Source organism: Nitrospina sp. P1_D6 (assembly GCF_052156615.1).
Lineage (GTDB): Bacteria > Nitrospinota > Nitrospinia > Nitrospinales > Nitrospinaceae > Nitrospina.
The window spans coordinates 114,807-170,809 of record NZ_JBQKUN010000004.1 but is presented as its reverse complement, the minus strand read 5'-3'; the positions used below and the strand labels follow the sequence as shown (position 1 = coordinate 170,809).

51 protein-coding genes, 1 tRNA gene, 1 pseudogene and 1 riboswitch (1 of these 54 only partly in view) are annotated in these 56,003 nt (G+C 58.2%); of the genes and pseudogenes, 30 read left to right on the top strand and 23 right to left on the bottom strand.

Annotated features, from left to right (window positions below):
* Positions 1 to 315 precede the first annotated feature (315 nt).
* From ispF to ACTRXA_RS08775, 11 genes are all read right to left on the bottom strand, one after another.
* The gene (ispF, locus tag ACTRXA_RS08825) at positions 316 to 792 is read right to left on the bottom strand and encodes a 2-C-methyl-D-erythritol 2,4-cyclodiphosphate synthase (RefSeq protein WP_442426839.1); all 477 of its coding nucleotides are present in this window, start codon (positions 790 to 792) and stop codon (positions 316 to 318) included.
* An 87-nt stretch (positions 793 to 879) separates the two neighbouring features.
* Entirely contained in the window at positions 880 to 2,034 is a 1,155-nt protein-coding gene (locus ACTRXA_RS08820) for a 1-deoxy-D-xylulose-5-phosphate reductoisomerase (protein ID WP_442426838.1), read from the bottom strand.
* A 77-nt stretch (positions 2,035 to 2,111) separates the two neighbouring features.
* Positions 2,112 to 2,912 carry a phosphatidate cytidylyltransferase gene (locus ACTRXA_RS08815; protein WP_442426837.1) on the bottom strand — a complete coding sequence of 267 codons (801 nt, stop codon included), beginning with the start codon at positions 2,910 to 2,912 and terminating at the stop codon, positions 2,112 to 2,114.
* Positions 2,913 to 3,072: 160 nt separating this feature from the next.
* The gene (locus ACTRXA_RS08810) at positions 3,073 to 3,828 is read right to left on the bottom strand and encodes an isoprenyl transferase (protein ID WP_442426836.1); all 756 of its coding nucleotides are present in this window, start codon (positions 3,826 to 3,828) and stop codon (positions 3,073 to 3,075) included.
* A gap of 85 nt (positions 3,829 to 3,913) precedes the next feature.
* A complete protein-coding gene (frr, locus tag ACTRXA_RS08805) occupies positions 3,914 to 4,468 on the bottom strand; it encodes a ribosome recycling factor (RefSeq protein ID WP_442426835.1) in 555 nt (184 codons plus the stop codon).
* A 3-nt stretch (positions 4,469 to 4,471) separates the two neighbouring features.
* Positions 4,472 to 5,209, bottom strand: coding sequence for a UMP kinase (gene pyrH / locus ACTRXA_RS08800; protein WP_442426834.1), 738 nt, complete (start codon positions 5,207 to 5,209; stop codon positions 4,472 to 4,474).
* Positions 5,206 to 5,799 (bottom strand): translation elongation factor Ts, encoded by a 594-nt coding sequence (tsf, locus tag ACTRXA_RS08795; protein WP_442426833.1) that lies wholly within the window; start codon positions 5,797 to 5,799, stop codon positions 5,206 to 5,208. Before tsf ends, pyrH begins: the two co-directional genes overlap by 4 nt.
* Positions 5,800 to 5,995: 196 nt before the next feature.
* Complete coding sequence (gene rpsB, locus ACTRXA_RS08790) at positions 5,996 to 6,838, bottom strand: 30S ribosomal protein S2 (protein WP_442426832.1); 843 nt, start codon at positions 6,836 to 6,838, stop codon at positions 5,996 to 5,998.
* Positions 6,839 to 7,866: 1,028 nt separating this feature from the next.
* Complete coding sequence (locus ACTRXA_RS08785; RefSeq protein WP_442426831.1) at positions 7,867 to 8,961, bottom strand: 6-phosphofructokinase; 1,095 nt, start codon at positions 8,959 to 8,961, stop codon at positions 7,867 to 7,869.
* A 76-nt stretch (positions 8,962 to 9,037) separates the two neighbouring features.
* Complete coding sequence (gene rimO, locus ACTRXA_RS08780; protein ID WP_442426830.1) at positions 9,038 to 10,369, bottom strand: 30S ribosomal protein S12 methylthiotransferase RimO; 1,332 nt, start codon at positions 10,367 to 10,369, stop codon at positions 9,038 to 9,040.
* A gap of 91 nt (positions 10,370 to 10,460) precedes the next feature.
* Positions 10,461 to 11,123 (bottom strand): MlaC/ttg2D family ABC transporter substrate-binding protein, encoded by a 663-nt coding sequence (locus ACTRXA_RS08775; protein ID WP_442426829.1) that lies wholly within the window; start codon positions 11,121 to 11,123, stop codon positions 10,461 to 10,463.
* 176 nt (positions 11,124 to 11,299) lie between these two features.
* On the opposite strand from ACTRXA_RS08775, the gene ACTRXA_RS08770 reads away from it, so the two are divergent.
* Positions 11,300 to 12,031, top strand: coding sequence for a tetratricopeptide repeat protein (locus ACTRXA_RS08770; protein WP_442426828.1), 732 nt, complete (start codon positions 11,300 to 11,302; stop codon positions 12,029 to 12,031).
* Positions 12,032 to 12,039: 8 nt separating this feature from the next.
* Complete coding sequence (gene recN / locus ACTRXA_RS08765) at positions 12,040 to 13,752, top strand: DNA repair protein RecN (protein ID WP_442426827.1); 1,713 nt, start codon at positions 12,040 to 12,042, stop codon at positions 13,750 to 13,752.
* Between the two features lie 75 nt (positions 13,753 to 13,827).
* Here the strand turns inward: recN and ACTRXA_RS08760 are convergent, their stop codons facing one another.
* Positions 13,828 to 14,547 carry a tetratricopeptide repeat protein gene (locus ACTRXA_RS08760; protein WP_442426826.1) on the bottom strand — a complete coding sequence of 240 codons (720 nt, stop codon included), beginning with the start codon at positions 14,545 to 14,547 and terminating at the stop codon, positions 13,828 to 13,830.
* A 462-nt stretch (positions 14,548 to 15,009) separates the two neighbouring features.
* On the opposite strand from ACTRXA_RS08760, the gene ACTRXA_RS08755 reads away from it, so the two are divergent.
* Positions 15,010 to 17,712 (top strand): ATP-binding protein, encoded by a 2,703-nt coding sequence (locus ACTRXA_RS08755; RefSeq protein WP_442426825.1) that lies wholly within the window; start codon positions 15,010 to 15,012, stop codon positions 17,710 to 17,712.
* 138 nt (positions 17,713 to 17,850) lie between these two features.
* Here the strand turns inward: ACTRXA_RS08755 and ACTRXA_RS08750 are convergent, their stop codons facing one another.
* Positions 17,851 to 18,798, bottom strand: a complete 948-nt coding sequence (locus ACTRXA_RS08750) for a MerR family transcriptional regulator (RefSeq protein ID WP_442426824.1) — start codon at positions 18,796 to 18,798, stop codon at positions 17,851 to 17,853.
* Positions 18,799 to 19,115: 317 nt separating this feature from the next.
* On the opposite strand from ACTRXA_RS08750, the gene ACTRXA_RS08745 reads away from it, so the two are divergent.
* From ACTRXA_RS08745 to ACTRXA_RS08715, 7 genes are all read left to right on the top strand, one after another.
* Positions 19,116 to 20,192, top strand: a complete 1,077-nt coding sequence (locus tag ACTRXA_RS08745) for an SUMF1/EgtB/PvdO family nonheme iron enzyme (RefSeq protein ID WP_442426823.1) — start codon at positions 19,116 to 19,118, stop codon at positions 20,190 to 20,192.
* A 127-nt stretch (positions 20,193 to 20,319) separates the two neighbouring features.
* Positions 20,320 to 20,736, top strand: a complete 417-nt coding sequence (locus ACTRXA_RS08740; protein WP_442426822.1) for a hypothetical protein — start codon at positions 20,320 to 20,322, stop codon at positions 20,734 to 20,736.
* A complete protein-coding gene (locus ACTRXA_RS08735; RefSeq protein ID WP_442426821.1) occupies positions 20,733 to 21,596 on the top strand; it encodes a formylglycine-generating enzyme family protein in 864 nt (287 codons plus the stop codon). The genes ACTRXA_RS08740 and ACTRXA_RS08735 overlap by 4 nt, the downstream gene beginning before the upstream one ends.
* Positions 21,593 to 21,976, top strand: coding sequence for a hypothetical protein (locus tag ACTRXA_RS08730; RefSeq protein WP_442426820.1), 384 nt, complete (start codon positions 21,593 to 21,595; stop codon positions 21,974 to 21,976). The genes ACTRXA_RS08735 and ACTRXA_RS08730 overlap by 4 nt, the downstream gene beginning before the upstream one ends.
* A 67-nt stretch (positions 21,977 to 22,043) precedes the next feature.
* Positions 22,044 to 22,481 carry a hypothetical protein gene (locus tag ACTRXA_RS08725; protein ID WP_442426819.1) on the top strand — a complete coding sequence of 146 codons (438 nt, stop codon included), beginning with the start codon at positions 22,044 to 22,046 and terminating at the stop codon, positions 22,479 to 22,481.
* Positions 22,474 to 22,755, top strand: coding sequence for a sensor histidine kinase (locus ACTRXA_RS08720; protein ID WP_442426818.1), 282 nt, complete (start codon positions 22,474 to 22,476; stop codon positions 22,753 to 22,755). The genes ACTRXA_RS08725 and ACTRXA_RS08720 overlap by 8 nt, the downstream gene beginning before the upstream one ends.
* Before the next feature lie 527 nt (positions 22,756 to 23,282).
* A complete protein-coding gene (locus tag ACTRXA_RS08715; RefSeq protein WP_442426817.1) occupies positions 23,283 to 25,955 on the top strand; it encodes an ATP-binding protein in 2,673 nt (890 codons plus the stop codon).
* A gap of 97 nt (positions 25,956 to 26,052) precedes the next feature.
* Here ACTRXA_RS08715 and thiC read toward each other — a convergent pair whose 3' ends face one another.
* The 4 genes and pseudogenes from thiC to thiS all read right to left on the bottom strand — a co-directional run.
* Positions 26,053 to 27,966 (bottom strand): phosphomethylpyrimidine synthase ThiC, encoded by a 1,914-nt coding sequence (gene thiC, locus ACTRXA_RS08710; RefSeq protein WP_442426816.1) that lies wholly within the window; start codon positions 27,964 to 27,966, stop codon positions 26,053 to 26,055.
* Positions 27,966 to 28,649, bottom strand: a complete 684-nt coding sequence (gene thiE / locus ACTRXA_RS08705) for a thiamine phosphate synthase (RefSeq protein ID WP_442426815.1) — start codon at positions 28,647 to 28,649, stop codon at positions 27,966 to 27,968. The genes thiC and thiE overlap by 1 nt, the downstream gene beginning before the upstream one ends.
* Positions 28,650 to 28,671: 22 nt before the next feature.
* Positions 28,672 to 29,469 carry a thiazole synthase gene (locus tag ACTRXA_RS08700; RefSeq protein ID WP_442426814.1) on the bottom strand — a complete coding sequence of 266 codons (798 nt, stop codon included), beginning with the start codon at positions 29,467 to 29,469 and terminating at the stop codon, positions 28,672 to 28,674.
* A 30-nt stretch (positions 29,470 to 29,499) separates the two neighbouring features.
* A pseudogene (thiS, locus tag ACTRXA_RS08695) lies at positions 29,500 to 29,721 on the bottom strand (sulfur carrier protein ThiS); the annotation flags it as partial.
* 94 nt (positions 29,722 to 29,815) lie between these two features.
* A riboswitch (TPP riboswitch) is annotated at positions 29,816 to 29,920 on the bottom strand.
* A gap of 121 nt (positions 29,921 to 30,041) precedes the next feature.
* On the opposite strand from thiS, the gene ACTRXA_RS08690 reads away from it, so the two are divergent.
* From ACTRXA_RS08690 to ACTRXA_RS08670, 5 genes are all read left to right on the top strand, one after another.
* Positions 30,042 to 31,889 carry a tetratricopeptide repeat protein gene (locus tag ACTRXA_RS08690; protein ID WP_442426813.1) on the top strand — a complete coding sequence of 616 codons (1,848 nt, stop codon included), beginning with the start codon at positions 30,042 to 30,044 and terminating at the stop codon, positions 31,887 to 31,889.
* Between the two features lie 29 nt (positions 31,890 to 31,918).
* Positions 31,919 to 32,665, top strand: coding sequence for an NTP transferase domain-containing protein (locus ACTRXA_RS08685; protein ID WP_442426812.1), 747 nt, complete (start codon positions 31,919 to 31,921; stop codon positions 32,663 to 32,665).
* Between the two features lie 346 nt (positions 32,666 to 33,011).
* Positions 33,012 to 33,305: a hypothetical protein gene (locus tag ACTRXA_RS08680; protein WP_442426811.1), complete on the top strand. Its 294-nt coding sequence runs from the start codon at positions 33,012 to 33,014 to the stop codon at positions 33,303 to 33,305.
* A gap of 26 nt (positions 33,306 to 33,331) precedes the next feature.
* On the top strand, positions 33,332 to 33,592 hold the full coding sequence (locus tag ACTRXA_RS08675; RefSeq protein ID WP_005007343.1) for a hypothetical protein: 261 nt from the start codon (positions 33,332 to 33,334) through the stop codon (positions 33,590 to 33,592).
* Positions 33,593 to 33,701: 109 nt separating this feature from the next.
* Positions 33,702 to 34,400, top strand: a complete 699-nt coding sequence (locus tag ACTRXA_RS08670) for an HAD-IA family hydrolase (protein WP_442426810.1) — start codon at positions 33,702 to 33,704, stop codon at positions 34,398 to 34,400.
* 43 nt (positions 34,401 to 34,443) lie between these two features.
* On the opposite strand, the gene ACTRXA_RS08665 is transcribed toward ACTRXA_RS08670, so the two are convergent.
* The 3 genes from ACTRXA_RS08665 to ACTRXA_RS08655 all read right to left on the bottom strand — a co-directional run bounded on the left by ACTRXA_RS08665 (position 34,444) and on the right by ACTRXA_RS08655 (position 39,452).
* A complete protein-coding gene (locus ACTRXA_RS08665) occupies positions 34,444 to 36,078 on the bottom strand; it encodes a tyrosinase family protein (protein WP_442426809.1) in 1,635 nt (544 codons plus the stop codon).
* A gap of 96 nt (positions 36,079 to 36,174) precedes the next feature.
* Positions 36,175 to 37,683 (bottom strand): hypothetical protein, encoded by a 1,509-nt coding sequence (locus ACTRXA_RS08660; protein ID WP_442426808.1) that lies wholly within the window; start codon positions 37,681 to 37,683, stop codon positions 36,175 to 36,177.
* A gap of 458 nt (positions 37,684 to 38,141) precedes the next feature.
* Positions 38,142 to 39,452: a class I SAM-dependent methyltransferase gene (locus ACTRXA_RS08655; protein ID WP_442426807.1), complete on the bottom strand. Its 1,311-nt coding sequence runs from the start codon at positions 39,450 to 39,452 to the stop codon at positions 38,142 to 38,144.
* Positions 39,453 to 39,627: 175 nt separating this feature from the next.
* Here ACTRXA_RS08655 and ACTRXA_RS08650 point away from each other — a divergent pair, with 175 nt between their 5' ends.
* The 10 genes from ACTRXA_RS08650 (at position 39,628) to ACTRXA_RS08605 (ending at position 49,818) form a co-directional block, all read left to right on the top strand.
* Positions 39,628 to 39,966 carry a TraR/DksA family transcriptional regulator gene (locus ACTRXA_RS08650; RefSeq protein WP_442426806.1) on the top strand — a complete coding sequence of 113 codons (339 nt, stop codon included), beginning with the start codon at positions 39,628 to 39,630 and terminating at the stop codon, positions 39,964 to 39,966.
* A 165-nt stretch (positions 39,967 to 40,131) separates the two neighbouring features.
* On the top strand, positions 40,132 to 42,408 hold the full coding sequence (locus ACTRXA_RS08645) for a DciA family protein (RefSeq protein ID WP_442426805.1): 2,277 nt from the start codon (positions 40,132 to 40,134) through the stop codon (positions 42,406 to 42,408).
* Positions 42,409 to 42,443: 35 nt separating this feature from the next.
* Positions 42,444 to 43,229: a DUF4292 domain-containing protein gene (locus ACTRXA_RS08640; RefSeq protein WP_442426804.1), complete on the top strand. Its 786-nt coding sequence runs from the start codon at positions 42,444 to 42,446 to the stop codon at positions 43,227 to 43,229.
* A gap of 14 nt (positions 43,230 to 43,243) precedes the next feature.
* Positions 43,244 to 44,143 (top strand): 4-(cytidine 5'-diphospho)-2-C-methyl-D-erythritol kinase, encoded by a 900-nt coding sequence (gene ispE, locus ACTRXA_RS08635; protein WP_442426803.1) that lies wholly within the window; start codon positions 43,244 to 43,246, stop codon positions 44,141 to 44,143.
* 201 nt (positions 44,144 to 44,344) lie between these two features.
* Positions 44,345 to 44,421, top strand: a tRNA-Gln gene (locus tag ACTRXA_RS08630).
* Between the two features lie 33 nt (positions 44,422 to 44,454).
* Entirely contained in the window at positions 44,455 to 45,417 is a 963-nt protein-coding gene (locus ACTRXA_RS08625) for a ribose-phosphate diphosphokinase (protein WP_442426802.1), read from the top strand.
* A 2-nt stretch (positions 45,418 to 45,419) separates the two neighbouring features.
* The gene (locus tag ACTRXA_RS08620; protein WP_442426801.1) at positions 45,420 to 46,076 is read left to right on the top strand and encodes a 50S ribosomal protein L25; all 657 of its coding nucleotides are present in this window, start codon (positions 45,420 to 45,422) and stop codon (positions 46,074 to 46,076) included.
* A 23-nt stretch (positions 46,077 to 46,099) separates the two neighbouring features.
* Positions 46,100 to 46,669 (top strand): aminoacyl-tRNA hydrolase, encoded by a 570-nt coding sequence (gene pth, locus ACTRXA_RS08615; protein WP_442426800.1) that lies wholly within the window; start codon positions 46,100 to 46,102, stop codon positions 46,667 to 46,669.
* Positions 46,666 to 48,741, top strand: a complete 2,076-nt coding sequence (locus tag ACTRXA_RS08610) for a sodium-translocating pyrophosphatase (protein ID WP_442426799.1) — start codon at positions 46,666 to 46,668, stop codon at positions 48,739 to 48,741. Before pth ends, ACTRXA_RS08610 begins: the two co-directional genes overlap by 4 nt.
* Before the next feature lie 264 nt (positions 48,742 to 49,005).
* A complete protein-coding gene (locus ACTRXA_RS08605; RefSeq protein ID WP_442426798.1) occupies positions 49,006 to 49,818 on the top strand; it encodes a menaquinone biosynthesis protein in 813 nt (270 codons plus the stop codon).
* A gap of 37 nt (positions 49,819 to 49,855) precedes the next feature.
* Here ACTRXA_RS08605 and ACTRXA_RS08600 read toward each other — a convergent pair whose 3' ends face one another.
* From ACTRXA_RS08600 to hisI, 3 genes are read right to left on the bottom strand one after another with little or no spacing between them, the layout of a single operon-like run.
* Positions 49,856 to 51,160 carry a hypothetical protein gene (locus ACTRXA_RS08600; RefSeq protein ID WP_442426797.1) on the bottom strand — a complete coding sequence of 435 codons (1,305 nt, stop codon included), beginning with the start codon at positions 51,158 to 51,160 and terminating at the stop codon, positions 49,856 to 49,858.
* Between the two features lie 12 nt (positions 51,161 to 51,172).
* Entirely contained in the window at positions 51,173 to 52,051 is an 879-nt protein-coding gene (gene hisG, locus ACTRXA_RS08595) for an ATP phosphoribosyltransferase (RefSeq protein WP_442426796.1), read from the bottom strand.
* A 32-nt stretch (positions 52,052 to 52,083) separates the two neighbouring features.
* The gene (gene hisI / locus ACTRXA_RS08590) at positions 52,084 to 52,455 is read right to left on the bottom strand and encodes a phosphoribosyl-AMP cyclohydrolase (RefSeq protein ID WP_005007397.1); all 372 of its coding nucleotides are present in this window, start codon (positions 52,453 to 52,455) and stop codon (positions 52,084 to 52,086) included.
* A 195-nt stretch (positions 52,456 to 52,650) separates the two neighbouring features.
* On the opposite strand from hisI, the gene ACTRXA_RS08585 reads away from it, so the two are divergent.
* The 5 genes in view from ACTRXA_RS08585 to ACTRXA_RS08565 are tightly spaced (at most 59 nt apart) and all read left to right on the top strand, a layout consistent with a single transcriptional unit that may run on beyond the window.
* The gene (locus ACTRXA_RS08585; protein WP_442426795.1) at positions 52,651 to 53,271 is read left to right on the top strand and encodes a hypothetical protein; all 621 of its coding nucleotides are present in this window, start codon (positions 52,651 to 52,653) and stop codon (positions 53,269 to 53,271) included.
* Between the two features lie 30 nt (positions 53,272 to 53,301).
* Positions 53,302 to 53,868 carry a YqgE/AlgH family protein gene (locus tag ACTRXA_RS08580; protein WP_005007401.1) on the top strand — a complete coding sequence of 189 codons (567 nt, stop codon included), beginning with the start codon at positions 53,302 to 53,304 and terminating at the stop codon, positions 53,866 to 53,868.
* A 10-nt stretch (positions 53,869 to 53,878) separates the two neighbouring features.
* Positions 53,879 to 54,832 carry an RluA family pseudouridine synthase gene (locus tag ACTRXA_RS08575; protein WP_442426794.1) on the top strand — a complete coding sequence of 318 codons (954 nt, stop codon included), beginning with the start codon at positions 53,879 to 53,881 and terminating at the stop codon, positions 54,830 to 54,832.
* Between the two features lie 9 nt (positions 54,833 to 54,841).
* Positions 54,842 to 55,897, top strand: a complete 1,056-nt coding sequence (locus ACTRXA_RS08570) for a tRNA dihydrouridine synthase (protein ID WP_442426793.1) — start codon at positions 54,842 to 54,844, stop codon at positions 55,895 to 55,897.
* Between the two features lie 59 nt (positions 55,898 to 55,956).
* On the top strand, positions 55,957 to 56,003 hold the start of the coding sequence (locus ACTRXA_RS08565; protein WP_442426792.1) for a cyclic nucleotide-binding domain-containing protein. It continues 400 nt past the right edge of the window; the window shows 47 of its 447 coding nt (coding positions 1–47); the start codon lies at positions 55,957 to 55,959; its stop codon lies beyond the right edge, outside the window.

The window sequence follows — 56,003 nt, the reverse complement described above, 5'->3', positions numbered from 1 at the left end:
TCCCCTGAAAAATCGTTTGCGGAACGAAGCCACGGTCCGTTCCCATCCCGGTTCCCCTCCGGTTTTCTACCCTGCGCCGGCACACTGCCGGGCCCGTGGGCCATCCACCCTTCTCTTTAATGTAAAGGCAATTTCCCCGAAAAGGAATAACTCGTTATACCAAATTTCCAATCTTCTGTCTTTGTGTTTTGGCGTATCCGCGATGCTAAAAAACTGGAAAGGAAAAAGGAGAGTGAAAATTGAAAGGCCCGATCGGGCGGTATTCTGAAAACAGCTGAATTCAGGATGTTTAAAAGGGGAGGCAGGCCGGAAGGGTCAGCGCGACTCGATGAGTGCGACGGCGTAAGCGGCGAGGCCTTCCTCGCGGCCGGCGAAGCCGAGTTTTTCCGTGGTGGTGGCTTTCACGTTCACCTGCGAGAGGTTGATGCCCAGCGTGTCCGCGATGTTCTTTCGCATCTGGTCGATGTGGGGTGCGAGTTTGGGTTTCTGCGCGACGATGGTGGCGTCGGTGTTGACCACGATGAACCCTTTTTCGCGAAGCGAAGCGTTCACCTTTTCCAGCAGGACCAGGCTGGAGATCCCCTTGTACTGGTCGTCGGTGTCGGGGAAGTGATGGCCCAGGTCGCCGAGCCCGCACGCGCCCAGAAGCGCATCGCACAACGCGTGCAGAAGCGCGTCGGCATCCGAATGGCCGTCGAGGCCGAGCGTGTGTGGAATCTCGACGCCGCCCAGGATCAGCTTGCGGCCTTCCACCAGGCGGTGCACGTCGTAACCGTTACCGATGCGAAACACAAAAACCTCCGCAAGTAGCGAGTGGGTTGGGGGAAATCGGTTTTACGTTGGTTTGGATCGGTGAGGCGGGTGCGGCGTTCACGTAGTTCAGTGGGTTACGGTGACCAGCTTGCGGGTTTCTTCGCGCGCCCAGCGGTCCGCTTCCAGGACATCTTCGATGTCGTTCACCGCTGTCGGCTTGTGGTTGTTGAGCGCCATCCGGATGATTTCCGGGATGTCCTTGAACGGAATGAGTTCGTCGAGGAACGCCTGCACGGCGATTTCGTTGGCCGCGTTCAGCACGGCGGGCATGGTCTGTCCGATGTCGAGCGCGTCGTGCGCCAGTTGCAGGCAGGGAAAGCGCTGGAAGTCCGGAGGCTCGAACGTCAGCGTGCCCAACTGCGCGAGGTCCAGCGACGGGAGGTCGCATTCGATGCGGTCCGGGTACGACAACGCATACGAGATGGGAACGCGCATGTCCGGCATGCCGAGTTGCGCCATCACCGACGTGTCCACGAATTCGATGAGTGAATGGATGATGCTCTGCGCGTGGACGAGAATGTCCACCTGCGTCTCCAGCCCGAACAGCCACTTGGCTTCGATGTATTCGAGCCCCTTGTTCATCATGGTCGACGAATCGATGGTGATCTTCGCGCCCATGTCCCAGTTCGGGTGTTTCAACGCCTGTTCGCGCGTGACGTGCTCGAGCTGTTCGCAGGTGAAGGTACGGAACGGCCCGCCGGACGCGGTGAGGATGATGCGTTTGATGCGATCGGATTGTTCGCCGTTCAGCGCCTGGAAGATGGCGCTGTGTTCGCTGTCCACGGGAACGATGGGGCAGCCGTGTTCTTCCGCCGCTTCAATCATCAGCTTGCCCGCCACCACCAGCGTTTCCTTGTTGGCGAGAGCCAGTGCCTTGCCCGCCTTGAGCGCGCTGTAGGTGGGCACGAGTCCCGCACAACCCACCATGCCGGAGACCACCATGTCCACTTCAGGCAGGGTGGCGGCCTGGATGGAGCCCGCCTGTCCTTCAACCACTTCGATGTTGAGTCCCTTGAGTTTTTTCCTGAGGGCTTCCACTTTGCCGGTGTCGAACAGCGAAACCAGCTTCGGCCGGAACTTGCGTGCCTGCTCGGCGATCACATCCACGTTGCTGCAGGCCGCAAGCGCGATGACCTGGAACCGGTCCGGGTTGCGTTCAATGACATCCAGTGTGTTGACGCCGATGGAACCCGTCGATCCCAGTATAGAAATTTTTTTCATTCAACAACCCCTGATAAACAACGTGGAGCCGAACGGCAGGACGAAACGTGAGCCACTCGCTTTGAAAAAATAAACGGTCAAACGGGGAGAGGATTGCGTATCAGGATTTCGTAGCAATAGAATGCCGGTCCGGCGAACATCAGACTGTCCAGCCGGTCCAATACCCCTCCGTGTCCGGGAATCAGCGCGCCCGAATCCTTCACGCCCGCGGCGCGTTTGAACATCGATTCCACGAGATCTCCGAATTGCCCGATGATACCGCAAAATAACGCCATAATCAAACAATGGTTTAAAGCCAACTCGTGCCAGAACCCGTACTTCGCGATGAGGCCGCCGAGCAATCCTCCAAGCAGCCCTCCCAGGCTCCCTTCGATGGTTTTTCCGGGACTGATTTCCGGCGCAAGCCGGGTTTTTCCAATGCTTCGGCCGACGTAGTAGGCGGCGGTGTCGCTTCCCCAGATCACCAGGAACAGGAAGTAGATCATGAAATGTCCCGGCTCCAGCTCCCGGATCAGAATGAAAAAGCTCATCAAACCCGCGACATAGCCGATGCCGAGAAAGGTGTAGCCCGTTTGGTCCAGATTGTTTTTCAGGATGGGACCCTGCGTGAGCGCCTGTAGAAGCAGGACCATCGGCGCCGCCGCCAGCCAGATCAGGTAAAACCCATTGATGTAAAAACACAGGGTGAGAAGCACGCACAGCGCCAGGCCCAGTTTGGGGAAGCCGGGTGTTCCCATGGCGTTCAGCATGCGCGAGTATTCGAACCACCCGGCCACCACCGCACCCAGCACCAGGATGGAAAACAGTTCCAGCGATCCGTACTGCACGATGCCCAGCACGACGGGGATCAATACGAGTGCGCTCAGGATGCGTTTCATGGTTCGGTGACTTTCATGAAAAGTTGGAACGTCAAATTAACTTTGGCGAGTAACCCGTGCAAACCCGTTTCCTGATCGGGAAAGCCATCCGTCGTTCGCGTGCAGGCCTTGGTTGATTCCAGACTCACGCATTGGGAACGTGCCACCGGCCGCGGGCCAGCTAGGCCTGGACGATCTGGTCGCCGATCATGCCGAAGCGGCGTTCGCGTCTCTGGAAATCGATGATGGCCTTCAGCAGGTCGTCTTCGCGGAACTCCGGCCACAGGACGTCGGTGTAGTGCAATTCCGTGTACGCGATCTGGTAAAGGAGGAAGTTGCTGATGCGCAACTCGCCGCTGGTGCGGATGAGCAGGTCGGGTTCCGGCAGGCCGTGTGTCGCTAGGCTCGCTTCCAGCACGGGGAAGTCAATGTCCTCGTAACGCAGTTTGCCTTCCTGCACCTGCTTGACGATCCTGCGCACCGCATCGAGGATTTCCTGCCGCCCGCCGTAACTCAAGGCGAGGGTCAGCACCAGTCCGTCGTTGTCCGCCGTATAGTCCTTTGCGTGCTGGATGAGGTTCTGGATGTCGGCGGGCAGTTCGTACACACGGCCGATGGTGTTGAACCGGATGTTCTCGCGCTTCATCCGCTCCAGTTCCTTGTGCAGGTACGTGTCGAGGATTTTCATGAGTGCGTTGATCTCGGTACGCGGCCGGTTCCAGTTTTCGTCAGAGAAGGAGTAAAGGGTGAGCGCGGGGATGTGCATCTCCGTGCAGAGGGTGACGATGTGATCGACCGACTTCACACCCTGGCGGTGGCCTTCCACGCGGGGCATGAAGTTCTTTTTCGCCCATCGCCCGTTGCCGTCCATGATGATGGCGATGTGCCGCGGCAGGCGGTTGAAATCGATCTGATCCATGAGCGGGGATTTGTACAAGGACGACAACCTCCGAAGGGTACCGGTTCGCCGGGCGGGCCCTTCCGGTGCGGGCGTCCCCGGTGCGACCATTATACGGCAACGGTCAATCTTCCATCACATCTTTTTCCTTGGACTCGGCGATCTTGTCCACCTCTTCGACGTATTTGTCCGTCATCTTCTGGATCTGATCGTGACCGCGCTTCTCTTCGTCTTTCGAGATGGCGCTTTCCTTTTCCATCGCCTTGATCTTGTCGTTGAAGTCGCGGCGGATATTGCGGATGGCGACCTTCGCCTCCTCGGCGTACTTGCGCACGATCTTGGTCATCTGCTGGCGACGCTCGGTGGTGAGCGGGGGTATGTTGAGGCGGATCACCTTGCCGTCGTTCGACGGGTTGAGCCCGAGGTCGGAAGCGGAGATGGCCTTCTCGATCACCGGCAGCATCGTCGGGTCCCACGGTGCGATGGAGATGGTGCGGCTGTCCGGTGTGGACAGCGTCGCGGTCTGGTTCAGCGGCGTCGGGTTGCCGTAAAATTCGACCTTGATGTCCTCGACCAGGGCCACCGAGGCGCGGCCCGTGCGCACCTTGCCGAACTCCTGGTGCAGGTGGTCGATGGTCGCTTTCATTTTGCGTTCGGAATCTTTGAGTAAGTTGTCCATGAATCAGCTTGCCCCCACCCGGGTTCCAATGGATTCGCCCATGATCGCGCGCTTGATGGCGTCCGGATTGCTGACATTGAAAATGACCATGGGCAGTTTGTTGTCCATACACAGGCTGACCGATGTGGAGTCCATCACCTTCAGCCCCTTTTTCAAAACTTCGAGGTACGTCAACTCTTCGAACTTGACCGCGGTGGTGTCGAGCATCGGGTCGGCGGAATACACGCCGTCCACTTTCGTCGCTTTGAAAATGACTTCGGCCTCGATCTCGATGGCGCGCAGGCTGGCGGCGGTGTCCGTGGTGAAGTAGGGATTGCCGGTGCCTGCGGCGAAGATGACGATGCGGTCTTTTTCGAGATGACGGATGGCGCGGCGGCGGACGTAGGGTTCCGCCACCTGGCGGATGTCCAGTGCCGTCAGCACGCGGGTCGGCACGTCCATCTGTTCCAGCGCGCTTTGCAGGGCCATGGCGTTGATCACCGTAGCCAGCATGCCCATGTAGTCGGCGGTGACGCGCTCCATCCCCAGATTGCTGGCGGTGGCGCCACGCAGGATGTTGCCGCCGCCGATGACGATGGCGATCTGCACGCCGAGTTTCCGGGCTTCGGCGATTTCCTCAGCGATGCCCTGAAGGGCTTTCTGATCGATGCCGAAGCCGCCCACCTCGGCCAGGCTTTCTCCGCCCAGTTTCAGCAGGATGCGTTTGAAACGTGCTTTCGCCGGTTCCGTGTCGTCGCTCATTTAGAGATTTCCATGCGGGAAAACCCACCCACGGTGATGTTTTCCCCCAGCGTGGCGATCTTCTGCTTGATCAGCTCCTGAACGCTGATGGACGTGTCTTTCACAAAGGGCTGGTCGAGCAGGCAGTTTTCCTCGAAAAACTTGCTCATCTTGCCGTCCACGATTTTCTCGACCACGTTCTCCGGCTTGCCGGATTCGCGTGCCTGATGGGCGAAGATCTCGCGTTCCTTGTCCAGCACGTCCTGCGTGACGTCCTCGCGGGAGGTGAAGCGCGGCTTGGCGGCGGCGATATGCATGGCGATGTCCTTCAGCAGAGCCTGGTACTCGTCGTTTTTGGCGACGAAGTCGGTCTCACAGTTCAACTCCACCAGCACGCCGATCTTGGCGCCGGGATGGATATAGGAGCCGATGGCGCCGTCGCCCGTGGTGCGGTCGCCTTTCTTGTCCGCTTTTGCCATGCCCTTCTTGCGCAGAAAGGTGATGGCTTCTTCGATGTCACCGCTGGTTTCCTTGAGCGCGTTGCGGCATTCCAGAATCCCCGCGCCGGATTTTTCGCGCAGGGTTTTGACCATGTCTGCTGTCACTTCCATTGTGATTGCCTCTCTTGTTGACTGGATCGATTGAGTCCGGGTTTTTGATGTGTGCACGATCCGGGTCCGGGCGCGGACGGGCCACCTTCCCGTGGCTGGCTTTCAGCCGGGGTGTGCGCCGGCCGGACCGGTCGTTGAATTTCGTTTTCTCTGGTTGACCTCAGGCAGGCCGGAAGGACCCCGAGGCCGGGTCGGTTCAAGCGGGAACGGATTTTTCCGCCTTCGGCTTGGCGTCCGCCTTGGACTTGGAATCGGCGGCCTCTTCCTTCTTCTTGTCGGAATCGGAGCCCGATTTGGAATCGCCCTTCTGGGCGTTTGCCTCCGCCTCTTCCTTCTTGTCCTTCTGTTTCGCCTTGTGCATCTCGTGACCGTCGATGGCGATGTCCGCCAGCCGCTTGGTGAACAGGCTGATCGACCGGATGGCGTCGTCGTTGCCCGGGATCAGGTAGTCGATGCCGTCCGGGTCGCAGTTGGTGTCCACGATCGCCACCACGGGGATGCCCAGCTTGTTGGCCTCGGCCAGTGCAATGCGCTCCTTGCGTGTGTCCACGATGAACACCGCATCCGGCAGGTCCTTCATGGTCTTGATGCCCTGCAGGAATTTATTTAGCTTTTCGATTTCCTTGCGCCGTTGCTGGGCTTCTTTTTTATGAAGCAGGGCGAACTTGCCTTCTTCTTCCATGCGTTCCAGTTCCAGCAGGCGGTCGATGCTCTTGCGAATGGTCTGGAAATTGGTCAGCGTGCCGCCCAGCCAGCGCTGGTTGATGTAGAACATGTTGGCGCGTGCGGCTTCCTCGGCAATCAACTCTTTGGCCTGCGTCTTGGTGGCGACGAAAAGAATTTTCTTGCCCTGCTGGGTCAGGTTCTCCACAAACTTTTCCGCCTCGCGGAATTTGTGGATGGTCTTCTGCAGGTCTATAATATGAATGCCGTTTCGGGCACTGAAAATATAGTCTCTCATTTTGGGATTCCAGCGGGTGGTCTGATGCCCGAAGTGAACCCCGGCTTCCAATAGTTCTTTGACTGCGATGTCTGCCATGAAACAAAACTCCTGAGTGCGAATGGTTGAGCCTCCGTCTCCTTCTTCCCGTACCAGGAACCCGTCGAGGTTTGTTCTGCCTGCCGCCGTAAAATGCGGCCGCGACTGCGAATCCACAAGGCTTCGCCGCCGCCATGTTCGGGCAGGACCCACCGGGTCACCCCTGGTCCAGTCCAGAGACGTGCGAGATAAATGATTACAAACAAACGGCTTGCGCCGTTATCAGGCCAGTAGAGGGCTTCCAGATAGAGTATCATACCCCCCTGACCAAGACAAGGCAAAAGAGCTTCTAAATGGCCCAGAAACAAGGCTCCGCTGCGGGGAGGCCACCGGGCATCCGGACCGGGTCCGTGCGCCGCAACGCGTCCCTCTAGGCCAGCGCCTGGTTTCCACTTGCAGGCGGAGGCGGGTTCTTTTTAAGAGCGTCCCGGCACGAAGCGGGGGATTTCGATGTCTGTCTTCGGGGGAAGTGGGGGAGGCGGGAATCGCAGGGTGTTTGGAAAGGAGCCTCGTTTTTTCGTCTCCTTTTGATTTTCAAAAACAAAAAAGCCGGAAGAGGTGGACCAGGACGCCACCTCCCCGGCTTTCACTACGCCGTTTAAGCGATTACTTGCCTTTGGACGGTTTCGGTTTTGCCGATTTGCGCTGTTCCGGCTGGCCGGTCTGCTGTTTCGGGTTTTTTTCCATCTGCGGTTTGTTGCTGCGAATGGTCTTGGACATGGGTCTCATTCTCCAGAAAAAATAAAGTTGCCTGTACAGGCGTTTTTAAATTTCTTGACGGAGAGTCCAATTTGGGTTGCCCGCATCCTGGTCATGCCTTTTAGCGTTCCCATTTTGTCTCGATCAAGCAAAGAAAAGGAACACCAAAAAACCATAGGCGTCGTGGCCTACGTACTTTTGGATAACGCCCCAAAAACCGGGAGGTTATACAAAAAATATAAGATTGTCCGCAGAGGAAAGCAAAGTAATTTTTAAAATATTTTTGACCTTTTTTGCCGGGCGGAATCCGGAGGTTTTTGGGGCCCCATTCAACGCCCCAGGCAGATGCCCACCGACTCGGCGGTGCGGATGAGCTGAGAGTCGAGCGGCACCTGCCGGGTGCGTCCGGCCAGGTCCTTGAGCGGCACCAGGTTCAAATCCGGGGTGCGGAGCGCCACCATGGTGCCGAAACGTCCCTTCAACGCGGAATGCAGGGCGAAACTGCCCAGCTGGGTGCCTAAAACGCGGTCGAAGGCGATGGGGGTGCCGCCGCGCTGGATATGTCCCAGTACCGTGCACCGCACTTCCAGGTCGATGTCCCGTCCCAGCCGGCCGGCGAGGTGGTTGCCGATGCCCCCCAACTGCGGCACGCCCTGCAGGCGGGTGGTGGCGGCTTCCTGGGTGATCGGACGGCAGTCCCTCTCCATCGCCCCCTCGGCCACGACCACCAGGCTGAACGGTGCCTGCATGGCCTGGCGTTCCCGTATCTTCGCCGTCACCAGGTTGAAGTCGAACGGGATTTCCGGGACCAGGATCACGTGTGCGCCGCCGGCAATCCCCGATTCCAGCGCGATCCACCCGGCGCTCCGTCCCATGACTTCCAGGATCATCACCCGGTCGTGACTGCGCCCGGTGGTTTGCAGGCGGTCGATGGCGTCGGTCGCCACCTGCACCGCGGTGTGAAAACCGAAGCTGTAGTCGGTGCCCTCGAGGTCGTTGTCGATGGTCTTGGGCACGGCGATGACGGGCAGGCCCAGCTCGCTCAGTTTGTAGGCGATCTGCAGCGAGCCGTCGCCGCCGATCACGAACAGGCAGTCGAGTTTGAGGTCGCGGAAGGTTTTTACGGCGCGAGAAGAATAATCGTGGGTGGTGATACTGCCGTCTTTATGGAGTTCCTTGAAGGCGAAAGGATCGCCCTTGTTGGAGGTGCCGAGGATGGTGCCGCCCTGCGGCAGGATGTCCCGCACGCTGCGGAGCGTCAGCTCCTGGGAATGATTGAAGACCAGCCCCTCGAACCCTTTTTCGATGCCGATGACGCTCAGGTTGTGGTTGCGGATGGCGGACAGGGTGAGGGCGCGGATGACGGCGTTCAGGCCGGAACAGTCACCGCCGCCGGTCAGTATGCCGATCCGCTGTATAGGCATGTCCACCTCCTGGGTGCCGGGTCTCCGGTTGAGCCGGTATGTCTTTTAAGGAACGGATCGGGCCGACCCGCAGGGATCAATCGGTACCGTTGTCCACCGTGGCGACGAGGTCGTAGTCGAGCGATCCCGTGATGCGCATGGGGACGATGTCGCCGGGCTCCACCGGGCTGTTTTCGATGATCACCTGGCCGTCGATGTCCGGTCCCTGAATGGGCAGGCGGCCCATCAAAAGCATGCCGTCGTCATCGAGTCCCTCCACCAGCACCGGGTGCACCTGTCCCACGCGGGCGGCGTTGTTGCGCACGGCGATATCGTGCTGCGCCGCCATCAGGCGGTCGCGGCGTTCCTCACCGAGAGCGGGATCGACCTTGTCGGCGTAGTCGTACGCCGTGGTGCCGGGTTCGTCGGAGTAGGCGAACACGCCCAGGTGATCGAACTCCATCTCGCGCACGAAGGCTTCCATGTGTTCGAAGTGTTCTTGCGTCTCGCCGGGAAAACCGGTGATGAACGTGGTGCGGAGCGCCACGCCGGGGATGCGTTCGCGCAGTTTCTTCAGCATGGCTCGCACGCCGGCTTCGCGTTCCTGCCGCTTCATGCGTTGCAGCATGAAGTCGTGCGTGTGTTGCAGGGGCACGTCGATGTACTTGACCACCTTGTCGAGCCGCGCCACGGCGTCGATCAACGCGTCGTTGACCACCGTCGGGTAACAGTAGAACAGGCGAATCCACTCGATACCCTGAATGTCCGATAGTTTTTCGAGCAGTTCAACCAGACCGTTCTTCATACGCAGGTCGTAACCGTAAAGCGTGGTGTCCTGCGACACCAGGTTGATTTCCTTCACGCCCTGTTCGGCCAGCGCCTGCGCTTCTTCGAGGATCGAATCGATGGGGCGGCTCTTGATGGGTCCGCGCAGTTGAGGGATGATGCAGAACGAGCACTGGTTGGAGCAACCCTCCGCGATTTTGATGTACGCGGAGTAAAACGGCGTGGTGACGACGCGGTGGTTGTACGCTTCGAAATACTGCGCCGGTTCGTGGATGAGGTTGCGCTGGCCGCCGTTGTTGCGGATCAGGTTCTTGAGCAGGGGGTATTGTTTTGTGCCGAGCAGGTGATCGATCTCCGGGATTTCTTTCAACAGTTCATCCGGGTGGCGTTCGGCCAGGCAACCGGTGACGATGAGACGTTCACACTTTCCGCCGTTTTGTTTGTGCCGCGCCATCTCGAGAATGGTGTTCACCGATTCTTCCACCGCCGATTGCAGGAAGCCGCAGGTGTTGACGATGAGCACGTCCGCCTCAGCGGAGTTGTCCGTCAGTTCGTAGCCGTTCTGTTTGAGGTCGCCCAGCAGGCCTTCGGTGTCCACCAGGTTCTTGGGACAGCCCAGGCTGACCATGCCGATTTTTTTCATGCGGATTGACTGAGTTTTAAGGAGTAATAAGGTTCCGCCATCATACCGCAGGGCGGGGGCGCGGGCCTAATTTTTCTGGTGAAAGGGAGGATCATCCCCCGCCGCGGGCGGTGTCCAGCCGCTCCTGCATGCGGGCCATCAGGCCGGCGAAGTCTTCCTTCTTCAAGATCTGGTAGAACTGCGTCCTCAGGTTGTTGCGCATGCTGACGCCGTCGAGGATGACGTCCACCACGCGCCAGCAGCTGGTGGATTCCAGCAGGTCGAAGTCGATGCGGATCTCGCCTTCCTCCTTATGGTGCACCAAAACCGGCACCGTGGCGGCATTGCCGTCTTTCGAGTTGCCTTTGTATTCGATCCTGAGTTCGCGGAAAAACTTCGCCGAGTTGGGAAAGGCCACGTAGCGGAACAATTCGCCCAGAAGCCGGGTGAACTGCTTGCGTTCTTCCGGTGAGCGCCGTTTCCAGTGTTTGCCGAGGGTTTGTTTGCTCACCTCCGCCACGTCCAGATAGGACAGCGCCCGGTCCATGTTGTGACGGTTGGCCTTTGCTTCCTCCGGCGACAGGGACTCCACTTCCTTCACCTGCTGGATGGTGACAAGCAGGTTCTTCACCGCTTCCTGCGGCGACTCCGCCCATGCCGGGACGGCGGAGAACAAGGCTGTCAACAGGCACAACCCCAGCGCCATTTTAAATAGCGGGGAACGGATTGGTTGCCTGCGGGATTTGCAGTTGTGGTAAATTGTGGGAAATTTCAAAGCGTGCGTAAGTCCTGCCATACAGTTTGCGACGTAATGCTGCCGATTATATCGTAAACGCCCTTTCCACGTGGGAATGAAAAATTAAAGATTGAATATTTCCTAATAGTCCATCCCGGCAACTGGGCGGGCCCGTATCCTCGTTAATAATGACATCCATCCCATTCCAAAAATTTTTGCGAAGCGCGGTTCTGGTCTGCGCGTTTGTTTCGGTTCCGCTCGTAGCCCATTCCTCCATCGTGGAAGCCGCGCCGTGCACCCTGTACCAGGGCGAGGCGGGATGGGATGCGGTGCAGCGCGCAAAAATTAAACTGGTGAAACACTTTCAGTACCAGCCGCTGACCCACCGTGACTTCTGCCAGCTCGCGCACCTCGATTACAAGCTGGCGCAGTGGGAGCCGCAGGTGAAGGCCGAGCACCTGAAGCGGTGCCTGGATAACGTGGACAAGGCCATCGATCACAACCCGCAGGCGGGCATCGCCTACTTCCTGCGCGGCCTGTGTTTGGGACGACAGGGGCAGATGCAGGGACTGTGGGCCAGCCTGAACATCATCGATCCCGTCCGCACCAACATGGAACGCGCGCGGCAGTTGGCCCCGGATATCGACGGCGGCGGACCCGACCGCGCGCTCGGCCGCATGCTTTACGAATTGCCTTTCTTTTTGGGCGGCGATCTGGAAAAATCCATAAAGCATCTGGAAACCGCCGTCCAGCTGGGACCGGACAACTGGGAAAACCATTACTACCTCGCTCAGTCGTATCTGGCCAACCGCCGGTACCGCGAGGCACAGCGCGAACTTCAGGATGCCCTCCGGTTGGCCGGGACCGTGAACGAGGAACCCCAGATGGAGGACCACCGCCGGCACATCCGCGAACTGTTGCGCGACGTCGAGCGCCGTTTGGACTGATCCCTTCCATGTTGCAGGAACTGAGAATCACCAACTTCGCCATCATCGACAACCTGAGGGTGGCGTTCGGCCCGGGTCTCAACATCCTCACCGGCGAAACCGGCGCCGGCAAATCCATCATCATCGACGCCCTGAACCTGATCCTGGGCGGACGCGCCGACACCGACAGCATCCGCTCCTCGGAATCCTCCGCCACGGTGGAAGCCGTGCTGGCGGTGGACGACCCGGCGACGCTCGACACCATCCGCGAACTCGGCATCGAGGTCGAGGACAACGAAGTCCTCATCAAACGCCTCATCACCCTCGAAGGCAAAAACCGCGCCTACCTCAACAACAGCCCGCTCACCGTCTCCGCTCTGGCCACGGTCGGCCAGCGGCTGGTGGACATCCACGGCCAGCACGATCATCAATCGCTCCTGCACGCCGAGCACCACGTGGGCCTGCTCGACCGCTACGGCAAGCTCGGCAAGGAAAAGGCCGCGTACCAGGAAGCGTGGAGTGCATACCGCAAGAAGGTCGAGCAACTCAACCACCTGCTCAATCACCAGAGCGACCGATTGCAACGACAGGATCTGCTGCAGTTCCAGGTGAAGGAAATCGACGACGCGGCGTTGACGGTAGGCGAAGACGAAGAACTGCGCGCCGAGAAACACAAACTCAATCACGCCGAAAAACTGAATGCGGCCCTCGAACAGGTGCTGGCCATGCTGAGCGATTCCGATGGCTCCGTTTTGGATCTGCTGGGACGCATCGACCGCGAGCTGGGCAAACTGCCGGAAATCGACCCGGTTTTGGAGCCGCAGGCGGTGCGTGCGGGCAACGCTTATATCGAGGCCCAGGAGCTGGAGGCGGAACTGCGCGATTACGTGAAGCGCATCGACTTCAGTCCGTCGCGGCTGGAGGAGATCGAGGACCGGCTGGCGGAGATCAACGGTCTCAAACGCAAGTACGGCAATGACATCGCCGTCATCTTGGAGCACCGCCAAAAAATCGGCGAAGAGCTGGAGTCGCTGTCGCTGGGCGAAGAAGCGGTCGACGGGTTGAAACAGGAAATCGCCGAACACCAGAAACAGGTCGCGAAACTCGCGGTGGACCTGGCGAAGAAACGCGAGCAGGCGGCGGACACGTTGCAGAAGGCGGTGGAGAAGGAACTGAAAGACCTCAGCATGAAGCACGTGCGGTTGGGCGTGCGCTTCGATTACGAACCTGACCCGGAAGGGTTCACCACGTACAACAAAAAGGCCGTGAAGGCGCACGCCGACGGCATCGGTTCCGTCGAGTTTCTGTTCTCGCCCAACCTGGGCGAAGCGTTGAAGCCGCTGGCGCGCATCGCGTCGGGAGGTGAATTGTCGCGCGTGATGCTGGCGTTGAAATCGATTCTGAACGAGCAGGACGACATCCCCATCCTCGTATTCGACGAGGTGGATGCGGGCATCGGCGGCAAGGTGGCGGAGAAGGTGGGCGTGAAGCTCAAGAAAATCGCCGCCACCAAGCAGGTGTTCTGCATCACCCACCTGCCGCAGATCGCGGGCATGGCCACGGCCCATTTCCGCGTGCACAAAACCGTGGCGGGCAAACGCACGCGCTCGACCATCACCGAACTTTCCTACGATGAGCGGGTGGAGGAGATCGCGCGCATGTCCGGCGGCGAAACCATCACCGACGCCACCCTCCAGTACGCCCGCGAGATGATCCAGGCCACGCCTGAGAAAACGGGGTAATACCCGGTGGGCGGACGATGATCCGTGGGCCCGTTCCAAATACAAACTGTTCGCTCCCGGCCTGGCCGGGGTCCGCTATTTTTCGTGTTGGAGGGCCTGGATTTTCGGCTTGAGGTTTTCGACGCCGTCCTCGTCGCCGATTTCCTCGCACAGTGCGAGCGAGCGCCCATAGTAATCGAGCGCTTTGGCGTTGTTGCCTTCGGTCTCCCACGCCCAGCCCAGATTGTGGAGCAGGGCGGCGATGACCTCGCGGTTGTTCCCGCCGTGTTCGCTGTTGAAGGAAAGGGATTTTTCGAACTGGTGGATGGCCTCGCCGCTGCGCCCGGTTTCGGTGAGCGCGATGCCGAGGTTGCAGCGCAATTGTGCCGTTTCGGCCGTTTCTTCCGTGGAATGTTTCAAATGGAAGCCGAGCGATTTGAGGTAGGAGTCGGCGGCCTGGTTGAAATGCTTTTCCTCGAAGTACGAATGCGCCACCCCTTCCCAGAAGTTGCGTGCGAGATCCTCGTTGGTCGCATACAGGTCGCGGAAATGCACGCCCTGCGTTTCTTCCAGCTCGGCAAGCGGCCGTAAGAACTCCCGGTGCTCGTCCACGTCCACGCCCAGCACTTCCTCAAAAAACTTGCGGTCTTCCGCCGAAAACTGCGGCTCCGGTTTTCCCGGTTGCAGGGGAATCTCCCACGGCGGCTGTTCGCGGTCCGGGGGCGGCTCGTACTTGCGCGAGCGGAACACATAAATCGCCGCCCCGAATATGAGGATGCCGACGATGATGGAAAGGATGGTGTCGAGGTTGGTCATGATCGGTTTCCTGAGGCGTGTTGGCCCATCCTAACAAAAAGGGGCGGATTTGCGCCAGACTTTGAATGCAAAACATTCACCCCCTTTGGACGAAAGGAGTCTATCAGGATTCGGATATCTTTTGGCGATGTTTTTATGATTGTGGTTTTTGCATCCACCCGAAACTTTCGCATCGATAACTGTTTTAATTTTAAACGATCCCAAAGTTTCCCTGGTTTTCAGGCGACTTTATTCTGTCATGAACGCATTAAAGGGGGCCTGGCAAGAGTTGGTTGGGTTACCTTAATTATATTGGTTTTCTGGTCTTTAAAATAAAGTCTGAAGGGGAATCATTTTAACCCGGCCCGCCTGATCTCGGAAAAGTACAGCACTGGGGTTGCTTCACTCCACGCGAGCGCGGGTTGTTTTCAGCACTGTGGTGCCGCAAGTCAACCAGGCACCGCCCTCTGGGGGGAGGCGTGTATGAAACTGGGGCAAAAACTCATTCTGTTTATTTTTTTGATGGGTCTTGGCATCGGAGTGGTCGGGTATTTTCTGTTCAATCATTCCCAGGAGGCCTTCAAAGAGCAAATCGGCACCGAGTCGTACAACCTCACCCGCAATTCCATGGAGATCCTGGAGAAACTCCTGAGGATGCGTATTGAAGCGGTTCAGGAGCTGGCCAGCGACCGACAGATTCTGAAAGACATCGAGCAGTCCAACCGGTTTTTTCAAAAGATGGACAATCGCCAGACGTTCATCGAGGAAATCGATCGCGCCTGGGCCAGGTGGGAGCGGCATTCCTTCATCGACCAGGTGGTGGATAACGCCCTTTCCTACACCCTGTTTCTTAAAATCCGGTTCTTCTGGAAGAAAAACGGTCACCGGGTATTCAATGAGATGATGGCGGTCAACCGGTTTGGTACGGTTGTCGCCGCCTGGCCCAACCCAGGGGATTATTACCAAGCCGATGAGGAATGGTATAAAAACGGCCTGAATGCTGCCAAGGTCTGGCTTGATGAAGTGCATTTCGATCAAAGCACCCAGCGGGAGACCCTCCCTGTCATCGCCAAAATCCCCAATCTGGCCTACACCCTGGGTTACAAATCGGAAGGCCTGCTCAAGGCGGGGATCGATCTCGAGGAAATCCGGAAAAACCTCGACCATATCCAGCAGGATTCCCAGTACAAAAGTTTTCAATACTACCTGGTAGACGAAAGGGGCCACCTGATTTTAAGCGGCCTCAACAGTTCCGACGTCGCTTCGGATAACAACCAGGATAACCGGTTGTCTTTTGGAACGGACCTGTCGGAATGGGAACCGGTCAAGCGGGTGCTGGGCGGTGAGAAGGGGGGATACCTTTACGAAAACACCAGCCAGAAACGGGAACTGGTCGGTTATGTTCACTCCCTGGGTTACCTCGGGTTCGACGGCCTCGACTGGGCTCTTGTCCTGAAGCTCGATACCGAGGAAGTCCTGGCTCCGTTGTTCGAACTCAAGCAATTTTTGCACTGGATGTTCGGCAGCAGCGTGCTGGTGTTTCTGGTTCTCGGTGCGTTTTTTGTCCGATCCATCACCCGGCCGGTTTCCGACCTGATGCAACGAACGCGGGAACTGGGTGACGGCAACTGGAATGTGAAGGTTGCCATGGATACCCGGGACGAGATCGGTGAATTGTCCCGGTCCGTGCAGGACATGGCCGAGCGCATCCGCGATCATGCGGTCGAACTGGAGAACCGGGTGAGTGAGAGGACCCAGGAACTGAATGCGGCCAAGGAGAGCGCGGAACAGGCCAGCCGGGCCAAGAGCACCTTTATATCCAACATGAGCCACGAAATCCGCACCCCGCTGAACGCCATTCTGGGTTACGCCCAGATTCTGCGACGTGTCAAAACCCTGGACCAGGCGCAGATGGATAAAATGCAGGGCATTTACCGTTCCGGCAATCATCTGCTGGCCTTGCTTAACGACATCCTTGATATCTCCAAGATCGAAGCGGACAAACTGAGATTCGTCGAGCAGGATTTCAACCTGAGTGACTTGGTAATCGACCTGAAGCAAATCTTCCAGCTGCAGTGCAATGAGAAGGATCTGGAGCTGATTATCCAGGGCATTGATCTCGAAAAAAGGATTCTGGTGCGTGGCGATCAGGGCAGGCTGCGCCAGGTGTTGGTGAATCTGCTGGGCAATGCGGTCAAGTTCACGGACGAGGGCCAAATCGTGTTGCAGGTCCTGGCAATGCCAAACCAGCAATTTTATTTCGAAGTGGCGGATACGGGGCCCGGCATCCCGCCGGAAAAACAGGAAATGATTTTCGATCCCTTTGAGCAGGATGAATCCCTGTCGCGGGGCGGTACCGGGTTGGGACTGTCGATCAGCAAGCGTTTGATCGCGCTGATGAGCGGAGAACTGAAAATGGATTCCAGGCCGGGCGAAGGGTCGCGATTCTTCTTTACCATCACCCTGCCTCCTGCGGAGAGCTCCGTGCCCTACAAGGACCACCGTTTGAAATGGGTGACCCGCCTCGCCGACGGCTTCGATGTCAAGGCCCTGGTGGTGGACGACAACGAATCCAACATCGAGATCCTGGTGGACATGCTCCAACCTCTGGGCATCGACGCCCGGCCCGCGGACAGCGGCGCCGAGGCCCTGCGGCTGCTGGATATCTGGCAACCGGATATCGTTTTAATGGATTACCGCATGCCCAAGATGAACGGCGTGGAAGCTTCCCTGCAGATCCTGGAACGATTCGGCAAGGATACAATAAAAATCGTCATCGTCACCGCCTCCCCGTTTGCGGTGTTGAGCAAGATGTGCTTCGAAGGCGGCATCCACGGCGTGCTGAAAAAACCCGTGGAACGCGATGAACTGTTGGCGATGTTGAAGGAACAGTTGAATGTGGAATACATCTACGAAGACCCCACCCAGAAACAGGACGCCGAGCGAAGCCGGGAGAAAAGGATCGATCCCTTGACCCTCGGCATACCGGACACCCTGTTCGAGAAAATCAATCAGAGCGCCCGGTTGGGCATTCTTTCGCAGCTGGAGGTTCATCTGGATGAGTTGGAGCATTTGAATGCGGAGGCGGCCGTGTGGGCCCACAAGCTCAAGGAATACGCCCGCCATTTTGAAATCAAAAAAATCCGGGACGAGCTGAGTAAAGTGACCACGCCGAATGGTCCGTAACGATTTTTCCGGCCCCCCGGCCCCTTGCAGCCTTTCCGGCTTCTGGAAGCAAAAAACCCGCCCGCACTTGGCAATCGGTGCAGGCGGGTTTTTCTTTATTTGAGGTATTGAATGTTGGCAGGCGGGCTTTGCTGCTTTCTATTTGGATTTCTCCGTATCGGTTTTGATGGTGGGAGGGTGAAGAAACTGGGCGATGCGCTTCAGCCGGCTTTCCAGGTGATCCATGTCGTCAAGCACGTCAATGCCCACCTCCTCGAAACGGTGGCGCGAGGTTTTCATGGCCTGCCCCCCGGCCCACATGGGGCAGAGCGGCAGGACCTCTTCCTGGTATTGCCGTGCCAGGGATTTGGCCTCCCCATCACTCAACTGGTTGCTTGCAGACAGCAGGACGAGGTTGGGATGCACCAGCGTGCAGAAGGCGGCCAGTTCCTTCACCGGCAGCTGGGCGCCGAGGTAGTGCGGGTGACAGCCGTGTAGGGCGCACAGGTACGCCGCGGTCTGGGCACCCATTTCGTGAAGTTCCTCAGGCGGGCAGACGATCACGATCTTCGGCCCGTCCTCGCCGGTTCGAAGGTGATTGAGCACCGCCATGAACTTCTGGCGCACCTGCTGGGTGACAAAATGCTCCACGCCCACCCCCACGGTTCCGTCCGCCCACATGTCACCCACCCGGTGCTGTAATGGAATGAGGATTTTGAAGAACACTTCTTCGAAGGGAAGCAGGGCCACCGCTTCGTTGAAGCGGCGGTCGAACTGTTGACGCTGAAACGGGGCCAGGCTGGCAACCAGGTCGTCCAGAATGCGGTCATGGGCGGCACTGGACCGTTCCCGGTTCTTCTTCTGCGCCGCACGCATGCGGCGTAACAATTCCGGCCGACCCGCCGCCGCGAGCTCCCCGATGCTGTACCCCTGCCCGAGCTGCTCGTTGAGGTAGATCAGCAAATCCACGTCTTCCTGATCGTAAGCCCGGTAGCGGTTTTCCCCCCGTTTGGGCTCCAGGATACCAAACCGCTTTTCCCAAGAACGGATGACGTGCTTGGAAAGTCCCGTCAATTTAGCAACATGATCGATTCGAAAGCTGTTCATAACCATAAATATAATAGTAATTTCTAAAGTTTGTCAAATTTATTTTAAATTTATATTTGACAAACTTTAATTTTAAGCCTATCTTTAGACAAAGATTAGATAAAGCGTAGAAGTCAGAAAGTTCCGGGTAAAACCTTGAAAGCATTATAAGGATAAAGGTCGTGCTTAATTCATTAGGAAAAATACCTATAAAAGGTAGGAAAAATTCTAATAATAAGTGGTCCCGTACCCTGAAGGTAACTACATTGCTTATAGGCGTGATGCTTGCAAAGCGCTTTTCCATAAATAATCCCCAAACACATTCAAAGGAGGCGGCTATGAACGGAGAACGAACGCTCAAGTTGGGTTTGACATGCATGGCGGTGGCAGTGGCGGTCACGGGATTCGTCGGACTCGTGACTCCGGAAACATCCCGCGCTCAAGAGTCGATGCAGATTCCGACGGGTATGGTGATGGTTCCGGGCGGTCCGTTTGTAATGGGGGTGGACCGGGAGCCGCACTCCCCGAAGCCCAATATGTCCGCGGCGCAGAAATTGAAATACCGGGTTTCCCGTGAAGCGTTTCACGATGAAGGTCCGGCGCACCAGGTGCTCCTCGATCCTTACTATCTCGACAAGTATGAAGTGTCGAACCGCCAGTACGCCGATTTCCTGAAAGCCACCGGCCACCCGGCTCCGGCCTACTGGGATGACCACAAGCGGAACAAGCCGGACCAGCCGGTGAGCGGCGTGAACTGGCATGACGCAGACACTTTCTGCCGCTGGTCGAACAAGCGCCTGCCCACGGAAGCGGAGTGGGAAAACGCCGCCCGCGGGCCGGAAGGCTTCAAGTACCCCTGGGGCAACGATTTGGATGCCAGCAAAGCCAACTTCGGTCGCAAAAAAGAATTCACCGCCAATGTGGACCACTATCCGGAAGGCAAAAGCCCTTACGGTGCGTACAACATGGCGGGCAACGTGTTTGAGTGGGTCGCGGACTGGTACGACCCGCACTACTACAAAAGCAAAAATAACATGATGAATCCGAGTGGTCCGGTCGAAGCTGTCATGCTGGGTTCCACGGGCACCTATGTCGACCGCCTGACCACGGGTAAAAAGAAAGTCATCCGCGGTGGTTCCTGGTACGCCCCGGCGGAAAGCACCACCACCACGCACCGGTTCTGGAACGACCCGATGAACAACAGCTACGGCGTGGGACTCGGTTTCCGCTGTGCCCGGTCGGTGGAAACGGAAGGGGTGATGCAGGCTCGCACGTTCTATATGGAAGCGCTGATCCATATGGGTGCTGAGAAATACGGGGAGGCCATGCAATCCATCAGCAGGGCGATCAAGCTGGATCCGCAGAACGAGGAGTACCGGACCCTGGAAGGCATGATCAAAAAACAGGTCAATTGAGCATTCCGGATGAAGGATATACGGGTTCCAATCTCCCTCTTCGCAAACCCTCCCCTTCGTAAGTTCCCTTGCGGAGACGGGGGGTTGGAACATCCTTCAAACTTTAGTCAATCAGGGGGGCTGCGTCATGAAATACGAAATTAAAAATGAAACAGAGGCGACCCGCACCCGTGATTTCATCCTGCTGGTTTTCTGGATGATTCTGGGGATCACTTTAGTGGCAGTGGTGTCGTCCTCAGCAGAAACAACGCGCCAGAACCCGGTGGGCGCCGGCAATCCCTGGTCGAGCAAGCAAATCATTGAAGCCAGGAACGCGGTGGAGTTCGCCTGGGAGGTGTATCACCACGCGGCTTTGGGGGGGACTCTGGCCTCACCCACTGTCCAAACCCAACTGGAAAGCAAGCTGCACCAATGCCGTCAACTTCTGGCCGAAGCCTACACGGCGGCCGAAAACCGGGACTGGAACCAGGTCGATAAACTTCATACGCAAATATTAACCCTCAGCCACCACGTCGTGGAGGCCAGCCAGGAACCCAAACAATGAATCCGGTACGCAACAGACAAAAGGTGACGCCCGTGATTCAAAAATGGCGGGCGGTTTTGATCTGGGCAATGTGCCTGCTCGGAACGGACCTGTCGCCTGCCAATGCGGGGCAGGTGGAACCCAGCCGGGATCCGGTCAAAATGGTCTGGGTCGAGGAAGGAACGTTTTTGATGGGCAACGTCGATGGTTCAGGTCGCGACGACGAGCGGCCTCAGCGCGAGGTGTTCGTGGACGGTTTTTACATCGATTCGGTGGAAGTGACCAACACCCGTTACCTCGCTTATATAAAATCCACCCACCGCAAGGAACCGACCAATCCGTATGGAGACGGACCCCTTTCCGCTGAAAAGGGCATCGGTGATCGGCCCGTGGTGCAGATCACCTGGTACGACGCGGTGGACTATTGTCTCTGGGCGGGAAAGCGGTTGCCGACGGAAGCGGAGTGGGAAAAAGCGGCACGCGGAACCGATGGCCGCATGTTCCCCTGGGGCGGGGACCCGTGGTTGCAGAATGCCGCCAACTTCGCCCGCAACTGGGAGGATCGCAACACCCTGTGGCCGGTGGGATCTCAACCGCAAAACGTTTCTCCGTACGGCGTGCTGGACATGGCGGGCAACGTCCGCGAATGGGTGAGCGACTGGTATGCACCGGATTTCTACCGGTGGGGACCCGCCCGCAATCCAACGGGTCCGGAGCGCGGCATTCTTAAAGTCATTCGGGGCGGCTCCTGGCACAGCTTTGCGGCGGACATCCGCACGGCAGCGCGGGGCAAGGGCGGATTTGCGTTGAAGACCGACGGCATCGGTTTCCGTTGCGCACGGAGTATGAACGAAATGGAAATGAAGGAAGCCAGACCATGAAGATTTTATGCATCGGGCCAAACCAACAACAGGCAATGCTCCTTGAGCAATATCTGAAACTGGGTAGTTTCGGGAAACGGCTGAACTTTTATCACGCCAACACCATGAGGGAGGTGGTGGTTTCCATTTTGAATGAGCAATTCGACCTGATTGTGATCGACCCGGATTTTCCCAACCTGGGAGGCATGGGTCTGATCAAGGTTCTGGACGAAAACATATCAAACACCCCGATTGTGGCCATTCATCTGGATCCCAATAATTCATGCCGGAAGGAGTGCGCCATGGTGTGCCTGGAGTACGGCGCCCAGTGGCATTTCCACCGCGTCTCGGAACTGGAGCAGGTGATTGAATTGCTGAGCACAGCCGGACAAACGAATTGAAGCCTGTCTGAAATTGTGGGAAGGGGAGCCCATTGTGAAGATGAGGGTCGAAAACCAGGAATCCGGAATGAGCCGGGAACTGAATTCCACCTCCGGTGTGGAACGGGGCGTTGTGGCAATGAAAATTCTGATTCTGGATCAGAAGCAGGAATACGGAGCCTTGCTGGGGGACCTGCTGGAACTGTCCTGCGTCTCTGAGGATGTGCAAATATTTCACGCACACACGCTGGAGGAAGCGATTTTTTCCATCTCTTCCTTGAACATCTACTTCGTTGTGGTGCAACCGGAAGCTCCGCACACCCAGGAGATGCACCTCATCAAAGCCATAAAAAATCACAAACCGGCCATTCGTGTGCTGGCGGTTCACATGAGTGCGGACAATCCGTGCTTCCCCGGATGCCGGGCCCGCTGCCTGCTGGATGGCGCCACCTGGCATTTTGAATCGCCAAGGGAAGTAAATGAGGTAATACGGATCATCAAGTTTTGCGTTCACTTTAATGTTTGATAGTCAGGGATCACAGCAATCCGGACGGGTCCGGGAACTGGAAAACGTTTTTAATGAGGAGTGTAGCGAGAAAGGGCTGAGCTTTGGGGTGGAAGGGGTTCCCGAAGGTGCCCTGATTCCGGTTCATGGCGACAACGTCAAGCTGCGACAGGTGTTGACCAACCTTTTGGATAACGCCATCAAATTCACGGACAGGGGTGAAATCATCAATGGAAAAATAATCGATCTGCTAAAGAGAGTTGAGAATTCCGATCAGGCGATGAATCCGTCCTGAGTGAGAATCCGGTTTCCGTTGCGCACGGAGTGCGAACGAAAGAGAAATGAAAGAGGCAAAACAAGGCGGCATCCCTGGCTGGCCGCCCGCACCCCCCCCCCTTTCCCTCATATCCGTTTACCGTAAAAGGGCAAACGCTGTAATAGACTCCAAAGAGTTGCTTGAATTGAAGGATATCAGAGCCACCCCGACCCTTTCCCGACAAGGTTAAAATTCCAAAATTGTCAACAAAAAGTCATTGGTTTTGGGTCAAAGCCACTTATACTAAAAAAGTTAATCATAAGAAATATGAATGGCATTCCGGGGAAATATTTTGGTGTCCCATCAATGAGAATTTCAGGAACTCTTTGCTGCTGGATTGCAGGTTGGAGACGAAATTATTCCAAGAGCGTTTTTCGCCCAGGCGCGCGACAATCGGTGCAAGGTATGAAATGAATACCTGTAAGGGGAACCCAAATCCATAATGGTTCGAACCAATAATATTTTCGAATTCAAAACGGACCCTTTGCATCGTGGGGAGGGACACAATGAAAATCAAAAATGTTTTGGTTTTGGTTGTGGTCATTTTCATTGTATTTATCGGCCTTTTCGGCGCGCTGTCCCTCGATCAATTCAAAAAATTCTATATTGATCAAACCGGGCAAAATGTTGAACTTTTGAGCCAGGAAATCCTCGAGCAAATCGAGGAACTGCTCGATCTTCAGGTTCAAAAACTCCAGACCCTGGCCAGCAATCCCATCCTGGTCGAGCATGCGAAAGCTTCCAATAAGCGATTCAACCCTCCCAATGGAAACGCACTGATCGAAGAGGTTTCCGATTCCTGGAACGGTCGGCAGTTGCACCCCCATATCGGCCGGGTTCTGGACAACAAGGCTTCCGACCTGATCTTTCACTTCATCCGGTTTCCCTGGCGGATCTCCGGACACCGCGTTTTCGATTCCATCACCGCCGTCAATAACAAGGGTGTTGTTTTTGCCGGGTGGCCCAAACCGGACAAGTTTGTTTTCTCCCAGGAAGAATGGTTCCAGACCAGCCAAAACTATGGGTACCTGATCAAACCGAAAGTGAGTAATGGGTCCAGCCAGGTCCAATCCCTGTCCGTCATCGTCAAAACCCCCTTCCGGTTGAAGCGCAGACTGGGGCAGGAGTTTGGGATGCTCAATGCGGAAATCATGGTGAGCGAGCTGGGACAAAACCTGGCGAGGGAACTGAGATCGCATTCGTATAAAAGAATAGATTTTCTGTTAACTTTCGGCCGGGACCTGGTGATGAGTTCCGGTCAAAAAGGACCCGCTGGTTTCCAGGAAATTCCAGTGGGGGATCACCTTGATATCCTGAGAGCCGAGGAGGGAACACTCGAAACCCTGCAACATGGTTACCAGGCCAATCTGGATGACCATGTTTTGAGAAGTTTTGCGTTGCGCAAACTGGAAAATGATTTTGGTGACATGAGGCTGCTGCTCATCTTCGATATCGATGAAATCATGGCTCCCTATTATCAATTAAAAAAGGGCCTCCTGGCGACCATCGGAATTGCGGGTCTCCTGCTGGTTGTGATCAGCTTTTTCCTGTTCCGTTCGATCACGAACCCGATTAAAAAACTGCTGGCGGGAGTGGAAGCCTTTCGGCAGGGAAAATGGAAGAAGGCGGACTTTGCCCTCGATTCGAAGAATGAGCTGGGAGAACTGGCTTACGGGTTCCAGGGCATGGCGGACGAAATTTCAAACTACACCGCCAACCTTGAACAAATGGTGGACGAGCGGACCCGGAGTTTTCTCGAAGCCAAGGAACACGCCGAAAAAGCCAACCGGGCCAAAAGTATATTTTTATCTTCCATGAGTCACGAAATCCGGACTCCGCTGAACGCCATCATGGGCTACACCCAGATCCTGAAACAGGATTCCCAATTGGACTCAATCCAAAAGGAAAAAATAACCAACATTTTCCGGGCCGGCAACCACCTTCTGGGTTTGATCAACGACGTTCTGGACATTTCCAGGATCGAGTCCGGCAAGCACATGGTCAGCGAAGAAGAGTTCAACCTGGCCAACCTGATCGGGGACCTCACCATCATGACCAAGTGGAAATGCGATCAGAAAGACCTGACCTTCGTCGTGGAATTTGACGAGACCCCGGAAAATTCGCTGGTGACAGGCGATGTCAACAAACTGCGCCAGGTTCTGATCAACCTGCTGGGCAACGCGGTCAAGTTCACGGAAAAGGGCCGGATTGTCTTCCGGGTCAAAACCCGGGATCACGATGGTTTCTATTTCGAAGTTTCGGATACAGGGGTGGGAGTTTCTGAAGATATGAAGGAATCCATTTTCGAACCATTTTCCCAGGAAGAAATTGGTTTGAAAAAGGGAGGAACCGGTCTGGGGTTGACCATCAGCCAGCGCCTGGTCGAAATACTGGGAGGGAAACTGGAGATGGAAAGCCGGCCCGGGGAAGGGTCCAGGTTTTACTTCACGCTCACCCTGCCACGCGTGGGTGAGGAAGGATCGGAAAGCAGCACCGAATTCCTGGAACGGGTCAAGGGGCTGGCCCCGGGCGAGCACGTCAAGGCTTTGATTGTGGAAGACACCGACACCTGCGCCAAGGTCCTGTCCGAACTCCTTTCCGGAATCGGGTCGGATGTCAAGGTGGTCAAAAGCGGCAAAGGTGCGCTGGAATTACTCCAGTCAATGAAGCCGGACATCATCTTTCTGGATTATTTCATGCCGGAATTGAATGGTTTGGATGTGTTTGAAAAAATCCTGGCAAACCCCGTTTTGAAAGACATCAAGGTGGTCATGGTCACCACGGCTGCCTTCAGTCACAATCATGAAAAGTTTATGGAAAAAGGGGTTCATGATGTGATTATCAAACCTATAAAGCGGGAAAAAATATTCGAGGTCTTAAAGAGACTTCTGGGAGTGAGCTTCGAATTCAAAACGGATGAAGAGTTGGAACAGGCCAACCCCGAGTCCATGTCCATCGATTTCGAAAAAATTTACATCGAGGAATCGGTTTTCACTCCACTCGACCGTTCCGTCAGGCTGGGAATCGTTTCGGAAATTGAAACGAATTTGACCAGGATGGAAACCCTGGGAAGTGAGGCCTCCAAGCTGGCGAAAAAGTGGAGAACGCTTGCCAGGAAATTCAATTTCAAGCAAATAAAAGAAGATATGGAAAAGATCTCGGTAGTCATTGGCCGCTGACCACCCCGGTGTCACCGCCTAAACCGGAAGCACCGCCACCGATGAACCCCCTTCAGCCTCTCCCTCTCGGAAGGAGAGGCTGAAGGGGGTTTTTATTTTACATCTGGTGGTAGATTTCCGCGCCCTTCTTCTTGAAGGTCTCGGACATGTCTTCCATGCCCTTCTCCAGCGCCTTCTCCTCCTCCACGCCCTGCTGGGCGGCGTAGTCGCGTACGTCCTGCGTGATCTTCATCGAACAGAACTGCGGCCCGCACATCGAGCAGAAGTGCGCCAGCTTGTGGCCTTCCGCCGGGAGCGTCGCGTCGTGGTACTTGAGCGCCGTTTCCGGATCGAGCGACAGGTTGAACTGGTCGGCCCAGCGGAACTCGAAGCGTGCCTTGCTGAGCGCGTCGTCGCGCACCCGGGCGCCCGGATGCCCCTTGGCGATGTCCGCCGCGTGCGCGGAGATCTTGTAGGTGATGACGCCCTGCTTCACGTCGTCGCGGTCGGGCAGGCCGAGGTGTTCCTTCGGCGTCACGTAACACAGCATGGCGCAACCGAACCAGCCGATCATGGCGGCGCCGATGCCGCTGGTGAAGTGGTCGTACCCCGGCGCGATGTCCGTGGTCAGCGGCCCCAGCGTGTAGAACGGCGCTTCCTTGCACTCCTTCAACTGCTTGTCCATGTTCTCCTTGATGAGGTGCATGGGCACGTGGCCCGGTCCTTCGATCATGGTCTGCACCTCGTGCTTCCACGCGATCTCGGTCAGCTCGCCCAGCGTTTCCAGCTCGCCGAATTGCGCCGCGTCGTTGGCGTCCGCCCCAGACCCCGGCCGCAGGCCGTCGCCCAGCGAGAAGCTCACGTCGTACGCCTTCATGATCTCGCAGATGTCCTCGAAGTGCGTGTAGAGGAAGTTTTCCTTGTGATGCGCCAGGCACCACTTGGCCATGATGGAGCCGCCGCGCGACACGATGCCGGTGACGCGTTTCGCCGTCCACGGCACGTAGCGCAACAGCACCCCGGCGTGGATGGTGAAGTAATCGACGCCCTGCTCCGCCTGCTCGATCAAGGTGTCGCGGAAGATCTCCCAGGTCAGTTCCTCCGCCTTGCCGTCAACCTTCTCCAATGCCTGGTAGATGGGCACGGTGCCGATGGGCACGGCGCTGTTGCGGATGATCCACTCGCGCGTCTCGTGGATGTTCTTGCCGGTGGACAGGTCCATGACCGTGTCACTGCCCCAGCGCGTCGCCCACACCATTTTCTCGACTTCTTCCTCGATGGACGAAGCGATCGCTGAGTTGCCGATGTTGGCGTTGATCTTCACAAGGAAGTTGCGGCCGATGATCATCGGCTCGATCTCCGGGTGGTTGATGTTGACCGGGATGATGGCGCGGCCCCGCGCCACTTCGTCGCGCACGAACTCCGGGGTGATGACGTCCGGAATGGCCGCGCCCCAGCTGTTGCCCTTCAGCCGGCCTTCGCGCTCGGCGTCCTCGATGAGCTGACGACGCCTGGCGTTTTCGCGGATGGCAATGTATTCCATCTCCGGGGTGATGATGCCTTTCTTGGCGTAGTGCATCTGGCTCACGTTGCGGCCCGGCTTGGCGCGGTACACTTTGCGTCCGGCACGCTCAAAGCGTTCGATGTCCTGCATCTGGTCTTCGGATTTGTAGCCGTTGTCTTCCGGGCGGAGGGAGCGTCCCTCGTAGGCCTCCACGTCGCCGCGGTCGAGAATCCATTTCTCCCGCAGGGGGGCGAGGCCCTTGCGCACGTCGATCTGCACATCCGGGTCGGTGTAGGGCCCGGAGGTGTCGTAGAGCAGGATCGGCTCGTTCGGCTCTTCCGTCGGCTGGCCGGGCTGCGGGTTGTGGATGGCGGTGGGCGACAGGGTCACTTCCCGAAACGGCACGCGGAGGTCCGGAAACAGTTTGCCGGATTCGTACACCTTTCGGCTGTTCGGGGAAATGGGGTCCCGCGTGATGATCAGTTCTTCCTTCCGGGCCGAGCCGGAAGGGCGCTTGGGCATATTCATCAGAACTCTCCTTTGATGGCTTGCATGTATTGCAAAGATGCGTCTTCGATATGTGTGCTGTTCCAGATCCCGCGAATGAGGGCGACGCCGTGGGCGCCGTTCCGCATGACTTCCGGGATGCGTTCCAGGTTGATTCCTCCCAAAGCCAGGACGGGAATCTTCATCCCTCCGGCAATTTCTTTCAACGCCCCCACTCCCTGCGGCGCGCCGTACTCCCGTTTCGACGGCGTGTCGTAGATGGGACTGAAGGTGATGTAGTCCGCTCCGGCTTCTTGCGCCTGCCGGGCCGCCTCCCACGAATGCGTGGAGACGCCGACCAGGAGGTGCGGGTAACGCCCCTTCACCTCGTTTGCAGGCAGGCCGGCTTCCGGCAGGTGCACGCCGTCGGCATCGACCATCAACGCCACGTCCACCCGGTCGTTGATGTAAAGCCGCGCACCGTAGTGCGCCGTCAGTTGCCGAAGCACCAGGGCCAGTGAAAACAGGTCGGGCAGCGGCAAATCCTTTTCTCGCAGTTGCAGGTCGCGCACGCCGCCTTTCAATGCGGCTTCAACCGTATCGAGGTGCCGGTCGCGCGGAAACTCTTTCAGGTCCGTGATCAACAGCAACCGCAACTGGTCTTCTTTCACTTCCGCCACGTCTTTTATGAGCCGCGTTTTCATCGGCTGATCTTCGCCGGTCATGGTGCCTCCGGGCGCAAGCCGGTCACACGTCGATCAATCCGTCGAGCGGGCTGCTCGCCGTGGCATACAGTTTTTTCGGGATGCGTCCGGCTTCGTACGCCAGGCGGCCGCACTCCACGCCCAGCCGCATGGCTTTGGCCATCTTGAGCGGGTCCTTCGCCTGCGCGATGGCGGTGTTCATCAGCAGGCCGTCCACGCCCAGCTCCATGGCGCGCGCCGCGTCGGAGGCGGTGCCGACGCCGGCATCGATGATGACCGGAACTTTCACCGCTTCCAGGATCAGTTTCACGTTGTAGGGATTGCGGATGCCGAGACCGGAACCGATGGGGGCGGCCAGCGGCATGACCGCGGCGCATCCGGCGTCTTCCAGCTTCTTGCACAGCACCACGTCGTCCATGCAGTAGGGAAGGACGGTGAAGCCGTCCTTGACCAGAAGCTTGCACGCCTCCAGCGTGGCTTCGTTGTCCGGGAACAGGGTTTTCTCGTCGCCGATGACCTCGACCTTGACGAAGTCGCCCAGTCCCGCCTCGCGCGCCAGCTGGCAGGTCATCACCGCCTCCTTCACGTTGAAGCACCCGGCCGTGTTGGGAAGGAGCTGGTATTTTTCCGGGTCGATGTAGTTGAGGATCGATTCCTTCGTTTTGTCCAGTTCTATGCGGCGGACCGCGACGGTGATCATCTCCGCGCCGGACAGTTCGAGCGCCTGCTTGTTCATCTCGAACGACGGGTACTTGCCCGTGCCGACGATGAGGCGCGAATTGAACACCTTGTCGCCGATTTTGAGTTGGTTCGTTCCGGATTCAGTGGCTGTGGTTGTCATAATGATATTTTCTCAACAATGCGTTGCGGGTTATCGGGTACGAGGGAGAAAGGGTCGCGCCCCGCCTCCCACGGCGTGAACGATTTCGATCTTGTCGCCTTCCTTGAGCCGGGTTTCGGCGTAACGGGAGCGCGGAATGACTTCCAGGTTGATGGCCACGGCGATGTGCGGCGCGTTGATGTCCAGCTCTTTCAGCAATTCTTGCACGTTTCCGCTGGAATCGGTCTGCCTTTCCTCGCCGTTGATGACCAGCCGCACTTTCCGTTACCTCGATTTCATTAAAAAGGATGGCCAAACAAAAAAAGCCGCACCCTCGTCGAAGAGAAGGGTACAGCTTAATGACGATTCATTATGATGAGTGCCTTCCCTTCGCTGGCATTACCCAGATCAGGTTCAGAGGGTTGCTCTTTAAGAGCTCTCAGTTCTGACGAGAACACCCCCGGCAAAATTTCATCCAGATTACTGAAAATAAAATCTAAGTCAAGAGTTATTGACCTTTCCGAAAAAAAGGTTATTCTTTTAGGATGTTCCCTTTAAATAACAAATACATATGGGCCCTCGCGGGGCTCCTGATGCTGTGGGTCGCGGCCTGCGCGCCGAAGCGCTTGACGCCCCATTACGAGACTCCGCCCCCCGACCTCAAGGTCGAGGACAACCGGCTGTATTACAAAGCACTGGATGCGCAGAACCGGGGCCGCCTGAAGGAGGCGGAGGAGTTGTGGCAGGTGTTTCTGAAACGCTACCCCGATTCGGTTCACGGCCACAACAACCTGGGCCGCGTCTTTTATCTTGAAGACAAGCTGACGCAGGCCACACAGCAGTTCGAGCAGGGCCTGGCGCTGGAGCCGACCGATCCGCGCCTGCGCCAGAACCTGGCCGACGCCCTGAAGCTCCAGGCCAACCTTCTGTATGAGGACAAGCGTTTCGACGCCACCATCCAGAAACTCGACCGCCTGCGCGAAATCTCCCCGCAGGAGGAACAGCAGGGCATCCAGATCCGCATCGAAAAGGTGGAGGACAAGATCTACGAACAGGTGCGGAAGGTGGACACCCCCGAGAGCTACCGCGATTTTCTCCAGAAGTACCCGGAAGGCATCAACGCCCAGCGCGCCCGCCAGCGGTTGAAGGAACTGGACGGCGGTGTGGAATCGTCCGGCCTGTCGTCACTCATCCCCGGCATGCCCGACCTGTTCGGCACGGAGTCGGAGTCCAAGGAAATGCCCATGGGTTCCAAGGCTCCCCCCGTCACGCCGGAAACGGTGACCCCCCAACCCGAGGCGAAGCCGAAAGAGATGGCCACTTTCAAGGACCCGTTTACGGAAGAAACCCTGCCGGAGGTTCCCGTGAGTGGCAAGATAACACCTGAAAAAAAGGGAATGATCGAGGAAGAGCCTGTCGCGCCGTCCGGTGATTCCTTCTTCGACACCGAGAATTTCGGCAAGGCGGGGGTGCAGAAGCCGCTACAGGAGAAACCGGAATCGACGGAAGTGGCGAAGACGGGACCTGAAAGCCCGCTTCAGAAAAAAAAGGTGAAGCCGTATGGCTCCGAGGTCACCGACGAGGCGCTGGATGATTTTTTAAAGAGTCTCGACGATCAGGATATCCAGGTTCAGCCATCGGCGCCCAAGCCTGAGGCGATGGAGCCGATGGACCAGACCAGCGAAGTGCCGCTGGTGCCGGAATCCAGTGAAATTCCGGTGACGCAGCTGACCGAGCCCGTGGAAATGCCCGAAAGCGTGCTGCCCTCCAGCAGCAATGTGCCGTCGCTTCAAACCGAGGTGCAGGACGTGCCCGAAGAGCTGGAGATGATCGCCCCCTTTGAGGCGTTGGCCAAGCAGGAGCCGAAGAAAATGGTCCCGGACAAAACCAAAAAGGTACCCCTGCCCAAACCCAAACCACCCGTTCAGGTAACGGAGAAAAAGAAAAGCGGCCCCGGTGAACTGCCGGTGATTTCCTCTGTTGAAATGGAAAACCAGGCGCTCCCGCAGACCGCCACCCTCGACAACATGAAGCCCACCCCTCCCCAGACACTGAAAAAAAAACCTGACCCGGTTCCAGGCAAACTCTCCGCTTCCAAAGAAAAATCTCCGGCCAGGAAAAAAACCGAAGCCGAAAACGAAAAGCTGGCCAAAAAAGAACCTGCGCCCCCCGCTGAAAAAGTCATGGTGGAGGTGGACGTTGAGCCCGGCACTTACCTGAACGTGCGCTCCAGGCCCTCGGTGGAAAACGGCAAGTTGATCGGCAAACTCAAAGACGGGGACACTGTGCCGCTGGTCAGGGAAACCACGCTGTGGTTCCAGGTGGAGTACCAGAAAGGCAAACAGGGGTGGATCAGCCGCACCTACTCACGCAAGCTGTCCAGCCTTCCGCCGGGCGAACTCATGAATTACAACGACGCTCCCTCGACCGTTGCATCCTGAGCGGTGTCCTAGTACAATCCCCAGTTCTTATGCAAGCCATCATCCTGATTGCCGGCTACGGATCCCGCCTTGGCCGCGACGACATACCACATAAAAGCCTGTTGCCGTTTGGCGAGGACACCCTGCTGTCGCGTCACTTGCGTATCCTGCAGGACCTCGGTCTGGAAAAAGCCGTGCTCGTGGTGGGGCACAACCGCGACGCGGTGAAGGACTACGTCGGCGGCCTCGACCTGACGCTGCCCGTCGAGTTTGTGGACAACCCGGAGTACCGCACCACCGGCAACACGTTGTCGCTGGTTCTGGGACTGCGCGGCCGCGAGGGCGACCTCCTGGTCATGGACGGCGATGTGCTTTACCCGCGCGAAGTGCTGGAAAAGTACGTCTCCAATTGCCCTCCGCCGTCGTTTGCCATCGTGCCGGTGGACATCGACGACACCGAGGCCACCAAGGTGCTCCTCGATGAGACCGGGTACATCCATTCCTTCGTCACCAAGCGTGACCTCACCGGGGAAGAAAAATCACGGTACCAGTGCGCCGGCGAAGCCATCGGATTTTTCCTGCTGACACAGGAACTGACCCAACGTCTGATCACGCTTTACGATGCGCGGCCCGGGGAATTCATCTCCACCCTGTGGGAAATCCCGTTTTCCGAGGTGGCTCCCGGTGGCGAGATCAAGCCCTTCTTCGTCGTGAGTGAGGGGTGTATGGAAATCGATACACCGGAGGATTACAACGAAGCCCTCTCCCGCTACAACGCGAACCCCGAAGTTTACTGAAAAACCCTCAAATAAATACAAATTCCATTCTTCTCAAGCCAAACCCCCCTTCCGCCCTCTGTTTAAAAGTTTATAAACATAAATATGATGTATGAAAATTTATCAGTAAAATCAGGATTGGTGTATTCTTTTTTGTAAATTCTCCAATCTCAAGTCCTCCTCGTTGCCAACCCTCCATTTTCCGCTCCCCTCATAACCTTTTGAAAATATTTTAGTTAGTAGGTCCAGGCGAAAAACACACCCGGTTTCCCCGGCTTTTGGCATATGGCTTGCTCCTGTTACTGGCATAAAACTTCGTTCAAACCTGACTGTATTGGTTTTCTGTTTTTGGGAGATGTTTCAAGCCATGGACGTAATGGTAGAAGTCGCAAAATATCTCAGCCAGTTGAACCTGTCGTTTCCGATGAACCAGCTTGGCCCGATCCTCGCGGTGGTGGGACTGCTCCTGGTATGGGGCAAATACAAGACCGCCCTGTGGATGGGGTTTTTGTCCTGGATGTACCTGGCGGTCACCACCAACAAGTTGACCCTGATCGCCATGTTGCAGTCGCCGCCGACGAGCGTGATCGTGGTGATGTTCCTCACCATGACGACCGGGTTCCTCCTGCTTTTCACTGTCGTGCATCAAGGGCACCGTTGAGCACGGATAGATTGGAGGGAACGAATATGTGGCCGACGCATTGTGAAGTGACCGTTGAAGGAACCATCATCGTGCTGGGGGTGGTGTCCATCCTCTGGCTGTTTGGACGGCTGTACCTGGGACTTTCGGTCCTGTACTTCTTTGCCATGTTCTGGTTTTACACCGCAAACCAGACTCCCCTGATCAACCTTTTCGGCAAAAACGCCCTGGGCTGGTACGCAGCATTCTCCGCGGTCCTGTTCGGCGTGCTTGTCACCATCAGGAACCTCTTTCCAGACCGGCACTGAACGCATCCTCCTCCTTGCATTTGGTGTTATACTTGCCTTCGCGGCAAGCGGGCGCGCACCCCTTGGGTGCGCGTCTTTTTTTTCGGCAGGATTTCAGGAGCGGGTGACGATGATCCAGGATTTCAAGGCGGTGTTTTTCGATGTCGGTGGCACCCTGTTGCGCGTGCATCCTTCGGTGGGCGACGTGTACGCCAGGCACGCCCGGGCTTACGGCTTCGACGGCGAGCCGGACGCGCTCAACAAAGCCTTCCGCTCGCACTGGAAAAGCATGGGCGGGATGGAATCACTGGGCACCGCCAAGGGACCGGAGGTGGAACGCGGCTTCTGGAAGGAGCTGGTGCGGCGCGTGTTCGAGCCCTACGGACTGCAACGCTTCGACGCCTACTTCGACGAAATCTACGACGTGTTCCGCAGTGACGCATGCTGGCGGGTGTTCGAGGACGTCACCGGGTCCGGCCTGCTGGACCGGCTGAAAGAACGCGGCGTGGTGCTGGGGGTGATTTCCAACTGGGACTCGCGCCTGCCGGAGATCATCGACAACACCGGGCTGGGCCAGTATTTCCAGTTCGTGCTCGCCTCCACCGTGGTCGGCTCGGCCAAACCCGACATCGGCATCTTTAAAGAAGCGCTGAGATTGAGCGGCGTCGAGCCGCACGAAGCCTGCCACATCGGGGATGAAGTCGGCACCGACGTCACCGGCGCGAAAAACGCCGGGGTGCACCCCATCCTGATCGACCGCACCAACCGCTTCCCCGACACCCACCCCCGCATCCAGTCCTTCCACGAACTGGTGCTGGAAGAAGTGTGACAGAGGGCCCGGTACTCGCTGTCCGGGCCGCAGGGGTTCGTCACTACCTGTACTCGTCGTACACCTGGTCCACCATCTTGTGCCATTTGTAGAACACCGGATCCTTGGGAGCGTTGCTGGGTCCTGCCATCTCTCCGCCGATGTTCACGTGCACCCTCCCGTGCCAGCCGAATTCCATCTGATCGGACAGGTGTTTGGCGCTGGCGAAGTCCTTCAGCTTCTTCACCCCCGCGTTCTGCGGACAGCGTGCGAGCACGTTGCGGCCGTTGCCGTTCAGGTCATACATGCCGGGCTTGGCGTTGAGGGCGGTGCTGAAGCCGCCGCCCCGTGCATTATGGTTGGTGGCGGGGTCGGTGGGGGGAGGGCTCGCGCCGGGATCCCACGCGGTGAGCACGGGATAATTGAACAGCAGCCGCCAGTGGTTGGCCGCGCCGATGAAGCCTTTGTGAAAGGTGAAGAAGGCTTCGCCAGAGGCGCAGTGCGAGAACGTGCTGTTGTAATGCCACGCGCGGTGATCGATCAGCACCTTCGCTTTGTGGTTCCACGTGTAGAAGTCCTCCATCTGGCGGTCGATGTCCGTCTGGTCCGTTTCCACCACGAAGTCGCGCTGCACCGTCGCCAGCTTGTCCACGCCGTTTTCCTTATACGCCACGTCCGCATAGACGGTGTGCGTGCCGGTGTTTTTCCAGTAGAGCTGGATGGGATTCATCCGGCTCCTGGCGGCGTCGAACTGGATGGAGGCGATGCTGCCGCGGAAGTCTTCCTGGTAATCCCAAAGCGCCGATCCGCCGATGCGCCAGAAGGTGGAAACCAGCTGGCATTGAACGCCGTCCCCGTCGGTGATCTCCAGCGCCAGCGTCACGTACTGGCCGGTATTGATTTCGTCGCTGGCCACGCCCATGTTGAGGCCGAGGTTGTGGGTGTTGGTCGCGGTGCCGCCCAGGGTGGAGACCTTGGGATTCGGGATGTGCCCGCCGCCGGTGATGGCCAGCGTGCATTCGGTGGCGGCGCGGCCGCCGTCCCTCACCCCGATGGGAACGCCTCCCTTCATGAACAGGCCGTTTTCAAACCGCACTTCCTCTTCCGGTTTGTATTGTTTCATCCGGTATTCGCCTTTGGCCCCCATGGGCGGCGGTTCGTAGTCGTCCAGGGCGCGCCCGGTCCCGGTGACGGGCACCGAGATCAGCGGGTTGCCCTGCAGATCGTAATAGATCAGGGTCACGCGGCTTCGCGCTTCGAGCGTCGGGAAGTAGCAGACGCGGTCGGGCAAAATTTCCCCCGGCCCCACTTCAAAACCGGGAAACTCAAGCCCGCAGGTGTCGAACGGGTTGACGGACTCTTCGGTCTGCACGCCGGTCAGCTTGACTGAACCGATTTTCACCGCTTCGTCCCCGGTATTGTGGATGTAGACCGTCATGGAGTTGGCCCAGTTCATGTATTTGTGTTCGTCGTCCCAGCCTTCCCGGGCGGCGGGCAGGGCGCCGAAATCCAGCTCCCCCACCGGTTCGGTCATCCGGGATCCATTGACCTTCAAAAACGGATGGTCGATGGAAGTGAGAAAGGGTTCGGGTTTCGGCGCGGGCCCGGGAGATTGGGGTTGTTTGCTGAACAGGGAACAGCCGCTGGACAGGAACACCATGCAAACAATGAAAATGAAGAAACGAAATTTTGTATTCATGCGTCTTCTCCGGGGAGGTGAAGGGGGATCGGGCAGGAGTCATGCCGGTTCGCCTAATCAGGCAAACCGAATAATAAGGTTATATCACATAGGAATTCAGATAGGGCGGGGTTTTTGCCGCCTCACCCACCACTCATATGCAAACGCAAAATAGAACGGCGTGTATTCGATCCACACGATCCACGGGATGAGGGGCTTCATGTCCTGGTACTCGAAATAGAAATCGAGGTAGTACAGGCCGACCAGCCCCGTCAGCAGAATCCACGACCGCCACGGAAAGAAGCACAGGTACGGCACCACCCACATCAGGTACCACGGGTTCTGCACCGGACTCAGCAGGAACACCAGCCCCATGATGACGAACTGATCGCCGAGGCAGGCGCGGTCGGCGTCCTCCCCCTGCCGCGCTTTGCGGAAAAACAGGTACGCCAGCACCGCGAGCACGATGATGAGCACGGTGATCTTGGCCAGCAATGACGGCAGGTCATAGGAGAAGCCGACAGGCAACTCCGACGACAAACCCAATACCGTGCCGTAGAACCACAGCACCAAGGCGAACAGGCTGTCGTTGTTCTGCCAGTAGGTGGTGAAGGTCTCGAGACCCTCAAACGCGTCGCGCCCGATGTTCACAAACGGCAGGTATCCCACCGCCACCACGCCCGCGAACAGCCCTGCGCCCAGCGCGCACGCTTTCCACGGCGAGCTTCCTTTTTCCATCCGACTTTGAAACTGGCGCTTGAGGTAGAGCGGCAGAAGGATCGCCGGGTACAGCTTGCCCAGCACGCTGAGCGCGAGAAAGAAGTACGCTGCGTAATAGCGCGCGCGCACGAGGAAATAGATCGCGCCGGTCAAAAACGCGATGCCGATGATGTCGAGGTGCGTCGAGTTGAACGTCTCCTTGATGACCAGCGGGCACCAGTAATAGACGAGGCACAGGTTCGGGTTCTGCCCCAGCGCGCGGAGCGTGAAGGCGATGAAGGCGACAGCCATCAGGTCGAACACGAAAAACGCGAGGCGCATCATGGCGATGCTGTCGGGTTTGAGCGTGTGCACCAGGCGGAACACGTACTGCGCCATCGGCGGGTAGATGGTGGGCACCGCCGGGTGGTTGATGCGCTCCATGTACACCAGGCTGCGGTCGCTCGCCCATTTCAACTGATACAGCCGGGTCAGTTCGCGGATCTGGTCCGGCGTGTAAGTCGCCTCGAAGCTGGCCGGATCGCGGATCATGAATTCCTTCATGCGACTCACTTCATTCGGCGAGTACTTGAACGGGTTGATGCCGTGGGCGAACACCTTGCCGTCCCACAAATACCGGTAAATGTCGTCTTCCTGGATGGGGTTGGCGGGCAGGATGGCGCCGCGAAACAGCAGGCCCAGGATGAGGATCAGCCACAACGTGTTCCAGTCGTAACGGTTCTTCGAAATTTTCCACGCTGCCCAAGCGTAGAGACCGAACAGCGCGGCGTAGAGAGCGAGGTAGGCGAGGATGGGCCGCTCGGCGTAACCTTCGCCCCAGTTGAAGGCGAGCGACAGCCGCCACAATGCGAGGTATAGAAGGATGGAGCCGATGCCCGTTATGAGGAGGACGGTGCGGGTGCGCATAAGGACTTCAGTAAACCACAACTGCGCCCGCCGCGCCACGCGCGGAGGGAATGGGGTAATGCGTTTCTGGGCGGAGCGATGGTCTTGAGGGCCCAATCTCAAGTTCTACCCCTTGCCTCAGGCGTTGCCTGTGCCGCGCCACGCCCCGTCATACGGGGAGAGAAAGGGGGGTAGTGCGTTTCTGAAAGGAACGATGATCCGTGGGTGCAAATCGATGGGCACCCCCTTCTCCGAAGGGGGCTGGGGGGCTTTTTCCTTCAGGCTGTCATCCTGAACGCAGTGAAGGATGACCTTTCAATGAGTTCACAGTAAGCATCGAGATCCTTCGCTTTCGCTCAGGATTCAAGAGGAAGAATCCCCCTAACCCCCTTTACAAGGGGGGACCGGCTAGCCCCCGCGCCAACCATCGTTTGCCCTTAAAGCATTAGCCCCTGTTCGCTCCGCGCCTGGCGCGGCGGTTACCGGTACAGGTCGTCGCGGGTGAGGGGCAGGCCGGAAGGACCTTTCGGGCCGCGTTTGGTCGCCACCACCTGGCAGATGTGCATCGAGCCGTCGCGGAACCCGGTGGAGACTCCGGCGAGGTACAACGCCCACATGCGGAACCGCTCCACGCCGACGAAACCGATGGCCTCCTCACGGCGCGCTTCCAGCCGCCGGTACCAGTGCTGGGTGGTCAGCCCGTAATGCTCGCGCCAGGCCTCGATGTCGCGCACCTCGAACCCGGCGATCTCCATCAGGTCGGCGGTGTGGCCGATGTTGTCGAGTTCGCTTCCGGGGAATATGTATTTCAACAACAGGCGGCGTTCGGGCCGGATCCTGCGGGCCTTGCGGCGCGATGCCTTGGCGCGGCGCGAGATGCCGTGGTTCAACAGGATGCCGCGGTCCTTCAGCAGCGAATGAATTTTTTTGAAGTACGTGGGCATGTTGGCGATGCCGATGTGCTCGAACATGCCGACGCTCACCACCTTGTCGTAGGTGCCTTCCAGCGTCGAGTAATCGCGCAGTTCGACGGTGACGCGGTCTTCCAGGCCGAGCTTTTTGATTTTTTCCGTGGCGAAATCGAACTGCCTCTGCGACAGGGTCACGCCGTGCGCCTTCACCCCGAAATGGCGGGCGGCATAGCAGATCAGCCCGCCCCAGCCGCAACCGATGTCGAGCAGGGTTTCATCCGGCTGGAGGCGCAGTTTGCGGCAGATCATTTCCAGCTTGTCCTGCTGCGCCTGGTCCAGCGAGTTGCCGGCGTCCTTGAAGTAGCCGCAGGAGTACTGCATCTCGGCATCGAGAAACAGCGCGTAAAACTCGTTGCTGATGTCGTAATGAAACTGGATGAACTTTTTGTTGTCGCGCCGTGCTTCATCGCGGCCGACGGCATCGTCTGTGTACCGGTGCTGGACCGTTTTGTGTGCGGCGGGCGCGAACACAAGCGGCAGGGCCTGCCGCAGGAGGAAGAACTTATTGAGCTTCTTCAGGTTTTTTTTCATCTGCCGGTCGCGCAGGAGGGCGATGAAGTCGATCAGGTCGCCGTGAATTTCGATGTGGCCCTTCACGTACTGGAGAAGCAGGTTTTCCAGCGTCGGTTTCCGCAGAAGTCCGCCCAGCACGCCGGAGCCGTTGATGGCGATGAAAAAGCGCTCGTCCACCTCGCGGCCCAGCGGGATCAGCGATCCCTCCCACAGGCGGACGGAAAAACGGGCGTTGAGGGTGTCGCCCACATGTTGCAGCATCCGCCGGGTGGCGGCCAGCCGCTCTTCTTCTGAGAAAAAGGACATTGCCCGGCATTATAATCGGAATCCGGCGTAATGAATATCGAATATCGGGGTACGGCGTGCCCTCAGGGCGGCGGGGTTTGCGAGTGGATTTTGCTGTCGGATTGCGTTACACCTGACAGCACGCTGTCAATGTTCAAACGAAAACGATTGCCGGCACCGCAACGGAGGGAGCCCCATGAAAGAAGAAGACATCCAGCGACTGCGCGACCAGCTGCTTTCCACGAAGGAAGAGTTGACAGCGCTCGAGGCCGCGTCGAAAGCCTCGACCAAACCGGTCGAGCTCGACCAGGCCCGGCTGGGCCGCCTGTCGCGCATGGACGCCATGCAGGACCAGCAGATGGCGCAGGAAGCGGCGCGGCGCAACCAGCAGATGCTGGTGAAAATTGAAGGCGCGCTTCGCCGTATGGATTCCGGACGCTTCGGCGACTGCTTCGTGTGCGGAGAGGAAATCGACCTGCGCCGGCTGGAGTTCGATCCCACCAGCACCCGCTGCATCGACTGCGCCGAGAAGTGAACCGGCACTCGAATCCGGCAAACCTTCCCAATTCCGAATCCATCGATTTAGAAGCCATTTCGCAGGCGATTCACCTGCGTGCGCGGGACTTCGCACAATAAATGGTTTCAAAAGGGTTCCGCTCCCATTAAAATGGATGAATAGATGGAATCAGGAGTGTTGATCATGAAAGACGGGTCCGGCCGCACGCAGCGTTGGACGTCGATTCGCAACGTTCTTCCCGACGTGCTGACGGCCATCCCGGAGCAAAGCGATGAAGACGTGACCGAGCGCATCGGTTTCGCCTGGGAGATCCTGGTCGGTGAAAAGCTGGCCTGCCACACAACCATCACCCGGGTCACGGAAAAAACGCTGTTCGTCCAGGTGGAGGGTCGCGAATGGCTGGCCCCGTTGAAGGCGCTGGACACGCGGATTCTGGAAGGGTTGAACCGGTCCCTCCGGACCTCCCGTTTCACCCGCATTCATTACGATATCCAGCCGGAGACCCAGCCGTCGTCCGCTAAAAGGAAACCCAAACGTATGCGAAACACAAAGTTGCCGCACCCCAATCCCGCTTTGCCTGTAGACGCGGGTTCGCTGGACCGCATTGCGGATCAGGCTCTCAAGGAAACCCTCAGCCGGCTGGCGCACAAGTTCCGTTTCGTGGCGCTGGCGTTGGTGGCCGTGGCCGGGTTGTCCAACTGCGCAACCATTGCCGACACCGTGCCGGGTATCGATATCCAGATGGAGGAGGGCACCCCGGATTTTGAAGACAGCTACGCGGTTCGTCACATCAGCAAGCTCAACGAACAGAACCCCGGCCGCTTTCGTGACCCGCGCGCGTACTACCACTTCATGATGGACCTCAAGTATGAGCGGGAAGGCGATTTCGACCGCGCCGCCGACCACTATTCGAAGGTGGTGGAATTTGAAGCCGAGCACGAACCGTTTCTCACTCACATGATGGTGCTCTACCAGCGGATCGGGAAACTGGAAGAGGCCCTGCAGCTGGGACAGCGCGGCCTGCGCAAATTCCCCGATAACACCCGCATGCACACCATCCTGGGCGACATCCTTGCCAGCCGCGGCCGTTATCAGGAAGCCCTCGAGCATTACAAAAAAGTTACCGAACTCGATCCCAAAAGCCCGCGTGCGTTTTTGATGGCCGGTGCCGCGCTTCGGCGGTTGAACCGGTTTGACGAGGCGCGTGACTGGTTCCACAAGGTGTCGGTGGTCGACCCCGCCAACACGCTGGGATTTTTTTACTACGGCCGCACGCTTCTGGATACGAAGGATTACGAAGACGCCGAGGACAAGCTGAAAAAGTCGGTTTCGCTCCGGCCCAGCATGTTCGAGGCTCGGCAGGCCCTGGCGCTGGCACTGGAACAGCGGGAAAAATACCAGGAAGCCATCACCCAGTACCGCATTCTCAAAAAACTGGATCCGTCCAACCTGCACGTGGCGGACCGCTACGATGTTCTCAACCAGGCGTGGGACCCGGTTTCCGAAACGCTTTCCGGCAATGTGACCCTGGCTGAGATGGAACTGCCGGAGCCGGACATCCATCGCATGATCGGCGCCATCTTTTATCAGCAGGTCATGTACCTGGAAGCGGTCGATGAATTCCGCCTGGTGCTGGCGAAAGGCGAGGACAGGGAAGTGCGCTTCACCATCGCCCGCATTTACGAAGTGCTGGGCCGCCCGGACAAGGCAATCCAGGAAATCGAGGCCTACCGCCGTCATGCCGGTATTGCGGATTCGGTGGAAGTCCTGCTCAAACTGGCCCGGTTGTACGGGCTCAATGCAAACATGCCGCAGTCGGTGAACCTGCTTGACCGCGCGGTGGAACTGGATCCGCACAACCACCGTTTGTACCATGCGCTGACTTTGGCTTACATGTCGCTCAACCGCAACAAGGAAGCGTTGAAGGCGATCGACCGCGCCATTGCGCTCAACAAGACGCACGATGCCTATTATTTTGAAAAGGGAGCTTTGCTGGAACGGATGGGTCGGTATGAGGACGCCATCGCCAACATGACCAAGGCGCTGGAGATCAACCCGAACCACTCCAACGCGCATAACTTCATCGGCTACATGTACGCGTCGCGCAACATCAAGCTCGACCGCGCCCTGTACCACCTGGAGCAGGCGCTCAGCATCCAGCCACGCAACGGGTATTTCCTCGACAGTCTGGGCTGGATTTATTACAAGAAAGGCGAGCCGGAAAAAGCCCTCACCCACATCAAAAAGGCGCTCATTTATACCGAGCCGGACCCGGTTTTATATGACCACCTGGGCGATATCCACTTTTCGCTGAAAAACATCGGTGAAGCCCGCAAGGCGTGGAAGACCAGCCTTGTCCTCACCCGGCAAAAGGGGAGCGCTCCCGGCGGCGAAGTTCCGGACCTCGACCAGCTTGAGGAAAAAATCCGCAAAGCCGACGAGATGTTGGGGACACGCTGACCCCGGCCGGGTGGCAACGAATTCCGGTTCACTCCATGACAGTCTTCCATTCCGTGCGCAGTTGTTTTTTCGGTCTCGCTTTGCTGGCGCTGGCCGCCTGCCAGACCACGCCCCCCACGCCCGAGCCGCAGCCGGTCAAGGCCGTTTCCGATGAAACCATCCTCCAGGCGCTCGAACGCCATCACGACAGCGTGTACAGCGTTCGTTCCTTTGTCACTACGCGCATCCGCACGCGGCTGGTGGATCACGTGCTCCGCCAGACCGTGGTGGCGAGGAACGACCAGTCCATTCGCCTGGACACGCTGAGCAATTTCGGCCAGCCCCTGGGCGTGTTCATCTTCAAACCCGGCAACATCCAGATCTACGACCCGCAGAAAAATGTCGTGCATACCGGCGCCGAAGCGTGGTACATGATGGCCGACCTGTTCGGTACGTCGTTCGATTTCGCGGAATTCATCAGCGTCTTTCTGGGAAAGGTGCCGCGTTACGACCGATTGAAGGTGGAACGTATCACCGCGCACGCAGACAACCTCTACGTGATGGATGCCGAAGACCCCGTCCGCAAAGAACGCACTGAGATCGAGATCGACGCCGACACGCTGCATCCCGTTGGCATGTCACGGTTCAGGAACGGGGAAGCGTTGTATTCCGTGGCGTGGACGGAGGCGAAATGGATCGGGGCCGTGTACTTCCCGCACCGGGTCACGGTCCAGCGCCACCAGGAAAACGATGAAGTGATATTGAGTTACCGCAACCCGCAGGTGAACCCGGTCATCTCCGATGACGTGTTCGAATTGTTCCCCGGCCGCGCCGCACCCTGACCCGAAAACGCTCCATGAAACTGAAATTCCGCACACCCGCAAAGATCAACCTCGGCCTGTTCGTTCTGGGCAAGCGCGACGACGGCTTCCACGAACTCGAAACCCTGTTTCAGATGGTGAGCCTGTACGACCACATCGAACTGGAATTGCAGGATGGCGGCGTTTCACTCAATTGCGACGCCCCCGGCATTCCCACCGACGGCAGCAACCTGGTGGTGCGGGCGGCGGAGATGTTGCGCGACTCGGTTCCTGCCGCAGCAGGGCGCGGGTGCCGTATCCATTTGAAAAAACACATCCCAGCCGGCGCCGGGCTGGGCGGCGGCAGTGGCAACGCGGCGTACGTGTTGTGGGCTCTCAACCGGCTGTGGGACCTCAAACTGGACCGGTCCGCGCTCCATGAATTTGCTGCCCGTTTGGGCTCAGATATTCCGTTTTTCCTGTCTGCGCCGCAAGCCGTCGGGCGCGGCCGGGGGGAGGTGCTCGAGCCTTTGGAACCCTCTGAAAAAATGCACATTGTCATTATTTTTCCGCGCCTGCTGGTGCCCACCGGAGAGGTCTATCGCGGCCTGAATTTAGAATTGACAACCCCCCCGAAAACGATTAGTATTTTGCAAAAATTTTTTTCTCGATCGGATGTCGCCGGTCTGGCCGCCCATCTCCACAATGACTTGGAACCCTATGTTTTAGAACGGTTTCCGGTCGTCAAGCAGGCCCGGGACGCGTTGAGTGCGCTCGATGCGGAGGGGGTGCTCCTCTCCGGCAGCGGTTCCGCCGTGTTCGGCGTTTTCACCCGCCGGGAGCAGGCTGAGCAGGCCTTTGCCCGTCTTCAGGCAACCGATTGGGACGTCTTTGTGACCGAGACGGTTTCCCGGTTCGCGGAGTTCCTGCCTGAAGAGATGCTCGATTATCCCTGACAGGCAGAGGACCGAACGCCAACCTGCGGGAAGCCCCAGTCGAACCCGGGCTCAATATCTCCTGCCCATATTGTCATAATTTAAATTTCACCGGACAACCAAGGCGAATGCGGGGAGCCGGACTGTTTCGGCGGGGTGCACACAGCTTTTTGCGTGAGGGAAGAGGAGCGCGAAAACCAGATTTCAGGTTGAACGAATTTTTGGGGCGTCGTCAAGTGGTCTAAGACACAGGATTTTGGATCCTGCATTCGGAGGTTCGAATCCTCCCGCCCCAGCCACCACTGTTTCCAAGGACAGGGACCGATACAGGCATGAGTGATAACGGAAGAGTGCGGGTGTTCTCCGGCCGGGCCAACACGGATCTGGCGCACGAGATCTGCCAGTACATGAATATCGAGTTGGGCAGGACCGTGATCAAGGATTTTTCCGATGGCGAAATCTATGTTCGCATCGAGGAAAACGTCCGGGGCGGCGACGTGTTTGTCATCCAGCCCACCTGCTCGCCGGGCAACACCAACCTGATGGAGTTGCTCATCATGATCGATGCGCTCAACCGCTCCTCTGCAAAGCGGATCACCGCGGTCATCCCCTACTACGGTTACGCCCGCCAGGACCGCAAATGCGAGCCCCGCGTGCCGATCACCTCGAAGCTCGTTGCCGATCTCGTGCACATCGCCGGCTGCGACCGGGTGCTGACCATCGATCTCCATGCCGGGCAGATTCAGGGATTTTTCAACATTCCCGTCGATCATTTATTTGCAGTCAATGTCCTTATCAGTTACATTAAAAGCCTTAAATTGCCCAATATTGTCGTGATTTCCCCGGATGCGGGCGGTGTGGAACGGGCGCGGGCGTATGCCAAGCGCCTCGGTTCTTCTCTGGCCATCATCGACAAGCGCCGGGACGGGATCAACGTGGCCAAAGCCATGCACATCATTGGCGATGTCCGCGGCAAGGTCGCCATCATCGTGGACGACATGATCGACACCGCGGGCACGTTGATGGAGGCGACCAACGCGTTGCTGGAAGCGGGTGCGGCGGAAGTGCACGCCTGCTGCACCCATGCCGTTCTTTCCGGGCCGGCCGGGGACCGCATCCGTGAATCGCCCATCAAGTCCGTCATCGCCACCAACACGATTCCGTTGCGGGATGATTTGAAATCGATCGACAAAATCAAGATTCTGTCCGTTGCCTCCCTGCTGGGTGAGGCCATTTTGCGGATTCACAGTGAGTCATCGATCAGTTCGCTGTTCGATGCGGAGGATAATTTGTAGTCATGTCAAAAGATCTGAAAGGCACCATCAGGGAACAACGCGGCAGTGCCGCCAATCGCCGTTTGCGTGCGGAAGGCTTTCTGCCCGGCATCATTTACGGTCAGGAGGATCCGGTCTCGATCACCGTCAACCACAAGGACCTGCGCAAGCTGATCGAAGCATACGGCATCAACACGCTCATCAACCTGTCCGTGGAGTCCGACTCCGTGCCGAAGCGCACGGTGATCGTGAAGGACCACCAGAGCCACCCCATCCGCGAGGGCTGGGAACACGTGGACTTCTACGAAGTGGACATGACGGAGAAAATCAAAACCGTCGTTCCGATCCTGCTCGACGGCAAATCGCCTGCGGAAAAACTGGGCGGCATCGTTGAGCAGTCGCTGGACGAGTTGCACATCCGCTGTCTGCCGGGCGACATTCCGCACGACATCAAGGTGGACATGACCAAAGTGGAAATGGACCAGGTCGTGCATGTGTCCGACCTCCCCCTGCCTGCGGGCATCGAGGTGATTGACGACCCGGAAGAAGCGGTGGTCTCCATCCACGAGGTCAAGGAAGAGGTTGAGGCTCCGGAAGGCGAGGAAGCCCTGGTGGGTGAAGAGGCCGAAGCAGGTGAAAAGGCCGCCGATGAGGGTGAAGGCGGTAAATCCGACTCGTGACTTCGTCACATTCCTGAGACGTTGTGTATCTGATTCTTGGGTTGGGCAACCCCGGGCCGCAGTACGAACTGACGCGGCACAACGTGGGGTTCATGGTGGTGGACAACCTGGCGGAGAAGCACCGCATTCCACTCAACCAGCACAAGCACCGTTCCCTGTACGGACAGGGAAAGATCGAGGGGCGTCAGGTGGTCATCGCCAAACCCATGACCTACATGAACGAAAGCGGCCGTGCCGCACAGGCGCTCCTCAATGCCTGGAACATCCCCCCGGAACGCATGGTCGTTGTTCACGACGACATCGACCTGGTGCTGGGCAAAATCAAACGCAAGTTTCAGGGTGGCGATGCCGGACAAAAAGGCGTTCTGTCCTGCATTGAGCGGTTGGCGACCGACCGCTTCGGCCGCATCCGGGTGGGCATCGGCCGACCCGATAACAAACATGAAATCGTGGATTACGTCCTCTCTCCGTTTTCTGAGGGGGAAATGGAGCCACTCAACCACATGATTGAAGAAGCGGTGGAAAGAGTGGAAGCGATTCTCACGGAAATCGAAACGCAAGCCAATCAAACGACGGAGGAAAATACGGAATGATTCAGGAATATAAAGGGGAGGTTATCTTTGTCGGCCTGTCCCTTCTGCTCTATATCGTGTTCGCGGCGTTTGATGCGTCGTACAATTTTGCTTATCTCGGATTTGTGTTCGGCATCTTCGGCCTGTGGGTTGCGCTTCGCACCTACGAGTATGTGGACGACCAGCCGGAAGGCAATGACAAAATGGTCGAAATCGCCGAATCGATTCACGAGGGGGCGATGGTATTCCTGGGCCGCGAATACAAAATCCTCGCGTATTTTGTGGGCGCGGTGTTCATTGTCCTGACCTTCGTCATCGGTTCCCAGAAGGGTTTCTGGATCGGCATCGGAACGGCAATCGCCTATCTCATCGGCGCGGCGTGTTCCATGGCCGCGGGTTACTTCGGCATGAATGCGGCCACTACCGCCAACGTGCGTACGGCTGCGGCGGCCAATGAGTCCGGCCAGGCCAAAGCGCTCGACATCGCTTTCAACGGCGGCGCGGTCATGGGCCTGTGTGTGGCGAGCCTCGGTCTGCTCGGTGTGGGCGGCCTGTTTGCCCTGTTCGCGCGCGGCGAAGCCGTCAGCGTGATCAGCGGTTTCGCCATGGGCGCCAGCTCGATCGCCCTGTTCGCCCGCGTCGGCGGCGGCATCTACACCAAGATCGCCGACGTCGGTTCCGACCTCGTCGGTAAGGTGGAAGCCGGCATTCCCGAAGACGATCCGCGCAACCCCGGCGTCATCGCCGACAACGTGGGCGACAACGTGGGCGACGTCGCGGGTCTCGGTTCCGACATTTTCGAATCCTATGTCAGTTCCATGATCGCCACCATTGCCATCGCCACCAGCATGTCGGTCATGCGCTTCGAATACATGGCGTTGCCGGTCATCGTCGCCATGGTGGGCCTGATCGCGTCCATCATCGGCATCCGCTCCATCCGCGCCATGACCAGCCTCGACCCGGCGGACGTGTTGCGTTACTCGACGTTCGTCAGCGCCGGCGCGATGCTTTTGGTCTCTCTCATCGTCATCAAGGTCATGGGCCTGCCCACCGGCGTGTTTGTCGCGCTGGCCTTCGGCTGTCTGGCCGGTGTGGCGATCGGGTTGATCACCGAATACTACACGGCGGGCAAACCGGTGGTGAAGATCGCGGAATCCAGTTCGACCGGTGTCGCCACCGTCATGATCACCGGCCTCGCCATCGGTATGGAAAGCTGCGTCGCCCCGATCCTGACCATCGCTCTCGCCATTTTCGTTTCCGCCAGCGCGGCGGGCCTGTACGGCGTGGCCCTCGCCGCGGTCGGCATGCTGGCCACGGTCGGCATCACCATGTCGGTGGACGCGTACGGTCCGGTTGCGGACAATGCGGGCGGCATTTCGGAGATGGCCGGGCTGGGTGAGGAAACCCGCAAAATCACCGATGGCCTCGATGCCCTGGGCAACACCACGGCGGCCATCGGCAAAGGCTTCGCCATCGGTTCGGCGGCCCTGACAGCGCTGGCCCTGTTCACGGCCTACACGCAGGCCGCGGGACTGCAAACCATCAATATCACGGACACCACGGTTGTCATCGGCGTGCTCGTCGGCGGCGCCATTCCGTTCCTCGTAGCGGCGATGACCATGACCTCGGTCGGCCGCGGCGCATTCACCATGGTCGAGGAAATCCGCCGTCAGTTCCGCGAGATTCCGGGCCTGATGGAAGGCACCGGCAAGCCGGACAACGCCCGCTGCATCGACATCAGCACCAAGGCGGCGCTGAAGGAAATGATCGCACCCGGTGTGGTCGCCATCGTCATGCCCATCCTGATCGGTACCATTCTCGGTGCCGAGGCTTTGGGCGGCATGCTGGTTGGCGCCACCCTGACCGGCGTCATGCTGGCCCTGTTCATGGCCAACAGCGGCGGTGCCTGGGACAACGCCAAGAAGTACGTGGAAAGCGGCAACCTGGGCGGCAAGGGTTCCGATGCGCACAAGGCCACCGTGGTCGGCGACACCGTCGGCGACCCGCTGAAAGACACCTCGGGCCCGGCGATGAACATCCTCATCAAGTTGATGTCCATCGTCTCGCTGGTACTCGCGCCGCTGTTCATCTGAGGCGTTATACTTTGATCGACTTCAAACCGGGATGGGTTCGCCCATCCCGGTTTTTTTTCGGACTGCGTCCGAAAGCAGATGGCTAATACCATGTGGGCGAACGATGATCTGAGAGCGCGTTCCAAATACGTTCTATTGCCTTCGCGTCCTACCCGGCGGACTGCGGCCGGAGGCAATGGATTGTTTTGGGAACCGGTGGGAACCTTCTCCCATGGTTCCTTTTACCCTGCCTGGTTTCTTTTTGCCGCCGTTTCCCTCTAAGCCATGTCCTCACCTTTGAAATTCGGGTTCCACGATTTCCTGAACGCGCAACCGCTCCTCGTGCCGCTGGAAGGCACCGCACGGGAAGTGGGCTTCGAGATCGTCAAAGACGTGCCCGCCCGCCTGGCGGACCGCCTGCATGCCGGAGAACTCGATCTCGCCATGATTCCGTCGATCGAGTACCTCAGTCACACCGACCAATACCGCCTCGTTCCCGGCGCCTGCATCGCCTCGCGGGGTGCGGTGGACACGGTGCTTCTGGTCACGCGCGGGGAGATCGAATCGGTGCGCAGGGTGGCGCTCGATGAACGGTCGCGCACGTCGGCAACGCTGCTTCGCATTCTGTTTGAGGATGTGTTCCCGCCGGAGGTGCAGTACTCGCGCACGCACCCGGACCTGGAGCACATGATGCGCACCTGCGACGCGGCCCTGGTGATCGGCGACCAGGGATTCTCCGCCCGCGCCAACAACGAAGGATGGACGGTGATCGACCTCAGCCAGCGCTGGTGGGAGCAGACCGGACGCGCCTTCGTGCATGCGGTGGTGGCGGTGCGGCGCGAAGTGATCCTCACACCCGAAAGGCTCAAGGCCATCGCCGATGCCCCGGCGCAAGGCCGTATCGCGATGGATGCGATCGTGGCGGATCAGGTGGAGAGAACCGGACTCGATGAAAGCGTGGTGCGGGATTACCTGGAGAACAAGATTCTATACACGCTGGGTGAGAAAGAAGTGGCGGGACTCACCCTGTTCCGCGATCTGTGTTTCCAGAAAAAGATCTTGAACGTGCGTCCTGAATTGGAGTGGGCTTCGGTTTAAGCGGGATAGTCTATTCGGGGAACGGGGGTCTGCCGGATCAGAACTTTTCTTTGATGGAATCCCACAATTTTTTCGAACCTTCCTGGACCCACCCCCATGCTTTGGCGGCGGAGTCTTCCACGAAATCAATATAACTCTGCGCTTCTTCACTGCGCTTGGGACCGCGCGGCGTTTCCGGCGGCTGCGTCGGTTCGGGTTGCTGGGAGACTTCCGGTTGCGGCGGCGCTTCGGAGGTCTCGACGGAAGGCGTCGGTTCCGGTTGGGGCTCCGGTTCCTGCATGGTGGTCTCTTCCGCGACCGGTTCTTCTTCCATTTCCGGGGCGGTTTCTTCGACCGAAGTTTCCTCAGCCGAAGATTCGGTGCTTTCTTCCTGCGACAGCTCTTCTTCGGTTTCCGTCATTTCCGGCGCACCGGGCGTGACCTGATCCGTGGGTTCTCCGGAACCGGTTTCGGTTTCCTTCAGGGCGGTCTCTTCCGCTGTTTCTTCCGTTTCTACGGGGGTGGTTTCTTCAGCGGCCGCTTCGCCCGGTTTTTCCACCGGCGTCTCTTCATCCGCGACCGGCTCTTCCGCGGAAGCTTCCTCCGTTTCCCCGGCAGGCGTTTCTTCCGCAGGCTCCTCTTGCGGTGGCTTCACCACTTCCCCCGCCACCGGTTCCAGTTCTCCTTCCGCACCGGGCACTTCTTCCGTGGATTGCAGTTGGATGGTGCCGATGCGCACGCCCTCTTTCAGCTGATCGACTTCCCTTTGCAACGCCTCCAGAGCGGCGCGCTGGGCTTCGTTGTTTTCGTCGATCCGCGATTGTGTATCCTCGATGCGCGCTTGCGTCTCCTCAAACCGGGCGATCAACTGTTCCAATTGCGCCGCGTTTTTCTGGGGCAGTTGATTGACCAGCTCCCGAAGTTTCTGGATGTCTTGTCCCAGTTGGTTGGACTGCTGGTTGAGGGAGGCGAGCGATCCCTGGTGGCCGCGAAGCATGAGGAATCCCTTCCATCCGAAATACCCGCCCGCGGCGAGGATCAGCAGGAGCACGAACCAGATCTTGCCCGTGCCTTTGGATTTGGCTTTTTGGGGAGGAGTGTCCTCGGGTTTGGTTTCTTCCCCCGAAGGAGTGTCTTGGGATTCCGCCTTGGAGGATTCCCCTTCAGGCGCGTCACCGGAATCGGTGAAAGGATCTTCGCTTTCCGGTTTTTCGCTGTCGGAGGCGGTTGTGTTGGCAACTTCGTTTTCACCCGCGGGTTCCACGGGCGGAGAGTCCGCCTGGCCCTCAGGCACCTCCGGCGGTTGGGACCGGGATTCCGTGGATTCGGAATCCGCTTCCTGTCGTTCTTCGTCCCTGGCCAATGGATTTCCGGTTCAGTGGATGATTTTGTTGAGCGGGAACTCGACGATGTCTTCCGCCCCCGCCTTTTTGAGATCCGGCACGATCTCGCGCACCAGTTTTTCTTCCAGGATGACCATCAGGTCGGCCCAGGCGTCGTCGGTCAGGCTGGAGATGGTCGGCTTGGTGTTGGGAGGCAGGATTTTCATGATCGCCTCCATCGATTTGCGCGGCACGTTCATCATGATGCCGACCTTGCGGTTGGCGGCCATCGCGCCTTTCAGCATCAGCACGATGCGCTCCACCTTGGTGCGCTTCCATTCGTCCTTGAAGGAATTCTTGTTCATGATGAACTTGGTGTTCGACTCCATGATGGTGTCGATGATGCGCAGGTTGTTGGCGCGGAGCGAACTGCCGGTCTCGGTGATTTCAACGATGGCGTCGGCGAGTTTCGGCGGTTTGACTTCCGTCGCGCCCCAGGAAAACTCGACCGAGGCGGTGACGCCGTGCTGTTTCAGGTAATCGACGGTCATGTTGACCGCTTCGGTGGCGATGCGTTTGCCCTGCAGGTCCTTGACATTGTTGATGGGAGAATCGTTGGGCACGGCGATCACCCAGCGCACCGGCCGGTCCGATGTTTTCGAGTACACGAGGTCGGCGATCTCCTCGACCTCGACGCGGTTTTCCTGCACCCAGTCCTTGCCCGTCAGGCCCGCGTCCAGCACGCCGTCAGCGACGTAGCGCGCGATTTCCTGCGCGCGGATCAGCAGGCACTCGATTTCATCGTCATCGATGGTGGGGTAGTAGGAACGGCTGCTGAATTTGATTTTCCACCCGGCTTTTTCAAATAGGGCGGCGGTGGCGTCCTGCAGACTGCCCTTGGGGATTCCCAGTTTCAATACGTTTCCACTCATTCACTTTCCTGTGGTTGATAAGGTTGCGGTTCTTACTTTTTATAAACTTTGTCGGGGTCGAAGACTTTTTCCTCGACAGTGGTCAGCTCGCCGTTCAGCTTGCGGAAGAAACAGCTCTGGTAACCCTTGTGGCAGGCGGCCTCGCCGACCTGCTCCACCTTCAAAAGGACGGTGTCGTCGTCGCAGTCGATGAACACTTCCTTCACCTTCTGCACGTTTCCGCTTTCTTCGCCCTTCATCCACTGTTTGTCGCGGGAGCGGCTGTAGAACCAGGCGTTGCCGGTTTCCAGCGTTTTCTCCCAGGCAATCTGGTTCATGTAGGCGAGCATCAGAACTTTGCCGGATTTGGCATCCTGAATGATGGCGGGCACAAGACCGCCCATCTTGTCAAAATCAAGCTTCATTGAGGGACTCCCGGTAAAACAGCGAATTGTAAATAATATTGATTTTCTGTCAACATTATAATAGCCTGTCGAGGTACTAAACCGACAATTTTAAAGGCTTTGTGGATTCGGGATCGTTTCCGTCCAATGTATAGGCATTGGGGTCTTAAATCAAGGTTTATAGTTTGAAATGATGAATTTTCAGGTCGAGGGAACATGCCTTCACTAAGTGGATACCGCATTTACGACACGGCGGAACCGTGCAACTACACCGGCCAGAAACTGATCGACGCCATGAACAAGGTGGTGAGCGACAAGTTGAGCGAGGATGGCCGGGAACTCAACCTGTTCGGCTGTTGCGTCGGCGTCAACGGCATCAAGGTGATCGCCGAGGACCCGCGCATCGTCAAGATCAAGCGCCTCAACCTGGGTGGCAACAAGATCGGAGATGCGGGCGCGCATTTCGTTTCCGAGTGCGAGGCGTTTTCCAAGGTCAACTGGGTCGAGTTCGGCGGCAACGAGCTCGGCGCCAACGGCATCCGCGCCATCGTCAAATCGAAAGTGTTCCAGAAGCTGAGGACGCTCAACCTCTACCGCAACTACCTGCGCGACGAGGGCGCAAAAGTGCTGGCGGAGGAAAACGAGCTGGAACGGCTGGAGGAACTGGATCTCGCGCAGAACGAGATCGGCGATGTGGGCCTGATCGCGCTGGCCAATTCCACCAAACTGCCGAGCCTGGTGTCCATTGCCATGGACAACAACTTCACCACCATCGAAGGGCGCGAGGCCGCGCGTAATGGGCCGTTGTTCCGCAAGTGCCAGTCCGTAAACCTGTAACCGAACGCTCATTCCCGTTCAGGTGAATTCATGTCCGAAGACGCTTACGGCAAGGGCACCTTCCTGATCGCCAACCCGGTACTGGGCGACCCCAATTTCTCCCGCACGGTGGTCCTGTTGTGCGATCACAATGAGGAAGGCTCGTTCGGCCTGGTGGTCAACCGCAAGGCGGGGCTCATGGCTTCTGAACTGTTCCAGAAAGCGGAATTTCTGACCGGCTACGACAACGAAGTGTTCGTCGGCGGCCCGGTGGCGCAGTCGCAGGTGTTTTACCTGGTGCGTTCGGAACTTCCACTGGAGGGGCTCGATCCCATCTGCGACAACATCCACCTCGGCATGAGCTGGGAACCGCTGGAGAAGGTGTACCGTCAACTGGAAAACCCGGCGGAGAACCTGCGCTTCTACATCGGTTACTCCGGCTGGGGAAGCGGCCAGCTGGCCGGGGAAATGGAACACCGCAGCTGGTTGACCTGCGACGCGAAAAACGACCATATTTTCGGTGACCCCGAAAGCAACATATGGGGCCGGGTGGTGAAGTCGCTCGGCAAGGAATATGAATACCTGCTGAGAGCGCCGGTGGACCCGCGCATGAACTGAGGGACCGCCCATGCCCTCCCTGTCTCCCTCCGCTCCCAAAACTCGAAACCCGATGAACCGCCTGCACACGCCGCCGCCACAGGAGCAGATCTACGCCTGCCACCTGCCGGGCCGCTACATCGGTTACACCATCGAAGCGTATTTCTGCGACCGCTTTCCGTACTTCGGGCGTGAGGAATGGGAGCGGCGCATCGTGAAAGGCCGCATCACGGTCAACGGCCTGCCGGTGGCACTGGGCACGCGGCTCAAGGAACACGACTACATCGTCACCAACATGGGCGTGCGTACGGAACCGCCCGCCGACCGCAAGCTGGAAGTGGTTTATGAAGACGCGCATCTGCGCGCGTTCAACAAGGGGGCGCCGCTGCCCGTACATCCCAGCGGCCGTTATTTTCAGAACAGCATGACCGAGCTGTTGCGCCAACGGTATCCCGACGAAGTGCCGCGCCCGGTGCAACGGCTGGACGCCACCACCACCGGGCTCGTGCTGTTTGCCAAAACGCGCGGAGCGGCGTATAAACTGTCTCAGGAGTTCACCCAAAACCGTGTGCACAAGGAATACCTGGCGCTGGTGGCGGGGGAGCCGAAGTCGCCGCGTTTCGTGGTGGACCTGCCGGTGGGCAAGGTGGTGGGCTCGGCCCGCGGCGTGGGACCGGACATCCGGAACCCCAAGGCTGCGGTCACGGTGTTCGAATGCCTGGCGGTGAAGGAAGGCGTGTCGCTGATCCGTGCGGTGCCCCACACCGGGCGCACCAACCAGATCCGCGTTCACCTGGCGAGTGTGGGCCTGCCGATTCTGAATGACGGGGTGTACGGCAAAAAAATCGAGGGCTCGTACGAGTACGGCCTGCACGCGTATCGGCTGGTTTTCAACGGACCGGACCGGGCGATGGAACTCACCGCGCCCTGGCCGGAGCATTTCTCCCCGCTCATCGGTCACAGTGTGCTGGCGAAGGAAACGTAAGAATAAATAATGAACGCACCGAAGCAAAATCCGACGACGTTGGCCGCTGCGGAAACCGCGTATACGCTGATCAAGCGGATGCGCAATCCGTACTGGATGGCGCCGATGTCCGGCATCACCGACCTCTGCTACCGTCACCTGATGGATGAGATGGGCGCGGGTGTGCTGATCTCGGAGCTGGTGTCGGCGAAGGGACTGGTTTACAGCTCGGAACGCACGGCGAAGATGATCCGCGTCCACGAAAACCCCGGCACCCTGGTGGGAATTCAGTTGTTCGGCGAGGATGCCGACGACTACGTCCGCGTCGCGCCGCAGGTGAAGGATCAGGGAGCGGACTTCATCGACATCAACCTCGGGTGCCCGGTGAAGAAGGTGGTGAAGAAAGGATGCGGGTCGGCGCTGATGCGCGATCCGGAAAAGCTGTTTGTTTTTCTCCAGCACATCCGCACCAACATCGACCTGCCGCTCACAGTGAAGATGAGGACGGGATGGAGTCATGAAGAGCTCACCATCCATGAATGCGTGGACGCCGCAAAGCAGGCCGGGTGCCAGTGGGTGGCCATCCACGGACGCACGCGCCAGCAGGGGTACAGCGGGCAGGCCGACTGGGAGTTGATTGCCGACGTCAAACGCAACACCGGTATCCCCATCATCGGCAACGGCGACATCCGCAGTGCCGACCGCGCCCGGCAATTGCTCGAGGAAAGCGGCGTCGATGCGGTGATGATCGGCCGCGGGGCTTTGCGCGATCCGTGGATTTTCAAAGAATGCACAGGTGAGTTGGGAGACACGTTGTCGCCGACGCCGATCGAGCTGCTGCACCGTTTTCACGAAATGCTGGAGCCGGTGTACGACATGCGCCGGACGTTGTTGTACCTGCGCAAGCTGGCGGTGTGGATGGCGTACGGCTATCCCGGGGCCGCGGCGTTTCGCGGTATGATGTTTTCACTGCCCACGGTGCGCCAGGTGTTGACGGAGGGCGAGATCTTTTTTCGTAAAGTGGCGCACCTGCCCAGGCCGAAGTTCGACGAGGCGGAGGCTTTCATGATGGGGGGGCACGGTTAAAAATGGACCTGCCGAGTCTTGGTCATTGAGTTGCAGGTCATCATGGGGGAGGGGTGACGATGGATCAGGCGAACCTGCAACACTGGGTGGAGGCAAACAACTTTTT

What these genes read in the sequence shown, in the direction of transcription:
- ACTRXA_RS08670 (WP_442426810.1), top strand. Translation starts at nt 33,702, where the DNA reads ATGATCCAGGATTTCAAGGCGGTGTTTTTCGATGTCGGTGGCACCCTG.
- ACTRXA_RS08685 (WP_442426812.1), top strand. Translation starts at nt 31,919, where the DNA reads ATGCAAGCCATCATCCTGATTGCCGGCTACGGATCCCGCCTTGGCCGC.
- ACTRXA_RS08740 (WP_442426822.1), top strand. Translation starts at nt 20,320, where the DNA reads ATGAAATACGAAATTAAAAATGAAACAGAGGCGACCCGCACCCGTGAT.
- ACTRXA_RS08755 (WP_442426825.1), top strand. Translation starts at nt 15,010, where the DNA reads ATGAAACTGGGGCAAAAACTCATTCTGTTTATTTTTTTGATGGGTCTT.
- ACTRXA_RS08725 (WP_442426819.1), top strand. Translation starts at nt 22,044, where the DNA reads ATGAGCCGGGAACTGAATTCCACCTCCGGTGTGGAACGGGGCGTTGTG.
- ACTRXA_RS08580 (WP_005007401.1), top strand. Translation starts at nt 53,302, where the DNA reads ATGTCCGAAGACGCTTACGGCAAGGGCACCTTCCTGATCGCCAACCCG.
- ACTRXA_RS08690 (WP_442426813.1), top strand. Translation starts at nt 30,042, where the DNA reads ATGCTGTGGGTCGCGGCCTGCGCGCCGAAGCGCTTGACGCCCCATTAC.
- ACTRXA_RS08745 (WP_442426823.1), top strand. Translation starts at nt 19,116, where the DNA reads ATGAACGGAGAACGAACGCTCAAGTTGGGTTTGACATGCATGGCGGTG.
- ACTRXA_RS08750 (WP_442426824.1), bottom strand. Translation starts at nt 18,798, where the DNA reads ATGAACAGCTTTCGAATCGATCATGTTGCTAAATTGACGGGACTTTCC.
- ACTRXA_RS08645 (WP_442426805.1), top strand. Translation starts at nt 40,132, where the DNA reads ATGAAAGACGGGTCCGGCCGCACGCAGCGTTGGACGTCGATTCGCAAC.
- ACTRXA_RS08605 (WP_442426798.1), top strand. Translation starts at nt 49,006, where the DNA reads ATGTCCTCACCTTTGAAATTCGGGTTCCACGATTTCCTGAACGCGCAA.
- ACTRXA_RS08585 (WP_442426795.1), top strand. Translation starts at nt 52,651, where the DNA reads ATGCCTTCACTAAGTGGATACCGCATTTACGACACGGCGGAACCGTGC.
- hisG (WP_442426796.1), bottom strand. Translation starts at nt 52,051, where the DNA reads ATGAGTGGAAACGTATTGAAACTGGGAATCCCCAAGGGCAGTCTGCAG.
- thiC (WP_442426816.1), bottom strand. Translation starts at nt 27,966, where the DNA reads ATGAATATGCCCAAGCGCCCTTCCGGCTCGGCCCGGAAGGAAGAACTG.
- ACTRXA_RS08640 (WP_442426804.1), top strand. Translation starts at nt 42,444, where the DNA reads ATGACAGTCTTCCATTCCGTGCGCAGTTGTTTTTTCGGTCTCGCTTTG.
- ACTRXA_RS08730 (WP_442426820.1), top strand. Translation starts at nt 21,593, where the DNA reads ATGAAGATTTTATGCATCGGGCCAAACCAACAACAGGCAATGCTCCTT.
- ACTRXA_RS08760 (WP_442426826.1), bottom strand. Translation starts at nt 14,547, where the DNA reads ATGACCAACCTCGACACCATCCTTTCCATCATCGTCGGCATCCTCATA.
- frr (WP_442426835.1), bottom strand. Translation starts at nt 4,468, where the DNA reads ATGGACAACTTACTCAAAGATTCCGAACGCAAAATGAAAGCGACCATC.
- thiE (WP_442426815.1), bottom strand. Translation starts at nt 28,649, where the DNA reads ATGACCGGCGAAGATCAGCCGATGAAAACGCGGCTCATAAAAGACGTG.
- ACTRXA_RS08715 (WP_442426817.1), top strand. Translation starts at nt 23,283, where the DNA reads ATGAAAATCAAAAATGTTTTGGTTTTGGTTGTGGTCATTTTCATTGTA.
- ACTRXA_RS08785 (WP_442426831.1), bottom strand. Translation starts at nt 8,961, where the DNA reads ATGCCTATACAGCGGATCGGCATACTGACCGGCGGCGGTGACTGTTCC.
- tsf (WP_442426833.1), bottom strand. Translation starts at nt 5,799, where the DNA reads ATGGAAGTGACAGCAGACATGGTCAAAACCCTGCGCGAAAAATCCGGC.
- ACTRXA_RS08815 (WP_442426837.1), bottom strand. Translation starts at nt 2,912, where the DNA reads ATGAAACGCATCCTGAGCGCACTCGTATTGATCCCCGTCGTGCTGGGC.
- ACTRXA_RS08575 (WP_442426794.1), top strand. Translation starts at nt 53,879, where the DNA reads ATGCCCTCCCTGTCTCCCTCCGCTCCCAAAACTCGAAACCCGATGAAC.
- hisI (WP_005007397.1), bottom strand. Translation starts at nt 52,455, where the DNA reads ATGAAGCTTGATTTTGACAAGATGGGCGGTCTTGTGCCCGCCATCATT.
- rpsB (WP_442426832.1), bottom strand. Translation starts at nt 6,838, where the DNA reads ATGGCAGACATCGCAGTCAAAGAACTATTGGAAGCCGGGGTTCACTTC.
- recN (WP_442426827.1), top strand. Translation starts at nt 12,040, where the DNA reads ATGTTGCAGGAACTGAGAATCACCAACTTCGCCATCATCGACAACCTG.
- ACTRXA_RS08655 (WP_442426807.1), bottom strand. Translation starts at nt 39,452, where the DNA reads ATGTCCTTTTTCTCAGAAGAAGAGCGGCTGGCCGCCACCCGGCGGATG.
- ACTRXA_RS08570 (WP_442426793.1), top strand. Translation starts at nt 54,842, where the DNA reads ATGAACGCACCGAAGCAAAATCCGACGACGTTGGCCGCTGCGGAAACC.
- ACTRXA_RS08675 (WP_005007343.1), top strand. Translation starts at nt 33,332, where the DNA reads ATGTGGCCGACGCATTGTGAAGTGACCGTTGAAGGAACCATCATCGTG.
- ACTRXA_RS08610 (WP_442426799.1), top strand. Translation starts at nt 46,666, where the DNA reads ATGATTCAGGAATATAAAGGGGAGGTTATCTTTGTCGGCCTGTCCCTT.
- ACTRXA_RS08660 (WP_442426808.1), bottom strand. Translation starts at nt 37,683, where the DNA reads ATGCGCACCCGCACCGTCCTCCTCATAACGGGCATCGGCTCCATCCTT.
- ACTRXA_RS08650 (WP_442426806.1), top strand. Translation starts at nt 39,628, where the DNA reads ATGAAAGAAGAAGACATCCAGCGACTGCGCGACCAGCTGCTTTCCACG.
- ACTRXA_RS08700 (WP_442426814.1), bottom strand. Translation starts at nt 29,469, where the DNA reads ATGACAACCACAGCCACTGAATCCGGAACGAACCAACTCAAAATCGGC.
- ispE (WP_442426803.1), top strand. Translation starts at nt 43,244, where the DNA reads ATGAAACTGAAATTCCGCACACCCGCAAAGATCAACCTCGGCCTGTTC.
- ACTRXA_RS08680 (WP_442426811.1), top strand. Translation starts at nt 33,012, where the DNA reads ATGGACGTAATGGTAGAAGTCGCAAAATATCTCAGCCAGTTGAACCTG.
- ACTRXA_RS08820 (WP_442426838.1), bottom strand. Translation starts at nt 2,034, where the DNA reads ATGAAAAAAATTTCTATACTGGGATCGACGGGTTCCATCGGCGTCAAC.
- ACTRXA_RS08625 (WP_442426802.1), top strand. Translation starts at nt 44,455, where the DNA reads ATGAGTGATAACGGAAGAGTGCGGGTGTTCTCCGGCCGGGCCAACACG.
- ACTRXA_RS08665 (WP_442426809.1), bottom strand. Translation starts at nt 36,078, where the DNA reads ATGAATACAAAATTTCGTTTCTTCATTTTCATTGTTTGCATGGTGTTC.
- pyrH (WP_442426834.1), bottom strand. Translation starts at nt 5,209, where the DNA reads ATGAGCGACGACACGGAACCGGCGAAAGCACGTTTCAAACGCATCCTG.
- ACTRXA_RS08620 (WP_442426801.1), top strand. Translation starts at nt 45,420, where the DNA reads ATGTCAAAAGATCTGAAAGGCACCATCAGGGAACAACGCGGCAGTGCC.
- ACTRXA_RS08720 (WP_442426818.1), top strand. Translation starts at nt 22,474, where the DNA reads ATGTTTGATAGTCAGGGATCACAGCAATCCGGACGGGTCCGGGAACTG.
- rimO (WP_442426830.1), bottom strand. Translation starts at nt 10,369, where the DNA reads ATGAAAAAAATCGGCATGGTCAGCCTGGGCTGTCCCAAGAACCTGGTG.
- ACTRXA_RS08735 (WP_442426821.1), top strand. Translation starts at nt 20,733, where the DNA reads ATGAATCCGGTACGCAACAGACAAAAGGTGACGCCCGTGATTCAAAAA.